Annotated in this window: 53 protein-coding genes and 3 pseudogenes (1 of these 56 only partly in view); 28 read left to right on the top strand and 28 right to left on the bottom strand. The window is 65.5% G+C overall.

Annotated features, from left to right (window positions below):
• Nucleotides 1-683: pseudogene (locus AC1D3B_RS11170) on the bottom strand (NAD-dependent succinate-semialdehyde dehydrogenase); it reaches 743 nt to the left of the window's first position.
• A gap of 136 nt (nt 684-819) precedes the next feature.
• On the opposite strand from AC1D3B_RS11170, the gene AC1D3B_RS11165 reads away from it, so the two are divergent.
• Genes AC1D3B_RS11165 through AC1D3B_RS11145 form a run of 5 tightly spaced genes read left to right on the top strand, consistent with a single transcriptional unit; the run spans nt 820 to nt 8,696 of the window.
• Nucleotides 820-2,481: a thiamine pyrophosphate-binding protein gene (locus tag AC1D3B_RS11165; protein ID WP_478190730.1), complete on the top strand. Its 1,662-nt coding sequence runs from the start codon at nt 820-822 to the stop codon at nt 2,479-2,481.
• 14 nt (nt 2,482-2,495) lie between these two features.
• A complete protein-coding gene (locus AC1D3B_RS11160; protein WP_478190729.1) occupies nt 2,496-3,467 on the top strand; it encodes a hydroxymethylglutaryl-CoA lyase in 972 nt (323 codons plus the stop codon).
• Nucleotides 3,468-3,477: 10 nt separating this feature from the next.
• Nucleotides 3,478-4,827 carry an MmgE/PrpD family protein gene (locus AC1D3B_RS11155; RefSeq protein WP_478190728.1) on the top strand — a complete coding sequence of 450 codons (1,350 nt, stop codon included), beginning with the start codon at nt 3,478-3,480 and terminating at the stop codon, nt 4,825-4,827.
• A gap of 27 nt (nt 4,828-4,854) precedes the next feature.
• On the top strand, nt 4,855-6,075 hold the full coding sequence (locus AC1D3B_RS11150; protein ID WP_478190727.1) for an acyl-CoA dehydrogenase family protein: 1,221 nt from the start codon (nt 4,855-4,857) through the stop codon (nt 6,073-6,075).
• Between the two features lie 14 nt (nt 6,076-6,089).
• Nucleotides 6,090-8,696, top strand: coding sequence for a CaiB/BaiF CoA transferase family protein (locus tag AC1D3B_RS11145; protein WP_478190726.1), 2,607 nt, complete (start codon nt 6,090-6,092; stop codon nt 8,694-8,696).
• On the opposite strand, the gene AC1D3B_RS11140 is transcribed toward AC1D3B_RS11145, so the two are convergent.
• A complete protein-coding gene (locus tag AC1D3B_RS11140; RefSeq protein ID WP_478190725.1) occupies nt 8,669-9,148 on the bottom strand; it encodes a hotdog family protein in 480 nt (159 codons plus the stop codon). The genes AC1D3B_RS11145 and AC1D3B_RS11140 overlap by 28 nt on opposite strands.
• A complete protein-coding gene (locus tag AC1D3B_RS11135) occupies nt 9,145-9,669 on the bottom strand; it encodes an FAS1-like dehydratase domain-containing protein (protein ID WP_478190724.1) in 525 nt (174 codons plus the stop codon). Before AC1D3B_RS11135 ends, AC1D3B_RS11140 begins: the two co-directional genes overlap by 4 nt.
• Nucleotides 9,670-9,755: 86 nt before the next feature.
• On the opposite strand from AC1D3B_RS11135, the gene AC1D3B_RS11130 reads away from it, so the two are divergent.
• Nucleotides 9,756-10,601: an SDR family NAD(P)-dependent oxidoreductase gene (locus AC1D3B_RS11130; RefSeq protein ID WP_478190723.1), complete on the top strand. Its 846-nt coding sequence runs from the start codon at nt 9,756-9,758 to the stop codon at nt 10,599-10,601.
• Between the two features lie 19 nt (nt 10,602-10,620).
• Here AC1D3B_RS11130 and AC1D3B_RS11125 read toward each other — a convergent pair whose 3' ends face one another.
• Both AC1D3B_RS11125 and AC1D3B_RS11120 read right to left on the bottom strand, forming a co-directional pair.
• A complete protein-coding gene (locus AC1D3B_RS11125; protein WP_478190722.1) occupies nt 10,621-11,391 on the bottom strand; it encodes a glutaredoxin domain-containing protein in 771 nt (256 codons plus the stop codon).
• Nucleotides 11,392-11,444: 53 nt separating this feature from the next.
• Nucleotides 11,445-12,416: a tripartite tricarboxylate transporter substrate binding protein gene (locus AC1D3B_RS11120; protein ID WP_478190721.1), complete on the bottom strand. Its 972-nt coding sequence runs from the start codon at nt 12,414-12,416 to the stop codon at nt 11,445-11,447.
• Nucleotides 12,417-12,675: 259 nt separating this feature from the next.
• Between AC1D3B_RS11120 and AC1D3B_RS11115 the strand changes: the two genes are divergently transcribed.
• The 4 genes from AC1D3B_RS11115 to AC1D3B_RS11100 all read left to right on the top strand — a co-directional run bounded on the left by AC1D3B_RS11115 (nt 12,676) and on the right by AC1D3B_RS11100 (nt 17,004).
• Nucleotides 12,676-14,268, top strand: coding sequence for a thiamine pyrophosphate-binding protein (locus AC1D3B_RS11115; RefSeq protein ID WP_478190720.1), 1,593 nt, complete (start codon nt 12,676-12,678; stop codon nt 14,266-14,268).
• A 31-nt stretch (nt 14,269-14,299) separates the two neighbouring features.
• Nucleotides 14,300-15,157, top strand: a complete 858-nt coding sequence (locus AC1D3B_RS11110) for a TauD/TfdA dioxygenase family protein (RefSeq protein WP_478190719.1) — start codon at nt 14,300-14,302, stop codon at nt 15,155-15,157.
• Nucleotides 15,157-15,930 (top strand): SDR family NAD(P)-dependent oxidoreductase, encoded by a 774-nt coding sequence (locus AC1D3B_RS11105; protein ID WP_478190718.1) that lies wholly within the window; start codon nt 15,157-15,159, stop codon nt 15,928-15,930. The genes AC1D3B_RS11110 and AC1D3B_RS11105 overlap by 1 nt, the downstream gene beginning before the upstream one ends.
• 72 nt (nt 15,931-16,002) lie before the next feature.
• Entirely contained in the window at nt 16,003-17,004 is a 1,002-nt protein-coding gene (locus tag AC1D3B_RS11100; protein ID WP_478190717.1) for a Bug family tripartite tricarboxylate transporter substrate binding protein, read from the top strand.
• A gap of 28 nt (nt 17,005-17,032) precedes the next feature.
• Here the strand turns inward: AC1D3B_RS11100 and AC1D3B_RS11095 are convergent, their stop codons facing one another.
• The 3 genes from AC1D3B_RS11095 to AC1D3B_RS11085 are packed head-to-tail and all read right to left on the bottom strand — an operon-like array spanning nt 17,033 to nt 20,501.
• The gene (locus tag AC1D3B_RS11095) at nt 17,033-18,331 is read right to left on the bottom strand and encodes an aromatic ring-hydroxylating oxygenase subunit alpha (protein WP_478190716.1); all 1,299 of its coding nucleotides are present in this window, start codon (nt 18,329-18,331) and stop codon (nt 17,033-17,035) included.
• A 10-nt stretch (nt 18,332-18,341) separates the two neighbouring features.
• Nucleotides 18,342-18,833 carry an aromatic-ring-hydroxylating dioxygenase subunit beta gene (locus AC1D3B_RS11090; protein WP_478190715.1) on the bottom strand — a complete coding sequence of 164 codons (492 nt, stop codon included), beginning with the start codon at nt 18,831-18,833 and terminating at the stop codon, nt 18,342-18,344.
• 21 nt (nt 18,834-18,854) lie between these two features.
• Nucleotides 18,855-20,501 (bottom strand): thiamine pyrophosphate-binding protein, encoded by a 1,647-nt coding sequence (locus tag AC1D3B_RS11085; RefSeq protein ID WP_478190714.1) that lies wholly within the window; start codon nt 20,499-20,501, stop codon nt 18,855-18,857.
• Nucleotides 20,502-20,638: 137 nt separating this feature from the next.
• Between AC1D3B_RS11085 and AC1D3B_RS11080 the strand changes: the two genes are divergently transcribed.
• Nucleotides 20,639-21,898 carry an NAD(P)/FAD-dependent oxidoreductase gene (locus tag AC1D3B_RS11080; RefSeq protein WP_478190713.1) on the top strand — a complete coding sequence of 420 codons (1,260 nt, stop codon included), beginning with the start codon at nt 20,639-20,641 and terminating at the stop codon, nt 21,896-21,898.
• On the opposite strand, the gene AC1D3B_RS11075 is transcribed toward AC1D3B_RS11080, so the two are convergent.
• Both AC1D3B_RS11075 and AC1D3B_RS11070 read right to left on the bottom strand, forming a co-directional pair.
• A complete protein-coding gene (locus AC1D3B_RS11075; protein WP_478190712.1) occupies nt 21,899-22,222 on the bottom strand; it encodes a hypothetical protein in 324 nt (107 codons plus the stop codon).
• A gap of 17 nt (nt 22,223-22,239) precedes the next feature.
• Complete coding sequence (locus AC1D3B_RS11070) at nt 22,240-23,043, bottom strand: N-acyl homoserine lactonase family protein (RefSeq protein WP_478190711.1); 804 nt, start codon at nt 23,041-23,043, stop codon at nt 22,240-22,242.
• Nucleotides 23,044-23,289: 246 nt separating this feature from the next.
• Here AC1D3B_RS11070 and AC1D3B_RS11065 point away from each other — a divergent pair, with 246 nt between their 5' ends.
• Both AC1D3B_RS11065 and AC1D3B_RS11060 read left to right on the top strand, forming a co-directional pair.
• Entirely contained in the window at nt 23,290-24,159 is an 870-nt protein-coding gene (locus tag AC1D3B_RS11065) for an isocitrate lyase/PEP mutase family protein (RefSeq protein ID WP_478190710.1), read from the top strand.
• 43 nt (nt 24,160-24,202) lie between these two features.
• Nucleotides 24,203-25,174: a Bug family tripartite tricarboxylate transporter substrate binding protein gene (locus AC1D3B_RS11060; protein ID WP_478190709.1), complete on the top strand. Its 972-nt coding sequence runs from the start codon at nt 24,203-24,205 to the stop codon at nt 25,172-25,174.
• A 30-nt stretch (nt 25,175-25,204) separates the two neighbouring features.
• On the opposite strand, the gene AC1D3B_RS11055 is transcribed toward AC1D3B_RS11060, so the two are convergent.
• From AC1D3B_RS11055 to AC1D3B_RS11045, 3 genes are read right to left on the bottom strand one after another with little or no spacing between them, the layout of a single operon-like run.
• Nucleotides 25,205-26,179, bottom strand: coding sequence for a Bug family tripartite tricarboxylate transporter substrate binding protein (locus tag AC1D3B_RS11055; RefSeq protein WP_478190708.1), 975 nt, complete (start codon nt 26,177-26,179; stop codon nt 25,205-25,207).
• A gap of 44 nt (nt 26,180-26,223) precedes the next feature.
• Nucleotides 26,224-26,739, bottom strand: coding sequence for a cupin domain-containing protein (locus AC1D3B_RS11050; RefSeq protein ID WP_478190707.1), 516 nt, complete (start codon nt 26,737-26,739; stop codon nt 26,224-26,226).
• A 16-nt stretch (nt 26,740-26,755) separates the two neighbouring features.
• On the bottom strand, nt 26,756-27,715 hold the full coding sequence (locus AC1D3B_RS11045; RefSeq protein WP_478190706.1) for an amidohydrolase family protein: 960 nt from the start codon (nt 27,713-27,715) through the stop codon (nt 26,756-26,758).
• 192 nt (nt 27,716-27,907) lie between these two features.
• Here AC1D3B_RS11045 and AC1D3B_RS11040 point away from each other — a divergent pair, with 192 nt between their 5' ends.
• Nucleotides 27,908-28,846: a LysR family transcriptional regulator gene (locus AC1D3B_RS11040; RefSeq protein WP_478190705.1), complete on the top strand. Its 939-nt coding sequence runs from the start codon at nt 27,908-27,910 to the stop codon at nt 28,844-28,846.
• 4 nt (nt 28,847-28,850) lie between these two features.
• Here AC1D3B_RS11040 and AC1D3B_RS11035 read toward each other — a convergent pair whose 3' ends face one another.
• From AC1D3B_RS11035 to AC1D3B_RS11000, 8 genes are all read right to left on the bottom strand, one after another.
• On the bottom strand, nt 28,851-29,501 hold the full coding sequence (locus tag AC1D3B_RS11035) for a flavin reductase family protein (protein WP_478190704.1): 651 nt from the start codon (nt 29,499-29,501) through the stop codon (nt 28,851-28,853).
• Nucleotides 29,502-29,558: 57 nt separating this feature from the next.
• The gene (locus AC1D3B_RS11030; protein ID WP_478190703.1) at nt 29,559-30,287 is read right to left on the bottom strand and encodes an ABC transporter ATP-binding protein; all 729 of its coding nucleotides are present in this window, start codon (nt 30,285-30,287) and stop codon (nt 29,559-29,561) included.
• The gene (locus AC1D3B_RS11025; protein ID WP_478190702.1) at nt 30,284-31,039 is read right to left on the bottom strand and encodes an ABC transporter ATP-binding protein; all 756 of its coding nucleotides are present in this window, start codon (nt 31,037-31,039) and stop codon (nt 30,284-30,286) included. The genes AC1D3B_RS11030 and AC1D3B_RS11025 overlap by 4 nt, the downstream gene beginning before the upstream one ends.
• 3 nt (nt 31,040-31,042) lie before the next feature.
• The gene (locus AC1D3B_RS11020) at nt 31,043-31,993 is read right to left on the bottom strand and encodes a branched-chain amino acid ABC transporter permease (protein ID WP_478190701.1); all 951 of its coding nucleotides are present in this window, start codon (nt 31,991-31,993) and stop codon (nt 31,043-31,045) included.
• Between the two features lie 4 nt (nt 31,994-31,997).
• Nucleotides 31,998-32,912, bottom strand: a complete 915-nt coding sequence (locus AC1D3B_RS11015) for a branched-chain amino acid ABC transporter permease (protein WP_478190700.1) — start codon at nt 32,910-32,912, stop codon at nt 31,998-32,000.
• Nucleotides 32,909-33,490, bottom strand: a complete 582-nt coding sequence (locus AC1D3B_RS11010) for an NADPH-dependent FMN reductase (RefSeq protein ID WP_478190699.1) — start codon at nt 33,488-33,490, stop codon at nt 32,909-32,911. The genes AC1D3B_RS11015 and AC1D3B_RS11010 overlap by 4 nt, the downstream gene beginning before the upstream one ends.
• 24 nt (nt 33,491-33,514) lie before the next feature.
• Nucleotides 33,515-34,687, bottom strand: a complete 1,173-nt coding sequence (locus AC1D3B_RS11005; RefSeq protein WP_478190698.1) for an ABC transporter substrate-binding protein — start codon at nt 34,685-34,687, stop codon at nt 33,515-33,517.
• 63 nt (nt 34,688-34,750) lie between these two features.
• Nucleotides 34,751-35,284 (bottom strand): 4-hydroxylaminobenzoate lyase, encoded by a 534-nt coding sequence (locus AC1D3B_RS11000; RefSeq protein WP_478190697.1) that lies wholly within the window; start codon nt 35,282-35,284, stop codon nt 34,751-34,753.
• A gap of 287 nt (nt 35,285-35,571) precedes the next feature.
• On the opposite strand from AC1D3B_RS11000, the gene AC1D3B_RS10995 reads away from it, so the two are divergent.
• The 9 genes from AC1D3B_RS10995 (at nt 35,572) to AC1D3B_RS10955 (ending at nt 43,936) form a co-directional block, all read left to right on the top strand.
• Entirely contained in the window at nt 35,572-37,056 is a 1,485-nt protein-coding gene (locus AC1D3B_RS10995) for a 2-hydroxymuconic semialdehyde dehydrogenase (protein WP_478190696.1), read from the top strand.
• A 9-nt stretch (nt 37,057-37,065) separates the two neighbouring features.
• On the top strand, nt 37,066-37,497 hold the full coding sequence (locus AC1D3B_RS10990) for a RidA family protein (protein WP_478190695.1): 432 nt from the start codon (nt 37,066-37,068) through the stop codon (nt 37,495-37,497).
• Nucleotides 37,498-37,527: 30 nt separating this feature from the next.
• Complete coding sequence (locus AC1D3B_RS10985) at nt 37,528-38,094, top strand: 3-hydroxyanthranilate 3,4-dioxygenase (RefSeq protein WP_478190694.1); 567 nt, start codon at nt 37,528-37,530, stop codon at nt 38,092-38,094.
• Between the two features lie 4 nt (nt 38,095-38,098).
• Nucleotides 38,099-39,196: an amidohydrolase family protein gene (locus AC1D3B_RS10980; RefSeq protein ID WP_478190693.1), complete on the top strand. Its 1,098-nt coding sequence runs from the start codon at nt 38,099-38,101 to the stop codon at nt 39,194-39,196.
• A gap of 43 nt (nt 39,197-39,239) precedes the next feature.
• Nucleotides 39,240-40,043, top strand: a complete 804-nt coding sequence (gene mhpD, locus AC1D3B_RS10975) for a 2-keto-4-pentenoate hydratase (protein ID WP_478190692.1) — start codon at nt 39,240-39,242, stop codon at nt 40,041-40,043.
• Nucleotides 40,040-40,807, top strand: a complete 768-nt coding sequence (locus AC1D3B_RS10970) for a 2-keto-4-pentenoate hydratase (protein WP_478190691.1) — start codon at nt 40,040-40,042, stop codon at nt 40,805-40,807. The genes mhpD and AC1D3B_RS10970 overlap by 4 nt, the downstream gene beginning before the upstream one ends.
• A 49-nt stretch (nt 40,808-40,856) precedes the next feature.
• The gene (locus AC1D3B_RS10965; RefSeq protein ID WP_478190690.1) at nt 40,857-41,816 is read left to right on the top strand and encodes an acetaldehyde dehydrogenase (acetylating); all 960 of its coding nucleotides are present in this window, start codon (nt 40,857-40,859) and stop codon (nt 41,814-41,816) included.
• A complete protein-coding gene (dmpG, locus tag AC1D3B_RS10960) occupies nt 41,813-42,874 on the top strand; it encodes a 4-hydroxy-2-oxovalerate aldolase (protein WP_478190689.1) in 1,062 nt (353 codons plus the stop codon). Before AC1D3B_RS10965 ends, dmpG begins: the two co-directional genes overlap by 4 nt.
• A gap of 339 nt (nt 42,875-43,213) precedes the next feature.
• Nucleotides 43,214-43,936: a hypothetical protein gene (locus AC1D3B_RS10955; protein WP_478190688.1), complete on the top strand. Its 723-nt coding sequence runs from the start codon at nt 43,214-43,216 to the stop codon at nt 43,934-43,936.
• A gap of 17 nt (nt 43,937-43,953) precedes the next feature.
• Here AC1D3B_RS10955 and AC1D3B_RS10950 read toward each other — a convergent pair whose 3' ends face one another.
• Nucleotides 43,954-44,223: a hypothetical protein gene (locus AC1D3B_RS10950; RefSeq protein ID WP_478190687.1), complete on the bottom strand. Its 270-nt coding sequence runs from the start codon at nt 44,221-44,223 to the stop codon at nt 43,954-43,956.
• A gap of 333 nt (nt 44,224-44,556) precedes the next feature.
• On the opposite strand from AC1D3B_RS10950, the gene AC1D3B_RS10945 reads away from it, so the two are divergent.
• From AC1D3B_RS10945 to AC1D3B_RS10935, 3 genes and pseudogenes are all read left to right on the top strand, one after another.
• On the top strand, nt 44,557-44,895 hold the full coding sequence (locus AC1D3B_RS10945) for a (2Fe-2S)-binding protein (protein ID WP_478190686.1): 339 nt from the start codon (nt 44,557-44,559) through the stop codon (nt 44,893-44,895).
• Nucleotides 44,896-44,926: 31 nt separating this feature from the next.
• Nucleotides 44,927-45,877: pseudogene (locus AC1D3B_RS10940) on the top strand (xanthine dehydrogenase family protein molybdopterin-binding subunit); the annotation flags it as partial.
• Nucleotides 45,878-46,007: 130 nt separating this feature from the next.
• Nucleotides 46,008-46,409 (top strand): hypothetical protein, encoded by a 402-nt coding sequence (locus AC1D3B_RS10935; RefSeq protein WP_478190685.1) that lies wholly within the window; start codon nt 46,008-46,010, stop codon nt 46,407-46,409.
• Between the two features lie 193 nt (nt 46,410-46,602).
• Here AC1D3B_RS10935 and AC1D3B_RS10930 read toward each other — a convergent pair whose 3' ends face one another.
• Nucleotides 46,603-47,706, bottom strand: coding sequence for a cupin-like domain-containing protein (locus tag AC1D3B_RS10930; protein WP_478190684.1), 1,104 nt, complete (start codon nt 47,704-47,706; stop codon nt 46,603-46,605).
• Between the two features lie 77 nt (nt 47,707-47,783).
• Entirely contained in the window at nt 47,784-48,896 is a 1,113-nt protein-coding gene (locus AC1D3B_RS10925) for a DNA-binding protein (RefSeq protein ID WP_478190683.1), read from the bottom strand.
• 124 nt (nt 48,897-49,020) lie between these two features.
• Between AC1D3B_RS10925 and AC1D3B_RS10920 the strand changes: the two genes are divergently transcribed.
• The gene (locus tag AC1D3B_RS10920; protein ID WP_478190682.1) at nt 49,021-50,163 is read left to right on the top strand and encodes a site-specific integrase; all 1,143 of its coding nucleotides are present in this window, start codon (nt 49,021-49,023) and stop codon (nt 50,161-50,163) included.
• Between the two features lie 247 nt (nt 50,164-50,410).
• Nucleotides 50,411-50,794 carry a helicase SNF2 gene (locus AC1D3B_RS10915; RefSeq protein WP_478190681.1) on the top strand — a complete coding sequence of 128 codons (384 nt, stop codon included), beginning with the start codon at nt 50,411-50,413 and terminating at the stop codon, nt 50,792-50,794.
• Between the two features lie 67 nt (nt 50,795-50,861).
• Here the strand turns inward: AC1D3B_RS10915 and AC1D3B_RS10910 are convergent, their stop codons facing one another.
• The 4 genes and pseudogenes from AC1D3B_RS10910 to AC1D3B_RS10895 form a co-directional block, all read right to left on the bottom strand.
• Nucleotides 50,862-53,318 (bottom strand): ATP-binding protein, encoded by a 2,457-nt coding sequence (locus tag AC1D3B_RS10910; protein ID WP_478190680.1) that lies wholly within the window; start codon nt 53,316-53,318, stop codon nt 50,862-50,864.
• A gap of 356 nt (nt 53,319-53,674) precedes the next feature.
• Complete coding sequence (locus tag AC1D3B_RS10905; RefSeq protein ID WP_478190679.1) at nt 53,675-54,607, bottom strand: LysR family transcriptional regulator; 933 nt, start codon at nt 54,605-54,607, stop codon at nt 53,675-53,677.
• 23 nt (nt 54,608-54,630) lie between these two features.
• A complete protein-coding gene (locus tag AC1D3B_RS10900) occupies nt 54,631-54,960 on the bottom strand; it encodes a hypothetical protein (RefSeq protein ID WP_478190678.1) in 330 nt (109 codons plus the stop codon).
• Nucleotides 54,957-55,224, bottom strand: a pseudogene (locus tag AC1D3B_RS10895) (oxalate/formate MFS antiporter); the annotation flags it as partial. The gene AC1D3B_RS10900 and the pseudogene AC1D3B_RS10895, both read right to left, overlap by 4 nt.

Here is a 55,224-nt window from a genome sequence, read left to right as displayed (position 1 = left end):
GAGCCCGTGAAGGACACCTTGCGAACGATCGGCGATTCCAGCAGGTACGTGGAGACCTCCACCGGGACCCCCCAGACCACGTTGAAGACGCCAGGCGGCAACCCGGCCTCGTGGAACAAGCGCGCCATCGCGACGATCGCGCTGGGCGTGTCTTCCGGGCCCTTGAGGATCACGCTGCAGCCGGCGCCGATCGCTGCCGCGACCTTGCGGGCCGCCTGGATGTAGGGAAAGTTCCAGGGCGTGAAAGCGGCGCACACACCGACCGGCTCGCGCAGCACCAGTTGCCGCACGTTGGGCTGGCGCGGCGGGATGACGCGTCCATAGATGCGCCGGCATTCCTCGGCATGCCACTCGAAGATCTCCGCGCAGCGCGTGACCTCACCCTGCGCCTCCTTGAGCGGCTTGCCCATGTCCAGCGTGATGTTGTGCGCGATGGCATCGGCGCGTTCGCGCGTGAGCTGTGCCACGCGGCGCAGCACCGCACCGCGTTCCAGCGCAGGAGTCACGCGCCACGCCCTGAAGGCGCGCTCAGCCGCGGCCAGCGTGCGATCGAGGTCGACCGTCGTTGCGTGGGGAAGGCGCGCGATGACCTGTCCCGTCGCAGGATCGAATACGTCCTGCTCGTTGCGGCCGTCGCCGGCCATGAACTCGCCATCGATGAACAGGCAGAGCTTCTCGTACATGTCGGGATCTCCTTGAATGGATGCAGCGCGGCGCGTCGAAGACATTGACAAGCACCCGTCGCGTCTCTATATTGCCATTGAGATAGCGCTAACACAATGGATGCGACGCGCTAGAAGACTGCAAGGAAATCCCCTCATGAGCTCCTACCTGGTCGGTGATCTCGTCGCCGAGTTTCTCGCGCAATGCCGCGTGAAGGCTGCATTCGGCATCGTCTCCGTGCACAACGTGCCGATCCTCGACGCGGTCGCGCGGCAACAGAAGGTCCGCTTCGTGATGACGCGCGGCGAGATGGGCGCGGCCCACATGGCGGACGGGTTTGCGCGCGCGTCCGGTGGCCTCGGCGCGCTCATCACCAGCACGGGTCCGGGTGCGGCCAATGCGGCTTCGGGCCTGCTCGAAGCCGGCTTCGCAGGTTCGCCTGTCCTGCACATCACGGGCCAGTCGCCTTCGCGCGGCATCGGGCGCGGGCAGGGGGCGGTGCACGACGTGGCCGATCAACTCGGCATGCTGCGCTCAGTGTCGAAGGCCGCCTACCGGGTGAATGCGCCGCAGGAGGCGCTGGGCGTGCTCACGCGCGCCGCTGTCGAGGCACTGAGCCCGCGCATGGGGCCGGTGAGTGTGGAGATTCCCTTCGACATCCAGCGCACCGCCATCGAGCGGCCGGCCGCTTTCGATCGCTTCACGCTCCCGCTGTCGCAGCGCCGCGTGCCCCAGGGCGGCGAACTCGATGCGCTCGTCGAGCACGTGGCCCGCGCGCGCCGCCCGATGCTGTGGCTGGGCGGCGGGGCGCGCGACGCGGGCGCGGCCGCATCGAAGCTGCTGGCGCTCGGCTTCGGCATGGTCAACAGCCAGGCGGCCCAGGGCATCGTCTCCGGCGATCACCCGATGAACCTGGGCGCGCTGAACGGCAGTCGCCACAGCAGTCCGGACCCCGTGGTGGAGTCGTTGTTCGAGCAATGCGACCTGCTGATCGTCGCTGGCTCGCGCCTGCGGCTCAATGAGACCCGCGACGGGCAAAGCAGATTGCCGAAGAACCTGGTCCAGATCGACCTCGATCCCGCAGCCAACGGCAGGACCTACGAGTCGCAGCTCTTCGTGTGCGGCGACAGCGCCGCCACGCTCGAAGCGCTGGCCCGGCGGCTCGCCGGACGCATCGTGGTCGACGGAGACTTCCGCGACGAGGTGGCTGCCGCCAAGGTCAAGGCCACTGCGGAATTTCGCGCCACGCTCGGACCGTACGCCGAGTTTCCCGAGCGCTTGCGTGCCGCGATGCCGCGCGACGCGGTCTGGGTGCGGGACGTCACGCTTCACAACGGCTCATGGGGCAACAAGATCTTCCCGGTATACGGACCGCACGACGGCATCTACCCGATCGGCCTTGGCATCGGCCAGGGTCTGCCACTCGGGATCGGCGCCAGCGTGGCCGTGCACCCGGCCGGTCGCAAGGTGGTCATGATGGCCGGGGACGGCGGCTTCGCGATGAACATGACCGAGCTCTGGACCGCGGTGCAGGAGAAGCTGGACATCGTGATCCTCGTGATGAACGACGGCGGCTACGGTGTGATCAAGCACATCCAGGACATCGTCTACAGCGGCCGCCGCCACTACGGCGATCTGCAGTCGCCGGATTTCGGGCAGCTTGCGCAACTGGCCGGCATGCCATTCTGGAAGGTCCGTGCGGCCGGCGAGCTTGGCGACATGGTCGGCCAGGCACTCGCCGTGCGTGGCCCGGCCATGGTGGAAGTGGAGATGGCCGCGATCGGCGAGTTTCCCTCCTATGTCGTCCCCATGAAGTGAACGAGGACCGGTGCATGTCAGACTTTCCGAACCGCATCTCGATCAAGGAGGAAGGACCGCGCGAGGGCTTCCAGTTCGAGAAGGGCCACATCCCCACCGCGCGCAAGATCGAGCTCATCGACAGCCTGTCGCAGACGGGCCTCACGCAGATCCAGGTGGTGAGCTTCGTGCCCGCGAACAACGTGCCGGGCATGGCCGATGCCGAGGACGTGGTCATGGGATTCCGTCGGTTTCCCGGCGTGACCTACACCGCGCTGTGGCTCAACGAGCGTGGCCTCGAGCGCGCGATCGCGACCGAGCGGCTCGACATCAAGGGCCTCCTGAACCTGACTGCCTCGGAGACCTTCCTGCGCCGTAACCAGAAGCGCAGCATGGCCGAGAACCTCGAGGCCATGCGCGCGATCGCGGCCATGTACCAGCGGCGCGAGGTGCCTGTGGAGCGCATGTCGATCGCCGCCGCGTTCGGCTGCAACTTCGAGGGCGACATCCCGGTCGCCACCGTGATCGCCCAGGCCGGGCAGATGCTGGGGGTGGCCGCGGAGCACGGGTTCGCGATCAAGGTCCTTTCGCTTGCCGACACGATGGCCTGGGCCACGCCGCTGTCGATCCGGCGCGTGGTGGGCGCGGTGCGCGAGGCCTACCCGGACTTGGCGCTGAGCCTGCACCTGCACGACACCCGGGGCATGGGCATCGCCAACGCCTACGCCGGGCTCGAGATGGGCGTGGCGTTGTTCGATGCGGCCGTCGGCGGTCTCGGCGGCTGCCCGTTCGCCGCGCACAGCGGCGCAGCAGGCAACGTATGCACAGAGGATCTCGTGTTCATGTGCGAGGAGATGGGCATCGAGTCCGGCGTCGATCTCGAAGCGTTGCTGGAAACGGCCCGGCTGGCCGAGGACATCGTGGGGCACCCGCTGCCGGGCGCGGTGAAGACCGGCGGCAGCCTGCGCGCACTGCGCCGCAGGATCGCCGGCCAGGCGGTCGCCTGAGGCGCTGCGGATGCCGCTGACCTCGGAACTCGCAGCCTTCTGTGCCGGCCTGCGCTACGCCGACGTACCGCCCGAGGCACTGGCCTTCGTGCGCATCGGCTTCACGGACTGTGTCGGAACATTGATCGCCGGCCGCAACGAGCCAGTCGCGCAGAAGCTGCGAGCCGCGCTCGCACCAGCGCCCGGCGAAAGCCGGCTGTTCTTCGACCGGGGCACTGCCCGCCCGGCCGAGGCTGCATGGCTCAACGCCACGGCGGCGCACGCGCTCGACTTCGACGACGCTGCGCAGCGCGGCCATCCGAGCGTGGTGCTCGTGCCTTCGATCCTTGCCGAGGCCGACGCGTTGGGCGTCAATGGAAGACAGATGGCCACCGCGTACGCCGCCGGCTACGAGACCTGGGCCGAACTCGTTCGACGCGAGCCGGATCACTATCACAACCACAGCTGGCACCCGACGGGTGTCCTCGGGCCCGTCGCGGCCGCGGCGGCCTGCGTCTCGCTGCGCGGGCTCGACGCGGGCCGTGCCGCCCACGCGCTCGCGATCGCTGCCTCCCGGAGCGCCGGGCTGGTCGTGAACTTCGGCAGCATGACCAAGCCGCTGCATGCGGGCAATGCCGCCCATGCCGGTGTGCTCGCGGCGCGGCTCGCGGAGGCCGGGGTCACCGCGTCGAACGAAGCGCTTGAGCATCCCAAGGGGCTCATGGCCGGCATATCGCCCGCAGGCCGCGTGGACCTGCAGGCGCCGGTCCAAGCCGGGCGCGACTGGAAGCTCCCGCGAGGAGGGCTCAACATCAAGAAGTACCCCGCCTGCTTCGCCACGCACCGCGCGCTCGACGCCATGCTCGGGCTGCTGGCCGAACATCCGCTCGAGCCGTCCGAGGTGGCGCGTGTCATCGTGAGCACCAGCCGGCGCAACAAATCGACACTGCGCTACGAGCAGCCGCAAACAGCGCTCGAGGCGCGGTTCAGCATGCACTTCGCGATGGCCGCGGCATTGGTCGCGCGGCGCGCCGGACTGCGTGAACTCGACGATGACTTCGTGCGGCGCGACGAGGTGCAGCAGCTGATGCGCCGCGTCGAGGTGCTGCCAGACGACCGCGAAGACGCAACCCGCCCCGGCGAGGCCCCGGAAGACAGCGTGTCGATCGATACCGTGCGCGGCAAGCGCTTCTGCCGTGCGGTCGACTACGTGCGCGGCGGCGCCGAGCGTCCGCTCCTGCCGGGCGAGTTCTTCGACAAGGTCGAGAGCTGCCTCGCCATCGGCGGCTTGAACGCGCCGGCGCGCCCCCTGTTCGACGCGCTGATGGCGATCGACTCCCTGGAGAGCACCGCCGAGCTCTATCGGCGAGGCGCGGCCTGACCCCGACAACCCACTCGCACAGACCCGATGCACACGACGTCCACCGATTCCCCCGCCTACACCCTGCCTCCCGACATCGTCGAATTCTGCGATGTCGCGCGGCGCATCGTGCGCGAAGAGCTGCTGCCGCTCGAACAGGAGTTCCTCGCAAGCCCCAAGCACGCCTATGGCATGCGCGAGCTTCCGATGGTGCGTGCCGTGTTCTCGCCCGAAGTGGCCGACCGGCTGCTCAAGATTTCGCGCGACACCGGCCTGTGGTACCTCATGGTGCCCGAGGCCTACGGCGGCATGGGCCTGTCGATGCTGGCGCAGGTCGCGATCCTCGAGCAGCTCATGTATTCGCCGATCCCGCTGCCGATGGCCAACGTGGCCAACGTGGCCAACATCCTCTACGAATGCAAGGGCGACCAGATCGAGCGCTTCCTGCGCCCCGTGATCGAAGGCACCAAGACCACGGCCTTTGGACAGACCGAGCCCAACGCGGGCTCCGACCCCGGCGGCATGATGCAGACGCGCGCCGTGCGCAAGGAGGGACGCTGGGTGCTCAACGGCACCAAGATGTGGATCTCCAACGCCGCCGGCTGCGACTTCCTCATGGTGCAGGCGGTGACCGACCCCGCCAAGCGCCAGCGCGGCGGCATCACCATGTTCCTCATCGATCGCAAGAACCCGGGCCTCCGTGTCGAAGAGCCCGGACTGCGGACATGGCTCGGGCCCAACCCGACGCAGTACGTCGTGCACTTCGACGACTGCGAAGTGCCCGACGAGGACGTGCTGGGCGAGGTCGGCCAGGGCTTCACGCTCGGCCAGCGCTGGCTGACCATCCACGACCGCCTGCTGCGCGGCCCCTACGCCCTCGGCAAGATGCAGCGCTCGCTCGACATGTCCATCGAATGGGCCAAGCAGCGCGTGACTTTCGGCAAGCCGCTGTCGGAGCGCCAGGCCATCCAGTGGAAGCTGGTGGACATGCACATCGACATCCAGGCCCTGCGCTCGATGACCTACGAGATGGCGGCGCGCGCCGACACCGGCGAGGACGTGCGGGCCGAGGCCGCGCTGGTCAAGTTCTGCGCTACCGAGTGGGGCGCGCGCTGCGTCGACCATGCCATCCAGGTGCACGGCGCGATGGGCGAGTCGCTCGATCTGCCGCTCACCATCTTCTACCGCTACCTGCGCCACGCGCAGATCGGCGGCGGCGCCAGCGAAATCCAGCGCATCCTGATCGCGCGCAAGCTGCTCAAGGGCTGAGGGAGGCGGTCCCGATGTCCGATACCGCAGCGCCACCCGGCGGACCGGTCGCAACGCCTCGCGCACTCGAGGGTGTGTGCGTGCTGGATCTGAGCGAAGGCATCGCAGGGTCTTTCGCGGCCCGACTGCTCGGAGACTACGGCGCCGAGGTCACCAAGATCGAGCCGCCGGGCGGTGACCCGGCGCGGCACCTGCCGCCGCTGGTCAGTGGCGCTCCGCCCGGCGAGGGCAGCCTGACGTTCCAGTACCTGAACTGGAACAAGCGCGGCATCGTGCTCGATCTTTCCGGCGACGACGACCGCGCCCGCTTCGAGGGCCTGGTGCGAGCCAGCGACATCGTCGTCGAGAGCTTCTCCCCGGGCCAACTCGCCGCCTGGGGCCTTGCGCCGGAAACGTTGCTCGCGTGGAATCCACGACTGGTGATCACCTCCGTGACGGACTTCGGGCAGGCCGGACCCTATGCCGGCTACCGGGGCAGCGATCTCGTGCACCAGGCGATGAGCGGGATCATGCAGATCAGCGGGCAGGCCGATCGCGAGCCGCTCAAGCACGGGCTCTCGCAGGCGTACTTCTGTGCTGGCCTCAACGCGGCCTACGCAACGCTGGCGGCCCATTTCGCCGCGATGCGCGACGGCATCGGGGACCACGTGGACCTGTCGATTCACGAATGCCTGGCGTCCGAACTCGTGATGTGCGAGAGCTACTACTCGTTCATGGGCGCCGTGCAAGGGAGGCGCCTCGCGGTTCAGGACCCTTTCGCGGGCGGGCCGATCCCGACGCGCCGCGGCTGGGTCGCGATCCAGTTCGGCGGACCGACGCCGCTGGAGGCCTATGCCGATCTGTTCCGCAACGAAGCGTTTCGCGACCCCCGGTACGCGAGCAATGCCCAGCGCGCACAGCACGTCGACGAGGTGCGCGCCGAGGTGGAACGCAGCGTGAGCAACCGCGAGGCCAAGGAGATCTTCCTGGACGGCTCGCGCCGCAGGCTGCTGCTGGGCGTGGTGCAGACGGCACAGGATCTCCTGGCCTGCGAACAGCTCGCGGCCCGCGACTTCTGGATCGAACTGACGCATCCGGCCACCGGCAGCTTTCGCTTTCCGCGTCAACTGGCGCGGCTGTCGGCCACGCCGACCTCCATTCGCCGCCGCTCACCGCTGCTGGGCGAGCACACGGCCGAAGTGCTGGCCGAGCCTGCTGCAACGCACGCCCCGCGCGCCGACGCCACGCCCGTGCGCGGTGTCCGGCCGAGGCTGCCGCTGGAGGGCATGCGCGTCCTCGATCTCTCCACGGTAGTCGCCGTCCCCTACATGGCCGGCCTCCTTGCCGACCTGGGCGCCGAGGTCATCAAGATCGAGGCGCCGCACAAGCTGGACCAGACACGCAAGGGCGTGTTCACCACCTACCTCGACGACGACACCGGCGAGGGCGCGATCGATCGCTCGGGCATCTTCCAGGTGCTCAATCGGGGCAAGCGCTCCATCGTGATCGACATGTCCCGGCCCGAGGGGCGCGAAGTCTTTCGCGCCCTCGTGGCGCAGAGCGACATCGTGCTGGAGAACTACACGCCGCGCGTCATGAAGTCCTGGAACCTTCACTATGACGAATTGCGAAGGATCCGGCCCTCGCTGATCATGCTGTCCAACACGGGCTACGGCGGCACCGGCCCCTGGAGCGGCTTCCCGAGCCAGGGCACGACGCTCGAAGCCACGATGGGCATCGCGGCCTACACCGGCTACCGCGGCGACAAACCTTGGAAAGCCGGCCAGTCGTATCCGGATTTCCTTGCCTGCTGGGCCGGCCTGGGCGCCATCTTCGCGGCGCTCCATCACCTGCATCGCAGCGGCGAAGGTCAGCATATCGATCTGGGCATGTACCAGGTGGGCGCGGCGCTGATCCCCGAGCCGCTGCTACAGGTGCAGATCGACGGACGCGATCTGGAGCGAATGGGCAACGAGCATCCGGAACACGTACCGAGCAACGTGTTCCGCGCGCAGGGTGACGACCGCTGGGTGGCGATCACGGTCGAGAGCGACGCGCAGTGGCACGCGCTGTGCGCCTTGATGGCGGCTGACCGCATCCCGCTGGATCCGCGTTTCGCCAGGGCCGCTGGGCGCCGCGAGCATCGCGACGCCGTGAACGCCTTGGTGGGCAGTTGGGCGCAGAGACACGACGCGCGCAAGCTCATGCGCTGGCTGCAGTCCTGCGGTATCGCCTGTGGGCCGGTCTTCGACAACCGCGACGTGCTACTCGACGAACACCTCGCAACGCGCGGCTTCCACGAGCGCGTGCGCCACCCGGACCCCGTGGGCCTGCGCCCGATCATGGGCCGGCCATGGAAGCTGCGGCAGCGCGATGTCCGGATCCGCAAGCCTGCACCCGCCTACGGCGAAGACAACCGGGCCATCCTTTGCGGGTTGCTGGGCATGGATGCGAGCGCGGCCGAGGCGTTGATCGAGGCAAGGGTCGTGTGCGACACGCCCAACACGTCGAAGCCGATCGATTCGATGCGGCTGGCCGCACTGCAACGCCTGGGCAGCGTGCGGGACGTGGATGCCGACTACCGTGAGAAGCTGGGCCTCGCGACCGGTGCCTCTCAGTCCTCGGGCGGTACGAAGGGGTAGGGCACGGGCGGCCCGCCGCGAAGCGGCAGGGCCACGATGCCCGTGCCGGGCGTCGATTCCTGGCCCTGTTCGTTCACGATGCCGATGTCCAGCTCGACGAGGCCGAAGCCCGAAACCTCGCGCTTGCCCTTCACGCGGCCCCAGATCTCGAGCGCCTCGCCGACCTTGTTCATCGCGCGAAACTGGAAGCCGATCTTCCAGACCCAGCCGGAGGGCCCGGCCCAGTCCTTGAGCATCTGAACCATGAACTGCTGCTTGAACGAGCCATTGATCAGCAGGTCGGGCAGCTTGTCGTGCTCCACCGCAAAACGGCGATCGTAGTGAATGCGGTGCCAGTTCTCCATCGCCGCGGACCAGCGCATGAGGTGGATCGTGGTCAGCGGTCCCTTGGAAAGCCGCGCGAGCTCCAGTCCGACCGGCACGTCGTCGAAGAACGGCGTGGTGCTGTTCATATGACCCTCCGCAACAGCGTGCGACGGGCACGCAGCAACAACTCGCCACTCCCGGTTCGGATCTCGGACTCGATCACGACCAGGATCATCGGCCCCTTGCTCGACGGTTTCTCCTGGATGTCGGCATAGCGCAGGCGCAGTGTGACTGTCTCGCCGAAGCGCGCATAGCGGAGGAACTCGAACTCCGACCCGCCGTTGAGCACCGGCAGGTGCGCCAGCGGCCGGATCGCCGGCAGGCCCGGGCCCGGCACCACACCGTCGAAGTCGGGATCGCGCGCATTCTCCTGGATCAGGTCGGGCGTTCCGAAGGCGCGGCGCAGCATGTGGTTGGGGAAAAGCGGCGGTGCGACGGGGCCGCCGTAGCGGTTGTCCGGGCCGGCCTCCGGGCCGTAGGCCGGGTCGTCGTCCATGATGGCCTGCGCGAAGCGGCGCACGGCCCCTTGCTCGACCGGATCGCAGGCGACCTCGGCTTCGCTCCAGACGCCGATGTAGGCTCTCATTTCGTCGGTGATCATTCCCATGCAATCGCTTCCAGCGTGAAATGCCATTGAACGTTGGTTACCGCTATCATACCCAGGACCATCCCTTCAGAGAGTGACTTGACGACATGACCGAGACGGCCAGCATTTCTCCTCTTGCGGACCGCGGCGTCGTGGTTGTCACCGGCGGTGCGCGCGGAATCGGGGAGGCGGCTGCGCGCCGCTTCGCGGCCGATGGCCATCGGGTGGCGATCCTGGATGTGAACCGCGTCCAAGGCGAGGCCCTGGCCCGTGCATTGAATGACACCCGCGGCCAGCCCGCGCGGTTCTACGACTGCGACGTGGCCGATGCGGATGTCGTCGCATCGGTGGCCGCGCGCGTGGAGAGCGAACTCGGGCGCGCGTCCGTCCTGGTCACCTCGGCGGCGCTGATCCCGAACACCGAATCGATCATGGACATGGACATGACGGCGCACGACCGCATGTGGCGCGTCAACTACCACGGCACGCTGCACGCCTGCCGCAGCTTCGGCCGCCAGATGGTGGCCGGGAAGGCCGGGGGCGCCATCGTGACGGTCGGCTCCATCAACAGCCTTCTGCCCCTGCCGCTGCCGGCCTACAACCCGGGCAAGGTCGCGCTCGCACGACTGACGCAGTTGCTCGCCGCCGAACTCGGGCGCCATGACATTCGGGTCAACAGCGTCGCACCCACCTACGTGATGACACCGGAGCTGCAGGCACGCATCGACGCGGGGCAGCGTGATCTCGCGAAGATCATGTCGGTGCATGCGCTCGGGCGCTTGCCGGTGCCCGCGGATGTCGCCGATGCGATCGCCTTTCTCTGCTCCGCGCAGGCGCGCGTCATCACGGGCGTTCTGCTGCCGGTCGACGCAGGATGGGCCGGCAGCGTGAGCTACATGACCTATTCGGGCGGCGTGCCCTGGGACCGCGCCGAGCCCGGACGGGCGACCTGAGCGCGGCTCCCCCGCGCGCTCACCCCCAGACCTCGTCGGGCACGGGCAGGCCGCGCAGGTCTTCGGCGGTGAGTGGGCGATCTGCTTGCGTGCCGCCGCTTTCCAGCATCAGGATCAGCTGGCGCGTGTGCTGCGCCGCGTGCCAGGTCGTGCGGTCGAGGACGTCGTGAAGCGCACGGCGGCCGTAGTAGGTCTGGATCGTGTACTTGAGCTCGCGATCGGCCTGCGCCTGCCACCAGGCCAGCGCGCGGTCGCGGACCTTGATGCCCCAGTCAGCGATGTCGCGGCCGGTCCAGTCGGCGGGCGGCACGTCCCTGAAGCCTTCGACGTGCAATCCCTTGCCCTCGGCGGCGTCGATCCCCATCTCGACCACCCGGAAGATGTGGAAGGCGGTCGCCCCCTTCGTGCGGTTGCGGTTGCGGAACGTCTCCCTGAGCTGTGCCTCTGGAAACTGGCGCGTGTAGCGGGCCGCGGCGGTCAGGATCAGGTCCAGCTTGTCGAACAGTTGCGCCGGTGGAAGCGGGTCGCTCAGACGCACCTTGAGGTCGAGGAACGCGAGCACGTCGCCGAAGGATTGGCACAGCGTGAAGCGGTCGCCGAGCGACACCACCGGCAGGCCGCGGGCACCCAGACGCCGCAGTTCCGCAAGTGCCTGCGGGTCGTCCAGCACATTGATCGACTCGTACTCGATGCCTTGCTTGGTGAGGAACTCCTTCGTGCGCAGGCACGAGGAGCACCCGGGTTGCCAGAACACCTTGACGTGCGCGGGCGGCGGTGAATCTTGCGACATGGGAATCTCCAGAAGATCGTTCGTGACGGGGGGAGGGGAGGGGCCAACCGTGGCTACTCGATGGTGATGTTGGCCGTGCGGATGATCTTTTCGAACTTGTCGCGATCCGCGCGCATGAGGGCCGAGAACTGGTCACTGTCCTGGATGAAGGGGATCTGCCCCTGGTCTTCCAGTTTGGCCCTCACATCAGGCATGGCCAGGATCTTCGCGATCTCGGCCGAGAGCTTGTCGACGATCGGTTTGGGCGTGCCAGCCGGCACAAGGATGCCGCACCACGACTTCATGTCGAAGCCCGGCAAGCCGGCCTGCGCAAAGGTCGGAACCTGAGGCAGCGTGGCGAGCGCGGATTCCCCGGTGTAGGCAAGCGCCTTGAGCTTGCCGGCCTTGACCTGCCCGATCACGGACACGGGCACGGAAAACATGGCCTGCACCTGGCCGCCGAGGAGGTCGTTGATCGCCGGGCCTCCGCCCTTGTAGGGCACGCTGGTCAGCTTGACGCCCGCCACGATGTTGAACAGCTCGCCGGCGAGCTGGTTGGCGTTGCCGCTGCCCGAGATCGCATAGTTGATCGCCCCCGGCCGCGCTTTCGCCAGCGTGACCAGTTCGCGCAGCGTGTCGGCCGGCACCGAGGGATGGACTACCAGGAGGAACTCACTCTTGTAAAGCGTCGCGACCGGGATGAAGTCCTTCTCGCTGTCATAGGGAAGCTTGGGCATCAGCAGCGAATTGATGACGTGCGTGCTGGCCGTGAGCAGGATCGTGTAGCCGTCCGGCGCCGCCTTGGCCAGTGCATCGGTGCCGATGATGGTGTTGGCACCCGGACGGTTGTCAACGACCACGGGCTGGCCCCACGCCTCGTTGAGCTTCTGTGCGAGCAGGCGCGCCACGGGGTCCGTGCTGCCACCCGCCGGGAAGGGCACGAGCATGCGGATCGGTCTCGTGGGGTATGCGGTGTCTGCGACGGCGCCAGAGGTAGCGGAAGCGAAGAGCAGCGCCAGCAGTGCAATGCGAAAGAGTCGTTGCATGGGATTCCGTTCAGCCGCCTGCGATAGAGAAATAGCGGAGATGGCGCATTGTGATAGCGCTAACCACGCAGTCTAGGCAGAGGCAATCGGGGTGTCAAGTGAGGGCCAGTCCGGTTTGACATTGCTGGATGTGGTGCCTATATTCCCGCACATCCCCCTCAACGACCGACCCTCCTTCGCTCATTTTTCACGTCTTACAATGTTAACGCTAACTCAAGATTCCAAGCCAACAGACGCCGGGACCGCCGAATCTGTTCTCGTGGTCGACGTGCTGGCGCGGCGTCTCGCTGCCCGGGGCGTCAAGCGCATCTTTGGCGTGCCGGGCGGCGATTGCAGCCTGGACCTGATCAGCGCCTGCGCGAAAGCGGGCATCGAATTCGTGCTCGCACGCACTGAGTCGGCTGCGGGCATCATGGCCAGCGTCACGGCCGAGCTCACCGGCGCGCCAGGCGTTCTGATGGTGACCCGCGGACCCGGCCTTGCGCACGGCATGAACGGCGTTGCCTATGCTGCGCTGGACCGCGCGCCGCTGCTCGTGCTGGCCGATGGCTACGATCCGCGACTGGACCATGTGGCGCACCAGCGCTACGACCAGCACGCGATGGCGAAGCCGCTGGTCAAGGGCAGTTCCGGCCTCGGCGGGCCGGACCCCGGCAAGGACATCGATGCGCTGCTCGACCTGGCGAGCGCGGAGCCGCCGGGCCCCGTCTACATCGAGATGCGCGGCGGTGAGATTCGCAGGCCAGCAGAGGTGACGAGCGAGACGTCGGCGTCTACGGCGCCGCAGTCGCCCGCCGCGGATCTCCCCGACGGCATGAAGAAGCTGCTTGCATCGGCCAGGCGACCGCTCATCATCGCCGGCCTGCAGTCAAGCGGTGACGACGCCTCGGCCGCGCTGCGCAGGCTGTCGAAGGCATGGCACTGCCCGGTGCTGGAGACCTACAAGTCCATGGGCACCATGTCCGCGGACGACCCGCTGGCCGTCGGCTGCTACACCGCCGGTGCAGCCGATGGGCCGTTGCTCGCGCAGGCGGACCTCGTGGTGCTCTATGGCCTCGATGCGATCGAGTTCCCCGCGCACAAGTGGCTCTATGAAGGGCCCATCGTCGAGTTCACCGCGCATGACTTTCCTCGCAACATCGTCAAGCCCGATTTCAGCCTGACCGGTCCGCTCGCAGCCGCCGCCGACGCCGCGGCCGCGGTGGTCTCAGGAACCGAATGGCCCACCGAGGCGCTGGCGCTGGCGCGTGCGGACATCAAGCGACGCGCCCGGGCCGACACCGGCGAGGGCCCGCTGACGCCGCAGGCCCTGGTGGACGCAGTGATCGAGGCCGCGCCGCCGCGCGCGCGCATCACGCTCGACGCCGGCGCGCACATGCTGCCCGTCCTGCACGCCTGGCACGCGACCGAGCCGCGCCAGTCGCTGATCTCGCGCGGGCTGGCGACCATGGCATTCGCGCTGCCCGCGGCCATCGGGTCGGCGCTCGCGCAGCCGCTGCGCCCGGTCATCGCGTTCACCGGCGACGGCGGCCTGATGATGTGCGCAGGCGAACTCGGCACCGCGGTGCAGTACGGATGCAAGCTGGTGGTGATCGTCTTCAACGACGCCAGCCTGACGCTGATCGAGGTCAAGCAGCGGCAGCGTCAGTTCGCGCGCGCGGGGCTCGACTTCTCGCCGGCGAACTTCGCCAAGGTGGCCGAAGGCTTCGGCTGCCTGGGCCTGCGCGTGGAGCGGCCCGAAGACCTCGCCGCGACGATGAAGCGCGCATTCGCGCACGACGGTCCCGTGCTCGTCGACGCGGTGATCAATCCGCATGCCTACACGGCGCAGCTCGCGGCGCTGCGCGGTTGAACCCTCAAAAAAATGACCAGGAGACAAGTCCATGAACATCCGCCCGCTGGCGCCTGCGATCGGCGCCGAGATCGTCGATTTCGACCTTACGAAGGATCTCGATGACGACAGCTTCGCCACGATCGAGTCCACCTTCAACGAGCGCGGCCTGCTGCTGTTTCGCAACCAGCATCTGGACGAGCAGCGGCATCTCGACCTGAGCCGGCGCTTCGGCCCGCTGCAGGACCATGTGCTCAAGCCTTTCCTGATTCCGGGCTATCCGCAGATCCTGCGGATCACCAACATCCTCGACAAGGAGGGCCAGCCGCTCGGCATCGGCGATGCGGGGCTGTTCTGGCATTCCGACACCTCCTACATCAAGGATCCCTGCCGGTGCTCGCTGCTGTATTCGATCGAAGTGCCGGCACGGGAGGGTGACCGCAGCTACGGCGACACGATGTTCTCCAGCCTGACCGCCGCCTACGAAGCGCTCGACGAATCGACCCGGCGGCAGATCGCCGGCTTGTCCTCGGAACATTCCTTCGGCAAGCACTACGCGCGCATGCAGGCCGCGGGTTCCAAGCGTCCCGATCTCACGGAAGAGCAGAAGCGCGAGGTGCCGAAGGTCGTGCATCCGGTGGTCCGCCCGCATCCGATCACCGGCCGCAAGGCGCTGTATGTCAACGACGGCTACACGACGCACGTCCTCGGGATGGCGCAGGCGGAGAGCGATGCGCTGGTCGAGAAGCTCACGCAGCACACGATCCGGCCCGAGTTCACCTACCGGCATCGCTGGAACGTGGGCGATCTGCTGATCTGGGACAACTCCTCGACGCAGCACCTGGCCATCGCGGATTACGCACTGCCGCAGCGCCGGCTCATGCACCGCACCACCGTGCTGGCGCGATGATGGCGAACGATCCCCTGCGCGACCTGCGCTTCGACGGCATGAACGCGGCGGTGACCGGCGCAGGCCGCGGCATGGGTCGCGAGATCGCATTGGCGCTGGGTGCGCGCGGCGCTCATGTCACCGTGACCGACATCGACGGAGCGAACGCCGGTGCGACCTGCGAAGCGATCGAGCGTGCGGGCGGCCGGGCGCGCGCACAGGCCCTCGACATTGCCGACATCCCGCGTCTTCGCAGCTTCTTCCGCAGTGTCGATGCGCCGCTGGACATCATCGTGTGCGCTGCCGCCATCCTCAAGGTCAAGCCCTTCTTCGACCACGAGGAGGAGGACTGGGACGCGCTCGCACGCGTCAACCTCAAGGGCACCTTCTTCTCGGTGCAAGAGGCGGCACGCCACATGGCGAAGCAGGGCAGGGGATCGATCGTGACCTTCTCTTCGACATCGGCCTTCGTCGCCTCGCGGATTCCGGAGATTGCCTACGACGTCACCAAGGGCGGCATCCGGCAGCTCACGGTGTCGGCCGCCGTCGAGCTGGCGCCGCTCGGCATTCGCGTCAACGGCGTGGCGCCAGGAACGATCCTGACTGACTTCAACCGCGCCTCGCTCGACACGCCCGACAAGTTGCGCGCAGTCGCGGACCGCTTGCCGCTCGGCCGGGTGGGCACGCCCGAGGACGTGGTCGGTGCCGTGCTCTACCTGTGCTCGCCGATGTCCTCGTACGTGACCGGCCAGATGCTGGTGGTGGACGGCGGTCGGCTCTGCCGGGCCGGGTGACAGGCACGTAGCCGGCGCTCTTGCCACGAACGGGACCTGGCGACCACGACAGGTCATTACAGAGGAGACACCATGGACGCCAACATATCGCGTCGCGACGCCCTGACGGCGATCGCGGCCTCGGTCGCCGTCGCAGGAGTGGCCGCACCCGGTCGGGCCTTCGCGCAGGCCTCGGGCCCATGGCCGACGCGGCCGATCCGCTGGATCATTCCCTATGCGGCGGGCGGCACGTCGGACATCCTTGCCCGCGACGTCGGGCAGAAGATCGGCGAGCGGCTCGGCCAGCCGGTGGTGATCGAGAACAAGTCCGGCGCGGGCGGCAACGTCGGCACCGACTTCGTCGCCAAGTCGCCGCCCGACGGCTACACCTGGGTGCTCGGAAACATCGGCCCCATGGCGGTGAATGCGAGCCTGTACCGCACCTTGCCCTTCGATCCGGAAAAGGACCTGGTGCCGATCACGCTGCTGGTCGCCTATCCCAACCTGGTGGTCGCCAACCTCGACAGCGGCCCCAGGACGGTGAAGGAACTGCTCGAGCGCGCGAGGGTGCAACCGGTGCCCTACGCGGGCAACGGGGTCGGCACTTCGCTGCACCTCACGGGCGAATTGCTCGCGCGCAGCGCGGGCGTCCAACTCCAGCACGTGGCCTACCGCGGCGAGGCGCCGGGACTCACGGACGTGATGGCCGGTGTGGTGCCGATCGGCATCACGCCGATGGCGTCGGGCCTTCCGCTTGCCAAGGCGGGCCGGGTGCGCGCCCTCGCCGTGACGAGCGCAGAACGCTCATTGCTCTTGCCGGACGTGCCGACACTTGCGGAATCCGGCCTGCCGGGCTTCGAAGTGACGGGCTGGGTCGGCATCCTGGTTCCGCGCGGGACGCCGAAGCCCATCGTCAACCGGCTGGTCGCCGAGTTCACCGCGATCATGCAGATGCAGGAAGTCCGCAATCTCGTGACGGACACCATGGCCTCCTTCGTGCCGCCGCTGGGCCCGGAGCACTTCGCGAAGTTCATCCACAGCGAGACGGAGAAGTGGCGCGCGGTGATCCTGGGCGCCAACCTCAAGGCCGACTAGCCGCCAGAGAAGCCGGGCCCTGCACGCCTCAGAAACCCATGTGCTCCCGGTAGTAGCTGTAGAAGCCCCGGATCAGCGTCTCGGTGATCATGGTGTCCATGGGAAGGTGCTCGGTGCCGCCCATCGAGACGAACTGCACTGATTCGGGCGCAGCCTCGACCACCGGCTGCATCTTGGCCAGCACCTCGCTGTCGTCGATCGCGACATAGCCGGCCGGCCCCATCAGGTTGGCCTGCTTGAGCCGGCGGCGCGTCATGTCCTCGTCGTCGTCGTCGAACCCGTAGTGCGTCCACGACAGCTCCGTCTGCGAGGCCGACTTCGGGATCAGGTGTCGGAGCGCCAGGGAGTTTCCATGCTGCTGGAAGAAGATCGACGGCATCACCGAGAAGTTGATCATCGAGCTGTCGCCCATCTCGTCGACCGGCTTCACGAGCTCCATGTCTTCGAGGACGAAGTCGGTCTTCAGATTCGCCAGCTGCTTGGTCACCTCGTTCTGTTGGCCCGCCGTTGCCGCCGAATACGTGGAGGCCATGATCCCGTGGCGCCCCTTGAGTGTCGGCACCGCCTTGAAGGCGGTGTCGGTGCGCAGAAGCCCGAAGGTGAGGAAGAAGCTGTGCAGCAGCGTCGCGTGATAGGGATCGCGGCTGTTCTCGAGGTAGAGCTTCCAGTTGCTGGGCAGGAGCTGGCGGTTGTAGCCCAGCAGGCGCAGCTTCTTCTTTCCACGCCCTGTGGCGCGGTCCACCAGTCCGAGGATCTCTTCGCCGAGATACTCTTCGAGCGATGGGGCTTCGTCCGAGAAGGTCGCCCAGACCACGCCGTTGAAGCTGGCCACCCTCAGTTTGCGAAGGCCGTGCTCCGACTTCTTGAAGTCGCGCGGCATGCCGCCCTTGCCCATCGCACCGCGCAGGAAGGGCAGTCCGAGCAGGTTGCCTTCGAGGTCGTAGCTCCAATGGTGGTAGGGACAGGTGAAGTCCTTCACCACGCCCTTGCTCTCCCAGCACAGTTGCGAGCCGCGGTGCGCGCAGCGGTTTTCGAGAACGTTGATCGCACCGTCCTCGCCGCGCACCATGACGACCGACCGCGTGCCGATCCAGCTGCGCTTGTAGGCCCCGGGCGCGTCCACCTCGCATTCGAGGCCGACGAAGTTCCAGTGCGCGCCGTTGAAGAACACGTCGATCTCGCGCTGGAAGAGCGCAGGGTCGGAGTAGATCCAGGCCGGGATGTGGGTCTCTGCATCTTCGGGCCAGCGGCGCAGCCCGAGCGTAGAGACAGGCGCGGCGACCGTGGCGCGGGAGACACCCGGAGGGAGCGTGGTAGTTGTGTCCATGCTTGTTTGCTCAGATGGGATAGACAAGGGAAGTGCGCACGCGGTAGTTGTCGTACACGCAGAGACGCTCGCGCAGCTTGAGCCGGCCGTCCTCGCGGACCAGCCGGTCGAGATAGCGGCCGGTCATGAAAAGATTGGGCTCGCGGTCCGACAGCGACTCGAACACCACGAAGCTCGCCTGTGCCGCGATCTCGTCGCCGTCGGTGGCGTTGATACGCACACCGCTGACCATCCGTCGCAACGTGCGCGGCTCGAACACCGCCGTCTCGCGGATGGCGGCGGCACGGTCGCGCAGCGCACCCGCACCGTGGCAGGCGATGGTCGACAGCGGCAGCTTCTCCTTGAAGTTCTCGAGGGAAACGACCCGGTAGACACAGTTCGTCGTGAAGAAGCTGATCCAGCGTTCGAAATCAAGATCGTCGAGCGCCGCGGCGTAGTCGTCGCAGAGGTCGCGCAGTTCGGCGCGCAGGTCGGGGGCCACGGAGGAAGGGAGGTTGCTCATGTCCATGTCGCTCTCGCATGCTCAGCCGCGGAGGGAGCGGATCTGGGCGTGGTAGGTATCGGGATTCACGGTCACGTCGACCACGCAAGGGCCGTTGCAGGCGAAGGCCTTCTCCAGCGTCGCCGCCAATTGGGCCGGTTCGTCGACCCTGAAGCCTTCGCAGCCGAAACCCTTCGCGACCTGCGCGAAGTCGCTGCGCGAATAGTCCATTCCCTGGCGTTCGAAGCCACGCTGCTTCTGCTTGACGCCGATCATCGCGATCGCGGAATCGTTGAAGACGACGACGACCAGCTTGCAGCCCACCTGCGCGGCCGTCGCCAGTTCGCCGGCGCACATCATCAGGCCGCCGTCGCCGGTGAAGGCGATGACCGGACGGGCGGGTTCCGACAGGGCCGCGCCGATGGCCGACGGCAACGCATAGGCCATCGTCGCGAGGCCGCGGGAGATCAGGACGTCGTACGGATGGTGCGCTTCGAAGAACGCGAGCACCGGCAGCATGTGCGCGCCCGCGTCGACGGTAATGCGCGCGTTCGGCGGCAGCATGCCGCAGGCCGTCCGGGCCAGCAGCGTGGGCGTCAGAACGCCCTCCTGCAACGCGCTGGCACGTTCGCGCATGTGGGCCTTGATGGCCTTCAACTGCGGGCCCGTCCATGGACTGCGCGGCAAGGCGGCCGAGAGCTGCCGTGCGGCATCCGCGAGGTCGCCGATGAGCGAGACCTTCGGCACATAGTGATTGCGCGCGAAGGCGTGCGTGCCGACGTCGATGACGGCGCCTTCATAGCGCCAGGCCTTGGGCAGCAGTTCGATCGGGTCCGCGCCATAGGCCAGGATGAGGTCGGCGGACTTCATCGTCTCTTCCTCCGCGCCGCCCGCCATGAAATGGCCCATCATCAACGGGTCGGCATCGGGGATCGAACCCTTGCCCATGTACGTCGTGAAGACGGGGCATTGCCAGCGGGCCGCGAGATCCCGCAGCGCTTCGGCCGCCCCCGGCTCGCGGGTCTGCAAGCCGGCGATGATCACGGGCCGCTGCGCGGCGGCCATCAGCTCGCGCGCGACTTCGATGCCCGCCGCCGGCGCGCCGGGCAAGGGCGGCGCGACGGCCGGCGCGATCGGGAATGACAGCGCCGGAATGCTGTTGCGCATGCCCTGGCCGGTTACTTCGAGGTACACCGGGCCGGCGGGCCGCGTTGTCGCCACGTCGAGCAGCGCGCCGATGGCGGGCAGGGCCGTCGGGGCGTCGACCCGCAGCGAGGCCTTCACCACCGGCTCCAGCACGCGCTGCTGATCGAAGCGCTGGTGGCTGACGAAGGCCTGCTCGTTCTCGTAGCCGTCGCTGATGATCACGATGCCGCAACGGTCCAGCATGGCGCAGGCGACGCCGTTCACGCCGTTGGCCAGTCCCGGCCCGCGCGTGGTCAGCACGACGCCGAGCCGGCCGGTCACCTGGTAAGCGGCCGCGGCCATCATGGCGGCCGCGTTCTCGCCGCGCGCAAGCACGAAGCGGATGCCGATCGCCTCGGCCGCCGCAATGATGTCGAGGCTGCAGTCGCCGCCCGGCACGCCGTAGATGTGCGTCACGCCACGGGCCTTGAACTGCGCCGCCAGCGCCTCTGCGCCTGAAAGTTTGCCGCCGGTGCCTGTGCCGGTCGGGGAAGGGCTTGTCATCGCAATGGATCCTTGGGTTGGATTGGTCTGTGATATCGCTATCATTCTTGAGTGGTCTTCCTGATCCCGGGTTGACGTCGACCTCTCGCTTCCATAGAGTCGGCACCTTATGTGAACGTTAACATAGAGAGTCGAAGTTGACAATCCGCCATCCCCCGAGTCAGGTCAAGGAGACCTTCGTCATTGTCGGCGCAGGTCATGCGGCAGGCAGGGCCACCGAAGCGCTGCGCCAGCACGGATTCGACGGCCGACTCGTGGTGATCGGCGAGGAAGACTGGCCGCCCTATGAGCGCCCGCCGCTCTCGAAGGACCTGCTGGCGGGCGCGGCGGAACTCGACAGCCTGTTCGTGCGGCCGCGGGCTTGGTACGAGGACCAGGCGGTCGAACTCATGCTGGGGTGCCGTGTCGAGTCCATAGACCGGGAAGCCAGGCGGCTCGCACTGCCCGGGGGGCAGTCGATGGCCTACGACCGGCTGCTGCTGACCACGGGAGCGCGGCCGCGCGCATTGCCGGTGGAGGGCGTCGACCTGCCAGGTGTCCACACGATCAGGAACATCGGAGATACCTTCGCGCTCAAGGACCGGCTGTGCGCCGGCGCACGGCTGCTGGTGATCGGCGCAGGCTTCATCGGCCTGGAGGTCGCCGCGATCGCGCACGGACTCGGCTGCGAGGTGACGGTCATCGAGGCCGCGGCCCAGCCGCTCGGACGGGTTGCGCCGCCTTCGGTCGGCGAATTCTTCGCCGATCTTCATCGGTCCTTCGGCACCCGCCTGCGGATGGGTGCGGCGGTCACGCGCATCGCACGCGCCGAGGGCGGCAGCGATCTCGTCGCCACGACCACGGACGGGATCGGCTGGCAGGGTGACGCGATCGTGATCGGCATCGGCTCCGTGCCCAATGTGGAGCTTGCCGTCGCCGCGGGCCTTGCGGTCGACAACGGCATCGTCACGGACGCGTGGGGTCGCACCAGCGATCCGCTGATCCATGCCGCAGGCGACGCGACTTCGCATTTCAACCCCCTGCTGGACCGCCACCTGCGCCTCGAAACCTGGCAGAACGCCCAGAACCAGGCCATCGCGGTCGCCAAGGTGATGGCGGGCGGCGATGCACCCTACAGCGAGGTTCCGTGGTTCTGGACCGACCAGCACGGCGTCAACTTCCAGTCGGCCGGCGCACCGATCGGCTGGGACGAGGTCGTCTGGCGCGGCGATCCGGGGAGCCGCAGTTGCATGGTGTTCTACCTGCAGGATTCGGTAGTGGTCGGTGGCGCCACCATCAACCAGGGCCGGCAGATGCGCTTTCTTCGCCAGATGATCGCGCGCGGCGCGCCGGTCGATGCCGATGGCCTGCGCGATCCTTCCGCTCCGCTCGACGCGATGCTGCGCTCGACCGCCTGATCAGGCGACCGAGAGCACGACCCGCTGGCGCGGCAGCATCTCGAACTCGTCCTGGTCGGCCGTGCTGGCGCGCGGCACGTAGGCCTTGAAATGCTCGACCGAGGCCCAGCGCTCGATCATCACGAAGGTCGCGCTGCCCGAGTTGCCGGCGATGTGGAAGCTGTTGAGCCCCGGCGGAAGTTCCGGTGACGCGTCGACCCGCGTGAGGGTCTTGCCGAGGAAGCCGGCCGCGGTCACGGCCGGCTGGCCTGCCGCCCAGGCAGCGAAATCGGCAGCGCGATCGGGCTTGATGAAGCGACGGATGAGGACTACGCATTCGGTCACCTGGCTCTCCTTGCGTCTCAGTCCTGCCCGCCCGCGAGCCGCGCGACCCAACCGTCGAGTTCGCGGCTCGCGGCCGGGAATCGCTTGAGCACGTCGGGGTCGTGCCCCGGTACCACCAGCGACGGATCGTCCGCGAGGCTGTAGAGGCGCCGGTAGCCTTCGAGCATGTCGCCGACGCTGTAGACCACCGGAAAGGGTCTGCGCTGCTCCATGTTGGCATAGAGGTGCGAGGCATCGGATGCGAGCACCATCCAGCCCTTGGCCGTGCGCACGCGCACCACCTGCAGTCCGTTCGTGTGCCCGCCGACGAGGTGCACGCTGAGACCCGACGTGATCGCCGAGTCGCCGTCGTGGAACTGCACGCGGCCGTCGAAGACGCGTCCGACCATGCTCGACACGTCCTTGACGTCGAAGGGGTGGTTGAGGGCGGGATGGCACATGCAGCGGCCCGTGCAGTAAGCCATCTCGCGGTCCTGCAGGTGATAGCGTGCCTTGGGGAACAGGCCGCGGTTGCCGGCGTGGTCGTAGTGCATGTGCGTGACGATCACGTCTTCCACCGAGGCCGCGTCGATCCCGATCGCCGCAAGCCCTTCCTCGACCGGCCGGGTGATCTTGCGGCCGCGTTCGACGCCGGCTGCGGCGTCGAAGCCGGTGTCGACGATGAAGGTGCGCGAGGGGCCGACGACAGCCCAGACGAAGTAGCTCAGCGGCATCGGCGTGTCGTGGCTGTCGCCGCCCAGGAAGTTCGCCGACGAGAGTCGGTCGTGATGGCCGTACTTGATGGCGTAGACGGAGTAGGTTTCATCGCGTGAGGCGGTCATGTCGGTGTGTCTCTTGCGTTGTCGATTGAAGAATTATGATATCGCTATCACGACCATTTGTCTGCCGATAGCCCCGGATCAACGGGGTTCGACCGCGGAATGGCCCCGACTACCCGCGCTACGACATTGACATTCGTGCCGACCGAGCATTCGCTTGACACGCCAGACCTGCAAACCTAGACTTTATGTGAGCGATAACATTTCGCCGTTGGCAACGCGCCTTCCCGCCATGGAACGGAGACAGTCTTGACCGCCAGATCAGCCAGATTCCGCCAGTTGTTCAAGGAAGGCCCCTTCGTCTGCATGGGCGCGCACGATGCAGTGACCGCCAAGCTGGCTGAGGAGACGGGCGCCAAGGCCATCTTCGTGAGTGGTTTCGCGGCCGCGGCGGTCATCGCGGGCCAGCCCGATGTCGGATTGCTGAGCCAGACCGAGATGTTCGAACACATCCGCCGCATCGCGCGGGTCACCAGCCTTCCGGTGTTCGCGGACGCGGATGCGGGCTACGGCAGCGTGCTCGACTGTCAGCGCACGATCCAGCTATGGGAAGAGGCAGGCGCTTCGGCCCTGCACCTCGAAGACCAGGCAGTTCCCAAGAAGTGCGGTCACTTCGCCGGCAAGCAGCTCATTCCCAAGGAAGAAATGGTGCAGAAGCTGCGCGCCATGCTGCAGGCGCGGCGCGATCCCGACTTCTTCGTCGTCGCGCGCACGGACGCGGTGGCCGTCACCGGGCTCGACGATGCGCTGGACCGTCTCGAAGCCTATGCGGCGGTCGGCGCCGATGGTCTCTACGTCGATGCGCCGACGAGCGTCGAGCAACTCCAGGCCATCAGCCGGCGACTGCGACCGCTGGGCAAGCCGCTGCTCTTCAACATGGCCAGCTCGGGCAAGAGTCCCACTCTCTCCCTGCAGCAGCTCGATGCGCTGGGGTTCGACTACGCGTTGTGTCCCATCGAGTCCGTGTTCGCCATGCACAAGGCGGTAAAGGAAATGATGGAGACTTTCATGCGCGAGAACTCGATCAAAGCCATTGCCCACCTGTTGACGCCCTTCGACGAGTTCAATCGCTTCGTCGGCCTGGAAGAAGCCATGACGCGAGAGAAGAGCTTCGCCTGACTCGCCTAGCTGCGCAAGACAAAAGACATTGGAGACACGCCAGATGATTCGATACCTTTGCGGACTGCTCGCCGCGGTCACGCTTTCGATCCAGCCCCTGTCGGCGGCCGCCCAGGACTATCCGACGAAGCCCATCCGGATCATCGTCGCCAGCGCCGCGGGTGGCGCGTCGGACATCCTGTCGCGGCTCGTCGCCGAGCGGATGCAACAGGCCTTGGGCCAACCCGTCATTGTCGAAGCCAAACCGGGCGCCAACGGCAATATCGCCGCCGAGTTCGTGGCGGGCTCCCCGCCGGACGGGTACACGCTGATGATGGGCACCATCGGTGCGCTCGCGATCAATGCCTCGATGTACAAGAACGTGCGCTTCAACCCGCTGAAGGACTTCGTGCCGGTGGCCCGGCTGGTGTCGTTCTCCAACCTGCTGGTGGTCAAGGCCGCATTGCCGGTGAACGACGTGGAGGCACTCATCGCCTATGCGAAGGCGCATCCCAACGAGCTTCACTACGGCTCGCCGGGTGCCGGTGGCTCGCCGCACATGGCGATGGTCCAGTTCGCCCAGATGGCCAACATCGAGATGGTCCACGTGCCGTACAAGGGCGCGGCGCCGACGCTGACGGACCTGATGGGTGGCCAGATCGATCTCGCATTCAGCGATCCGCTGCTGACGCAGCCGCACCTGCAGAGCGGACGCATCCGCGCACTGGCGGTCAGCGGCAGCAAGCGCCTGCCCACGCTGCCGAACATTCCCACCGTGGCCGAGGCGGGCGTGCCCGGCTATGCGGTGAGCGGCTGGCTCGGCATCGCGGCACCTGCGCGCACGCCGCCGGCGATTGTCGCCAAGCTCAATAAGACGCTCAACGACATCATGGAACAACCCGACATGAAGGCCAAGATGAGGGAGCAGGGCGCGGAGATCATCACGACCACGCCGGAGGAGTTCGGGACCTTCATGGCCTCCGAGTTCCATCGCTGGAAGAAGGTGATCGCGGACGGGAAGCTGGTCGCCGACTGAGCGCGGCCGCGGCGCGGCGCGCCTGCCGCTTCATTCCCGCTGGACCTTCCCGTCCTGGATCATCTTCTGGATGAACTCGCTCTCGCGCCGGACGCGGCTCTCGAACTCGCCCGGCTGTCCGGCGTAGATCGAGCCGCCCGACTTGGCGAAGCCTGCGTTGAGCCGCGGGTCTTCGAGCGCCTTCCTGAGGCCGGCCTCGAGGATCGCGACCGTCGCCTCGGGCGTCGCGCTCGGTGCGAGCAGCCCGATGTAGGTGGTCGAATCGAAGGGCTGGGCGCCGATGCGCGCGATGGTCGGCACCGACGGCATCGACGCTTCCTGCGAGGTTCCGAGCACGGCCAGCGCGACCACGTCACCCGATTCGAGAAAAGGCTTGGAGGTGGTGAGCTGATCGACGCCGACGTCGAGCTGGTTCGCGAGGATGTCCTGCAGCATCGGCGCTGCGCCCTTGTAGGCCACGCTGTTGAAACTGGTGCGGGTGGCCAGTTCGAGTTGCATCAGGGCGACGTGGTTGTCCGAGCCCATCGCGCCCATCCCGACGGCCAGCCGTCCCGGCTCCTTCCGGGCTGCTTCGATGAAGTCTTCCAGCGACTTGAACTTGCTGCCCTTCTTGACCACCAGCACCATGGGCGTGCGGCTGATGAACCCGATCGGCTTGAAGTTGTCGATTGAGTAGGACACTTTCACGAGGTTGGGCGTGATGGCGAACACGCCCTTGGCGGCGACGAACAGCGTGTAGCCGTCGGACTTGGCCCCTGCCACATAGGCGGCGCCGATGGCACCGCCGCCGCCCGCCCGGTTCTCGACCACCACCGACTGCCCCAGCACCTTCGAGAACGACTCCGCGAAGAGGCGCGCCGTCAGGTCGCCGTTGCCGCCGGCCGCGTAGGGGACGACGAGCGTGATGGGCCGGGACGGGAAGGCCTGTGCGAAGGTGGGGCCCGCGAGCCCCTGGAGTCCCGCCGCCGCGATGGCGGTGACGAAGGTTCTGCGTTGGATGGTCATGTTGTCTCCTTGTCTCGTTGATCTTCCCGCCGGTGCGGCTGTGCTCACTCGTACCAGCGGCCCTCGTCGAGCACGAGCGGCACCTCCTTGTTGGCTTCGGAGAAGCCGTCGAGCGGTGCGTTGTCCGCGCCCACGCGCGCCAGCACATCGGGCTCGGATTCGCTCGCCGCACCGATGCGCAGCATCACCAGCGCCTCGTCGCCCGTGGCGCGGAACCAGTACAGCGAGCCGCGTGGAAGCAGGACGCAGTCGTTCTTCGCGACTTCGCGCGTCTCGCCGCGCGGGCCATGGAAAGTCGCCGTGCCCTGCATGATGAGGAAGAAATGGTCTTCGTTGACGTGCGCGTGCAGCTCGTTCTCGCCGCCTTCCGCGTAGGTCTTCAGGACGACGCTCATCATCTTCGTCGCGCCGAGGACCTGGTTCGTGCGGCCAGCCTTGGGCAATTGACAGCGCACATGGAAAAAGCTCGGCACGGTGCGCTGCGCGAGGCGCTCCATCTCGGAGAGCCACTCAGCGGTGTTCTTGACGATGGGCGCGGTGTCTTCGGTGGTGGGGTTCATGCGAATTCCTTGGGTATCAAGTCGCCTCGAAACCGTACAGGCGTGCGGGATTCGAGACCAGGATCTGTTCGAGTGTCCCCGCGTCGGGGGCGCAGGCACGCAGCAGGGCGAGCGAGCCGCGGTCGTCGACCTGCTGCAGCGGCGTGATGCTCTCGACGCTGGCGCCGGCCAACGGAGCGGGAACGGGATGCGGCCAATCGCTGCCCCAGACCAGCCGGTCCGCGCGCTCGGCGATGAGGGCGTGGGTCAGCGGCGCCAGGCGCGCGAAGTCGCTATCCGTGATGCCGCACAGGTGGCCCGCCGAGAGCTTCACGTAAACCGCGCCCGAACGCATCGCGGCCAGCAGTTGCCGGAAGTCCGGATGCTCGGGCGAGGTCGACGCGTGCGTCCCGGCGTAGTGATCGAGAACGAGCGGTACCTCCAGTGACGCGAACGCCGGGCTCAACTCGGCGAACAAGGCCAGCCGCGCGTGAACCTGCAGGTGCCAGCCCCGACCCTGCACGCGTCGCGCCGCCGATTCGAGCAGGCGGCGCGCCTCGGCCACGGACGTCGTGCCGTCGGTCTCGAGATTGAGCCGCACGCCCCGCATGCCGCCGGCGGTAAGCCGGTCCAGCTCCGCATCGGAGATGCGATCGATCTCGATGGCCGCAACGCCGCGCGCCACTGCAGGCCCCAGGGCCGCGATGGCGTGCAAGGTGGCGCCGTTGTCGAATCCGTAGACGCTGGGCTGCACGACGACGACCCGTCCCAGCCCCAACGCGTGCAGATGCCGAGCCAGCTGCCGGTCGTCCGCTGTCGAAGGCGTGTACCTTCGCCCGGGCGCAAAGGGGAATTCGCGGGGGTCGGCGAAGATGTGCGTATGGCAATCGCAGGCCTGTGCGAAGGCCGGAATCGCATCGTCGAGCCGGGGGCTCTCGCGTTCCGCGATGCCCTCTGGAGGCGACGTGCACTCCCGATCGGAGGAGAGCTGTCTCATGCCAAATTTCTGAACCATGTTAACGCTAACGCAAACCTGAGCGTACAGGCGAGGACTTGCGATGTCAATCAGGGAAGGGGATTCCCATCTGCTGTCTGAGTCGTGGCCGCCCCGTGAATGAGCGGGTCATAATCGCTCGCAGCAGCAACCTGTGAGCGCACCATAGTCACCCGAACGCCGTCAACCATCACCGTGAGTCGAAAGCTGAAGCTCAGTCAGCTGATGGTGTTCGCGCGGGTTCTCGAGTCAGGCTCATTCCTCCGCGCTGCCAACGACCTGGGGCTGACGCAGCCGGCCATATCGAAGGCCATCTTCGATCTGGAGTCGTTTTTCGAGGAAGAGATCTTCACCCGATCCAATCGAGGCGTTGTGCCGACGGATTTCGGTGTCATGCTGGGACGCCGCGTCCAGTCGCTGATTGCCGAACTGAGACACATGACGGACGAGGTGCACGCGTACCGGACGGGTGAGGCGGGTCATGTCATCGTCGGCACCCTGATCTCTGCCTCCGCGCAGTTGTTGCCCCGAGCCATTGGCAAGTTGCAGGGCGAGGCGAGCGGCGTGCTCGTCACCATCAAGGAAGGCACGGCGCCCCATCTGTTTCCGGCCCTCGCCACGGGCGAACTCGACATCGTCGTCGGTCGATTGCCGGAAACGGACTCCTTGCTCTCCACGTCCTTCCCGATCAGCCATGAGGTGCTCTTCGAGGAGGCCTTCTGCGTGGTTGCCGGCAACGAACACCCCTTGGCAGGAAAGAGCGGTCTCCAGCTTTCGGAATTGACTTCCTACCCCTGGATCTTCCCGCTCGCGGAATCGCCGGCGCGAATTGCCGCCGAAAGGATGTTCCGGGACGCCGGGGTGCCCGTTCCGGTGCCGCGCGTCGAGTCATTGTCGATCCTCGCCAACATCGCGTTCCTGCTTCAGAGCAGCATGCTGGCCTTCATGCCGAAGGCCGCCGCTCTGCACCTGAGCAAGGTCGGCAGCGTCGTGATCCTGGACACGCCGGCGACCCACAACACTGCGAAGGTCGGGTTCTCGGTGCGAGCGGACAAGGACGTCGCACCTTCCTGCAAGCGATTCATCGAATGTCTGCGCGCCACGGCGCTCGAGATTTCGGACCAGCTGAAATGACCGGCTATTCCCGGGGCTTGCCCATCGACGCCAGGAACGTCGGGACCGGCAGCCGAAGCCGATCGGTGCTGCGGACGTAGTTGGGGCCACCCAGGCGGCCGACCGGCGCGAATTTCTCGACGCGCACGCGCAGGCGTTCTTCGTCGATGAGATCTTCGCGAAAGTACATGGCCACGATTTCGCCGAAGACGATGGAACGCTGCGTCGAAAAGTCCAGGACCTTGTAGAGCCTGCATTCCCACGCGATCGGCGCCTCGGCGATGCGCGGGACCTGGACCTGCCGGGAAGGGGCCAATGCAAAGCCGACCGCCTCCGCTTCGGAGATGTGCGAGGGGAAATCGGTGCCGCACAACACCATGCGCTCCACGATCTGCTCGTCCACCATGTTGACCACGAATTCTCCGCGCTCAATGATGTTCTTGAGCGTGTCCTTCATTTCACCGGGTCGGTGGCTCTCCTCGCCGTAGTGGTCAACGGCGATCGCGAACAGCGGCGGATCCTCGCCCATGTAGTTGAAGGCGCTGTACGGCGCCGCATTGCAACGACCCTGGCTGTCCAGGCTTGTCACCAGCGCGATGGGCCGGGGGCCCACGCTGCCAGTGATCAGCCAGTACTTCTGCATGGTGCTCAGATGCTCCATCGAGACGTGCGTCATCATGCGCTCCAGTAGTGATGGCTCGATGCGCCGGGTTTCGAACGCTGCGGACTCACGTCAAACACCCACATAGCGTTGCCAGATCGCCGGATCCGCATCGAGTTGGCTGGAGGCGCCCTGCCAGGCGACCCTGCCTCGTTCGAGGATCGTGTGGTCGTCGGCGATCTGGATGAGCCGCTCGACATACTTGTCGATCACCAGCACCGTCTGACCTGCCTGGCGCAGGACCTGCAGGCATCGCCAGATTTCCTCGCGAATGAGCGGCGCGAGCCCCTCGGTCGCTTCGTCCAGGATCAGAAGATGCGGATTGGTCATGAGTGCGCGGCCGATGGCGAGCATCTGCTGCTCGCCGCCCGAGAGCTGATTGCCCATGTTCTTCTCCCGCTCTTGAAGGCGCGGAAAGAAGGCATAGATGCGCTCCAGCGTCCAGGGGTCGTGGCCTGAAGACGCACAGATCCGGGTTCCCTTGCGAGCGAATGCAACCAGGTTCTCCTTTACGGTCAGATTGGGAAAGATCTGTCGCCCTTCGGGGACGATCGCGAGCCCGAGCTGCCCGATCTTGTTGGGCGGCATCCTGTCGATCCGGTGACCGAGGAATCGCACCGCTCCCGTGCGACACGGCGTCATTCCGAAGATGCTCCTGACCGTCGTGGTCTTTCCCATGCCATTGCGGCCCAGCAAGGTGCGCATCCTTCCGTGTTCGATGGTCAGTGAGACATCGAACAGGACCTGGCTCGGTCCGTAGGAGGTCTGGAGGTCATCGACCTCGAGGATGGCGGAACTCATGCGGTCACCTCTTCGCCCAGATAGGCCTTGCGTACTTCCGGATCGCGCCGGATCTCCTCGGGCGTACCCGAGGCCACGACGCGGCCATACACCAGCACGGAGATGCGATCGGCGAGCCGGAACACGGCGTCCATGTCATGCTCGACGAGCAGCAGCGTCACGTCGGCGCGCAGCTTTTCCATGAGTACGACCATGGATTCCGACTCTTCAGGGCCCATGCCCGCCATCGGCTCGTCCAGAAGGAGCAACTTGGGCCGCGTCGCCAGTGCAAGGCCCAATTCGAGTTGGCGTTGCTCCCCGTGGGCAAGGTTCAGCGCCAGTTCGTCCGCGCGACGCGACAGGCCAACGCGATCGACAACTTCGCGCGCCTGAGCGAATGCTTCACGCTCCCGGCGGAAGGGCCGTAGAAACGACATGCTGGTGCCTGTGCGCGCCTGGACGGCGAAGGCCACGTTGTCCAGAACGCTGAACTTCTTGTAGACGTTCGTGATCTGGTAGGACCGCGCGAGACCCCGCCGCACGCGCGAATGCATCGGCACCTTCGTGATGTCTTCGCCGTCGAAGATCAAGCTGCCGGAACTGGGTTGCAGAGTTCCGGAGATCTGGTGGATCAGCGTGGTCTTCCCTGCGCCGTTGGGGCCGATGAGCGCATGGATCTCGCCGGTACGCACCGTCAGGTTGGCATGATCGGTGGCCACGAGGCCGCCGAAACGCTTCACCAGGTCCTTGATTGTGAGAAGAGATTCGCTCATGGCTTATCCGTGACGGTTGCGAGCGAGCAGGCCGGCAACGCCACTGCGGGTGTAGAGGACGATGGCCAGCAGAATGACCCCGAGCGGCAATTGCCAATAGATGGTGTAGCTGGAAAGAACCTCTTCCAACGCAAGCAGGATGAAGGCCCCCATCAAGCCGCCGTAGACGTAGCCGACACCCCCCAGGATGACCATGACCATCAACGACCCCGATTGCGTCCAGAACAGAAGGCTCGGGCTCACCATGCCGTTCTGGTTTGCAATGAGGGCGCCGCCGAGCCCGGCGACGGCACCGGCAATGATGAAAGCGACCAACTTGTAGCGAAAGACGGGGAACCCGATCGCTTCCGTGCGGACCTCGTTCTCGCGAATGCCTTGCAGGACACGCCCAAACCGCGCATTGACCAGGAAGCGCATCGAGACCAGGACAGCAACCAGAAGGCACAGGACCACGAAATAGAACGTCGTGTCATGGGTCAGATCGAGTCCGAACGGCATTCCGGAACGCTGCGCCAAGGGAAGACCATCCTCGCCACCGTAGTCGGCAAGCGAGATGAACATGTAGTACAGCATCTGCGCGAAGGCCAATGTGATCATGATGAAGTACAGGCCGCGCGTTCGAAGACTGATGGCACCGATGACGGCCGCGACCAGGGCGGCGATCAGCATGGCGGCTGGCCATGACACCCATGCCGAGTCGACACCGGATTGGGCAAGTATTCCGACCGTGTAGGCCCCAAGGCCGAAGAATGCGGCGTGGCCAAAACAGACCAGCCCACCAAAGCCGATCAGCAGGTTGAGGCTCGTTGCGACGATCGCGAAGATCATGATCCGCGTCAACACGCCAACGTAGAAATCCTGGCCGGTGGCAGTGGCAACGAACGGAAGTGCGATGGCCACGGCCAACGCTGTCGCGGCGATGGGCCTGGAGGCTGCTTGATGCATTGCGGTCATTGCCCTATCCCCTGGCAGGGAAGAGCCCCTGCGGTTTCCAGAAAAGAATGGCGGCCATCAGCACATAGATCAGCATGGAGGCAACGGTCGGCCCCATGCCGGAGGCGACTGCCGGCGAGAAGAAGACGCGAAAGGCCGCCGGAAGCGCAGTCCGACCCACGGTATCGACGACGCCCACCAGAAGCGCCCCGACCAGCGCGCCGCGGATCGAACCGATGCCTCCGATGACGACGACCACGAAGGCGAGGATCAGGATGCTCTCCCCCATGCCGACCTGCACCGAGAGAAGCGGGCCCAGCAGCGCGCCGGCAACCGCGCACAGCAGGGCGCCGAACCCGAAGACGATCGTGAAGAGCCATGTGATGTTGACGCCCATGGCCGTTGCCATCTCACGATTGGATGCGCCAGTACGCACCCACATGCCTGCGCGAGTGCGCGAGACCAGCAGGTACAGGATGAGCGCAACCGCGAGCCCGACGCCGATGATCAGCAGCCGATAGGAAGGGTAGGAGATCCCTGCACCCAGATCGACCGGTCCCGAGAACACGTCGGGCACGTTGAGCTTGATCGGCTGGGTCCCCCAGATCAGACGGACGACCTCGTTGCTGATCAGGATGAGTGCGAAGGTGGCGAGCACTTGCGACAAATGGTCGCGCCGATACAAGGCGCGCAGCACCGACATTTCCAGCAACATGCCGACCACGGCAGTTGCGAGCAGTGCCAGCGGAACGGCCACAAGGAATGAACCGGTGGCATGCGTGAGCGATGCGGTCAGGTACGCGCCGAACATGTAGAGGGAGCCGTGCGCGAGGTTCACCATGTCCATGATCCCGAGGACGAGCGTCAGCCCGGCCGCGAGCAGAAAGAGCATCAGGCCGAACTGCAGCCCGTTCAGTCCGGATTCGATCAGCGCGGTCATGATGCAAAACCTCGATGGGCTCGTGCGACCAGATCCTTTGCGAGTTGCGCTGTCAGCTTGGCACTCATTTCATTGAGCAGCGCGCCGTCGGCGCCGAACGCCGTGCCGGCTGCGGGCACCAGAACTTCATCGGCCATGACGTGTGCGCCCATCTTGCTGAAGATGCCGCGCAAGTGGGCGACTGATCGAATGCCACCGAAGGGGCCCGGGGAGGCCGCCATCAGCGCGACGGACTTGCCGCGAAAGGGTGCGAGGCCGTCCTGGCCCTGCGTCGGGCGCGAGCACCAGTCGAGTGCGTTCTTCAGCAGCGCCGGGACGGAGCCGTTGTACTCGGGCGTCGCCACCATCACGGCGTCATGGCTCGCGAACAGCGAACGAAGCTCGAGTGCTGTCGTCGGCACGCCAGCGAGCGCTTCATCGTCCCCGTCGTAGATGGCCATCGGGAAATCTCGCAAGTCGATCAGTGACACCTGCGCTCCGGCCGAACGGGCTTCGTGCGCTGCGATCGAGATCAGTCGCTTGTTGAGAGAGCCGGACCGGGCGCTGCCTGCGAAGGCAAGGATCTTTGGCTTGGTCATGGTCTTCCTTTCCATGCCGCCGCGTCAAATGGCCTTCATCTTGCAGGCGCCGACGTAGGTGTCGCCTTGCGCATCCGTGATCTTGGAGAGCGTCTTGTTGGTGACGACCCCGGATGCGTTCTTCTGCACCTGGCGCAGGTAGAAGCTGTGGATCGGGAACTGGTTGGTGTTGAACTTGAAGTCGCCGCGAACGGACTGGAAGCGGGCCGCGGCGATGGCGTCATGCAGCGCGGCCTTGTCTTCGAGGTTTCCCTTGACGTCTGCGACGGCGCGGTCCAGCAGCCTCACGACGTCGTAGCCTTGAAACGCGTACATCGACGGCAGGCGGTTGTACGTGGCCTTGAAATCCGCGACGAACTTCTTGTTGGCCGGATTGTCGAGATCCCATGCCCAATGCGAGGAGTTGAAAAGGCCGACCATCGGGTCGCCAAGCGCCTTGATCGTGTCCTCGTCCGCCGAGTAGCCGGGCACGAAATAGGGAATCTGCTTCTCGAGGCCCGAGGCAATCAGTTGCTTGATGAAGTTGACCCCCATCGCACCCGGCAGGAAGAAGAACAATGCGTCGGGCTTGTTCGCGCGGATCTGGGAGATCTCCGAGGCGAAGTCGAGTTCGCCCATCTTCACGTAGGTCTCCTGGGAGACTTCGCCCTTGAACGTGCGCTTGAAACCGGTCAGGTTTTCACGCCCGCCCGCATAGTTCGGGGCCAGGATGTAGACCTTCTTGTATCCCTTGTCGGACATGTACTTGCCCATGGCCTCGGCCTGGCCGTCGTTCTGCCAGGACAGTCCGAAGAAGTAGGGATTGCACTGTGCGCCGGCCAGGCTGGCCGGGCCGGCCGCGGTGCTGATGTAGAAGGTCTTGGCGGCGAAGGTGGGCGCGCCGACGGCAAGAAGCACGTTCGAATAGACCACGCCCGTCATGAAGTCGACCTTGTCGCGCTTCAAGAACTTGTCTGCGAGTTGCTTGCCGACGTCGGCGCTGGCCTGGTCATCCCCCTCCACCACTTCCACCGGCAGACCGCCGATCTTGTTGCCGGTTTCCTTCAGGGCCAGATTGAAGCCATCGCGGATTTCGATGCCCAGACTGGACAACGGGCCGGAGAGGGTGCTGATATAGCCAATCTTGACCTTGTCGGCGGCGTGACTGCAGAGCGCAATCGAAAACGCAATCGGCAAAAACAGCCATTTGATATTCATGGTGGAAATCTCCGTAAAAGGAAAGAATAGATATCAGGTTGAAATGGAAGGTGGGCAGCAATATCAGGCGGGCCCGGCCTGATATTCAATCGAGCCGCCCGGCAAAAAGAACAGGAATGTCACGGTCCCGCCAGCGACGGTGGGGTAGTGACTGGAATTGGCTTCAAAAACGCGCCAGCCTGCGCCGGATCCGCAAAACGTGCCCGTCGGGTCGACAGGCCCGATCATGTTGATTTCGCCCCGGGGATGGCGGTGATAGTTGCCTTTCACGTTGCGCAATTTCGCGCTTTCAACCGTAAAGCCGTGTGTGGCTTCCGAGGCTTCCGCGATGCGGCCCCGGCGATAGTCGGGACCGTCGACTTCCGCGTAGCAAGCCCAACCTTCGTCGATGCCCGCCCGAAGGAGCGCCAACAAGGTACCGAACCGCTGCGTCGAAGGGCCGTAGCGATCGTTCAATTGCGCCTGAAGCGCTGCGTCAAGAGGCTTCGAACCGATGAAAGCGAGCAGCTCCTGGACTGCCTCGAGTAAAGCAGCCTTGCTCGGGCCGCCAGGGAGGGCGTCTGATGCGGCTGCGGCGGAGACGTCGGTATTGGTCATTGCGTGGCTTCCTGAGTGGACGAAGTTTCGGGCTGGGGCAATCATAGGAGGCCGATCTGGATCGCCACAATCAATGTTCCACTCTCTGCTATTCCAGAAAGTGATAGCGGTTCCGACGCACCGGATTGAGGCAATTCTGCCTTTCAAAGGTGCACGCTCGACGGCGCGCCCCGCCTGCCTTTTCTTTCCCACCGGTATCAGCGAAAGTTATAGACGTCGCTCATATTTTGATTGTTCAGCGCGCAACGGCATGGATAGAGTTCGACCCAATTCATTGCGGAGAACACATGCAACCGTCACTCTCTCTTCCCGCCTCGCTGCGCTCCACGCGCAATTTCGTCAATGGCGAATTTGTCGAAGGCATCCGGCTGTTCCCCAACATTTCGCCCATCAACGGCGTGAAGATCGCCGACGTCCACGAAGCCGGTGCGCAACTGGTCGACGAGGCCGTCCGTGCGGCGCGCGGCGCGCTCGGCGGCCCATGGGGTGCGATGTCACCGGCGGAGCGCGCCGTCGTGCTGCACCGCGTCGCGGACGGAATCGAACGGCGCTTCGACGACTTCATCGCCGCGGAGGTTGCGGACACCGGCCGCCTCGTGGACCAGGCGCGCACGCTCGATGTCTATCGGGGCGTCGCGAACTTCCGTACGTTCGCCGACCTCGTCAAGGTCGCTGGCAGTGAGGCGTTCGAGACACGGGCAGCCGATGGCAGTGACCTTCTCAACTACACGGTTCGCAAGCCGCACGGGGTCATCGGCATCGTCTCGCCCTGGAACCTGCCGCTGCTGCTTCTGACCTGGAAAGTGGCTCCTGCCCTCGCGTGCGGCAACACGGTCGTCGTCAAGCCTTCCGAGGAAACGCCTTCCTCGGCGACGCTGCTGGCCGAGGTCATGCGCGATGCCGGCGTTCCGGCGGGCGTGTTCAATCTGCTGCACGGATTCGGGCCGGACTCGGCGGGCGAATTCCTGACCCGTCATCCGGGCATCGATGCCATCACCTTCACGGGCGAATCGCGCACAGGCGAGGCCATCATGAAGGTCGCCGCGCACGGTGTTCGCGAAGTCTCCTTCGAACTCGGGGGAAAGAATGCAGCGGTGGTCTTCGCCGATGCCGACTTCGACGCAGCGGTCGACGGCGTGTTGCGCTCCAGCTTCACCAACTCGGGGCAGGTCTGCCTGTGTTCCGAGCGGGTCTACGTCGAACGGTCGATCTTCGAGCGTTTCGTCGCTGCGCTGAAGCTCAAGACCGAAGCGCTTCGGATCGGCTTTCCGGACGAGCCCGGCGTGAACATGGGCTCGCTCATCTCCCATGCCCATCGCGAGAAGGTCCTGTCTTACTTCAAGCTGGCATTGGCGGAGGGCGCGACCGTCGTGACGGGCGGCGGCGTGCCAACGTTTGGCGATGAGCGCGACCACGGTGCGTTCGTTCAACCCACGATCTGGACCGGGCTTCCCGACACGGCCCGTTGCGTCGTCGAGGAAGTGTTCGGACCCGTCTGCCACATCGCGCCGTTCGATACCGAAGACGAGGTCGTGCGCCGGGTCAACGACAGTCGCTACGGCCTGGCCGCCAGCATCTGGACAACCAACCTGAAGAGGGCCCACAACGTGTCGCGACGCTTTCACGTCGGCATCACCTGGGTGAATACCTGGTTCACCCGGGACCTGCGCACGCCATTCGGCGGAACGAAGTTGTCGGGCCTCGGACGCGAAGGGGGTCGCCATTCGCTCGACTTCTATTCCGAGATCAGCAACATCTGCATCCAGCTCTGAAGGATCGCCATGACTTCACCCATCAGCCAGGTCGTCCCAGGCAAGGCAACGCCCAGGGGACGCTTCCCCCACTACAGGCGCGCAGGAGATTTCATCTTCGTGTCTGGCACGAGTTCGCGCCGTCCAGACAACAGCTTCGAAGGTGTCCAGTCGGACGACATGGGTACCACGACCCTGGACATCCGGGCGCAGACGCGTGCCGTCATCTCGAACATCGGAGACATCCTCGCGAATGCCGGCGCTTCCTTGTCGGACGTTGTCGAGGTCAGCGCCTATCTGGTGAACATGAACGACTTCGGTGGCTACAACGAGGTGTACGGCCAGTTCTTCGATGAGAGCGGCCCCACCCGCACGACCGTCGCCGTCCACCAGTTGCCGCACCCCCATCTGCTGATCGAAATCAAGGCGATCGCGTGGAAGCCGCTCGGTTCCAACAGCTGATCCAGACGTTCAATTCCCTGAAAGCACACCATGTACAAATACGGACGCCCATTGAACTTCCAGCGCTGGCTGGACGAGAACTCGCATCTGCTCAAGCCACCGGTCGGAAACCAGCAGATCTGGAAAGACGGCGACATGATGGTCACCGTCGTCGGTGGACCGAACAAGCGCAGCGACTTCCACGACGACCCGATCGAAGAGTTCTTCTATCAGTTCAAGGGAAACGCGTTTCTCCTGATGTGGGACCGCGGGCAGTACGACCGCGTCGAACTCAAGGAGGGCGACATGTTCCTGATGGCGCCGCATACCTTGCACTCGCCCCAGCGGCCAGAAGCGGGCAGCCTCTGCCTGGTCATCGAGCGACAGCGTCCGAAGGGGGACACCGACGCCTTCCAATGGTCCTGCGCGCGCTGCGGCACCGTGCTTCAGAGGTACGAGAAGCAACTCGAAAGCATCGTTGCCGACCTGCCTCCGCTCTACGAGCGCTTCTACGCGACCACCGAGCAGGAACGCACGTGCCCCCAATGCGGAGAGGTGCATCCCGGTCGGGATGCAGTCTCCTGGCACAACGCCCTTCGATCCGCTCATGGTCTGTGACATCATGAACACACCCAAGAAAATCGATATCCATTCGCACCACTTTCCGCTCGTGACCCGGGCCGAGGCGGTCGCGTTCAGTCCGGAATCGGGGCCCTGGCTGCGCATCGACCCCGATGGCGAGCACGGTCAGATCATGCAGAACGACCAGCCCTTTCGCCCCATCGATCGCGTGCTATGGGATGCGCAGACCCGGCTGGACGATATGGATGCGCAAGGAGTGGACATTCAGATCAGTTGCGCTACGCCGATCATGTTCGGCTACAGCGCACCGGCACGCAAGGCGGCGGACTGGGCACGACGCATGAATGATCACGCGCTCGAGTTTGCAAGCGCCGATCCGAGTCGACTGAAGGTACTCGCCCAGGTGCCCATGCAGGATCTTGATCTGGCGTGCGAAGAGGCGACCCGGTCCATGGCCGACGGCCATGTCGGTGTGCAGATCGGCAATCACCTCGGCGATCGCGACATGGATGACGATCATCTGGTCGATTTTCTCGTCCATTGCGCGAACGGCAGCATCCCGGTGCTGGTCCATCCGTGGGACATGATGGGCGGTGCGAACCGCATGAAGAAGTGGATGATGCCGTGGCTGGTTGCCATGCCGGCGGAGACGCAGCTGAGCATCCTCTCGCTGATTCTTTCCGGTGCGTTCGAACGCATCCCGAAGTCGCTCAGGATCTGCTTCGCCCATGGCGGCGGCGCTTTCGCTTTCCTGCTGGGAAGGGTGGACAACGCCTGGGCGCATCGGGACATCGTGCGGCAGGACTGTCCCCATCCGCCGTCGAGCTATGTCGATCGGTTCCACGTCGACAGCGCGGTGTTTGAGCCCCGCGCGCTCAAGTTGTTGAGCGATGTCATGTCGACCGACCGGGTGATGCTGGGATCGGACTATCCGTTCCCGTTGGGCGAGCCCAGGATCGGCGCGCTGATCGAAGGCTCGGACTTCCTGTCACCGACGGCGAAGTCCCGAATGCTCGCCGGCAATGCCAGCGACTTCTTCTCGTTGGACGCGATGCCGCCTTCGAGGACCTTCGACGGATCCGGCGAAGCGCCAATGAGCACCTGGAACAACTCCGAACTTATGAAACACATCGAATGAGCGCGTGCTTCATCAATGGCTACACCTTCATGAAAAGAACCCCATGACCCCTGATCAACTGTCAAAGGCGGCGCAGTCGTTGCGCGATGCAGCGCTAAGCGGCGACTATGTGGCACCGCTGCGAGAGACGTATGCGGACATCGATGCAGACGCGGCGTATTCGATCCAGCGCATCAACACCGAGCACCGGATCGGCTCGGGCCGCCGTGTGGTCGGCTGCAAGATCGGGCTGACGGCACGGGCCGTGCAGGCCCAGCTTGGCGTGGACCGGCCGGACTTCGGCATGCTCTTCGATGACATGGGATACGGAGACGGCGAGCCGATCCCGCTGTCGGTGTTGCAGCAGCCCAAGATCGAAGCCGAGGTGGCCTTCGTCTTCGGGCGTGATCTGAATGTGGAGAACCCGACGCAGGTCGACGTGATGAACGCGATCGAGTTTGCGCTGCCGGCACTCGAGATTGTCGGCAGCCGCGTGGCGAACTGGAACATCAAGTTCGTGGACACCGTGGCCGACAACGCGTCTTCCGGGGCGTTTGTCCTGGGCAGCACGCCGCGCAAGCTGTCGGAGTTCGATCTGCACTTGTGCGGCATGGTGATCAATCGCCGGGGAGAACCCGTCTCGGTAGGCGCAGGTGCAGCCTGCCTGGGAAACCCGATCAACGCCGTCGTCTGGCTGGCACGCACGATGGCGCAACTGGGCCGGCCGCTTCGCGCTGGCGATCTCGTTCTGTCCGGCGCACTGGGACCGATGGTGCCTGTCGCGCCTGGGGATGTCTTCGACACCCGCATCAACGGACTCGGCCATGTCAAGGCCGTGTTCGAAGCCTCAGCCAAGGAACATCCATGAGCCAGATCCTCGAATACGCACGAATCCTGGACGAGGCCGCGCGCTCCAGCCAGGCCGTCGGCCAGATCGACCCCCAGGGCAGGATGTCGCTGAGTGACGCCTATGCGATCCAGGCCGCCTCGATCCAACGCCGCATCGAGCGCGGCGAGCGCCGCGTGGGTGTGAAGATGGGCTTCACGAGCCGCGCCAAGATGATTCAGATGGGCATCGACGACGTGATCTGGGGGCGCCTGTCCAGCCGGATGCAAGTGGAGGAGGGAACGCCGGTCGCGTTCTCGCGCTTCGTGCATCCGAGGGTCGAGCCGGAACTGGCCTTCGTGCTGCGCAAGCCGCTCGCCGGCGATGTGACTGCGGTGGAGGCACTCGCCGCGGTCGAAGCGGTCGCCCCGGCGCTGGAGATCATCGACTCTCGCTACGAGGACTTCAAGTTCAGCCTGCCCGACGTGATTGCCGACAACGCGTCCTCGAGCGGCTTCGTGATCGGCGCATGGAGTGACCCGCATCAGGACTTCAGCAACCTCGGCCTGACCTTGAGCATCGATGGCGTCGTGAAGCAGGTCGGGTCGACCGCCGCGATCCTGGGCCATCCGCTGCGTTCGCTGGTCGCGGCAGCGCGGCTCTCGGCGGCTGCCGGAGAACCGCTGCAGGCGGGATGGATCGTGATGGCGGGTGGCGCGACGCCGGCCGAGTGGATCCATCCCGGCCAGTACGTCGCCATCGAAATGGAGCGACTCGGTGTGGCGGGCTTCTACGTCGAGGACTGAGCCAGTCCGAGCGAGCTCTCCTTCCCTTTTTCAATATGAAGAAAGCAAGATGACAAACAAACTGAAGGTCGCGATCATCGGCCCGGGCAATATTGGCACCGACCTGATGATCAAGGTCATGCGCAACAGCCGGTACCTCGAGATGGGCGCAATGGTGGGCGTCGATCCGAAGTCGGACGGGCTCGCACGCGCTGAACGGCTGGGCATCGCGACGACGGCCGAGGGCATCGAGGGCCTGGTGCGGCTCGGCGTCTTCGAGGACATCGACATCGTGTTCGATGCAACCTCCGCGGGCGCACACAAGCGCCACAACGAGGTCTTGCAGGCGCACGGTGTGCAAGTGATCGACCTGACACCCGCGGCCATCGGACCGTATGTGATCCCGGCGATCAACCTCGAAGCCGAGAATGCAAGCAACATGAACATGGTCACCTGCGGTGGCCAGGCGACCATCCCGATGGTGGCCGCCGTCTCGCGGGTGGCGAAGGTGCACTACGCTGAAATCGTGGCTTCGATCTCCAGCAAGAGCGCGGGACCCGGGACGCGGGCCAACATCGACGAGTTCACCGAAACCACGAAAGCGGCGATCGAGATACTCGGCGGCGCGGAGCGCGGCAAGGCGATCATCGTGCTGAATCCGGCAGAGCCGCCGTTGATCATGCGCGACACCGTGTTCGTGCTCTCCGAACTGGCCGACCAGGCAGAAGTCGAGGACAGCATCGAGGCGATGGTGGCGCGCGTCAATGCGTACGTTCCGGGCTACAGGCTGAAGCAGCGCGTGCAATTCGACGAGATTGCGCCCGACAAGCCGCTGAATGTCCCCAAGCTCGGGCCTCGCCATGGCCTGAAGACTTCGGTGTATCTGGAGGTCGAGGGAGCGGCGCACTACCTGCCGTCCTATGCCGGCAACCTCGACATCATGACTTCGGCCGCGCTCGCCTGCGGCGACATGATGGCCCAACGACGCATTGCCGGCGGCATCGCCCGTGGCCTGAAGGAGACGACATGAATCCGGGCAAGAAGCTCTACATCAGCGACGTGACCTTGCGCGACGGCAGCCATGCCATTCGCCACCAATACAGCATCGCCCACGTGAAGGCGATCTCCGCGGCGCTCGACGCGGCAGGCGTGGACAGCATCGAGGTCGCGCATGGCGACGGCCTGGAAGGTTCCAGCTTCAACTATGGCTTCGGTGCGCATACGGACGTCGAGTGGATCGCCGCAGTGGCCGAGACGGTGAAGACAGCGAAGGTGGCGACCCTGCTGCTGCCGGGCATCGGAACGACCCACGACCTTCGCAATGCCTACGACGCCGGCGCGCGGATCGTGCGCGTGGCCACGCATTGCACAGAGGCAGACGTTTCTCGCCAACACCTGGAATACGCGCGGGAGCTCGGCATGGAGCCGGTGGGCTTTCTGATGATGAGCCACATGACCACGCCCCGGAAGCTTGCCGAGCAGGCGCTTCTGATGGAAAGCTACGGGGCCACTTGTGTGTACGTGGTCGATTCGGGCGGCGCGCTGGGCATGGGCGACGTACGCGACCGCTTCCGCGCTTTCAAGGAAGTGCTGAAAGCCGAAACGCAGACCGGGATTCACGCGCACCACAACCTCAGCCTCGGCGTGGCGAACTCCATCGTTGCCGTCGAAGAGGGGTGCGACCGCATCGATGCCAGCCTGGCCGGCATGGGCGCGGGAGCCGGCAATGCGCCGCTGGAGGTTTTCATCGCGGCCGCCGAGCGCCAGGGCTGGCACCATGGCACCGATCTGTATCGGCTCATGGACGCAGCGGACGACCTCGTGCGTCCACTGCAGGATCGTCCGGTGCGCGTGGACCGTGAAACGCTCGCACTCGGCTACGCAGGCGTGTACTCCAGCTTCCTGCGGCATGCGGAGGCGGCTGCGCGGAAGTATGAGCTGAAGACCGTGGACATCCTGGTGGAACTCGGCGCGCGGAAGATGGTGGGTGGCCAGGAGGACATGATCGTGGATGTCGCGCTCGATCTGCTCAAGCGCAGGGAGCGTGCGCAATTGCACGCAGAGCCCGTCATGAGCGAGGCGGGCTGATGGTGGCATCGCGGCATCGCGGCATCGCGCGCGAGGACGAAGCGCATGCCTAATGGCATAGGCCATGAGATAGCCATTGCCGTCCACCCATTTTGCATTCTTTAGTACTACATTTCGATGACAGCGGGATTGTGGCCCGCATGTTTGGGGGAGGTGCCATGAGAGCCTGTTCGGGCCAAGCGTCACAAGCAGTGAAGCGGCGGCAGTGCCATGTGGATCCCCGGTAATCACCGAGCCGCCGAGAGCCTGCCCGAGTTTTCGGACACGACCTGCTTTGTGCCCTGCAAGCGTTGTTCCGAGTTGCTGCAGGAGGACGATCGGTTCTGCCGATTCTGTGGCGTGGACCAGTTCGACACTGACCGTTTCAACGCGGAACCCGTCGTCGGACCGCCCCCCGATACGTCGACTGTGTTTGCGTTCGGGTCACCGCCGGTCGACGTCGATTTTGCGGACACGTTGCAGCCGGAGGAGCCCACGGCGATCGTTCTCCACCGGGCCACGATGCTCGCCGCCAACGAAGCGGCGAAGCCGGATTGCGTCATGGAGCTACGCACGAACACGTCCGGTCAGAGAAAGGTGCTGGAGGGCAGCGCGCCAGTTCAAGGGACAGGCAGTTCCATGATCGCGTTTCGTCTCGCGATCGGCGTGTTGTCGCTGGGGGTGCTGCTCGCGCTCGCCCTGGGCCGCAACCTCGATCTCGAAAAGCTCTGGGCGACGGCCGATCAGCAGACGCAGGCCGCCTTGCCCCGCAGCGATCCGAGTGCCACGAATCCCGCACTCGGCGTCTCGAGTTCCGTGGAGGCCTTGAATCGACAAGTGCCGCTGCGCAAGCAGGAAGCACAGCCAGTCCAGGCCGACACGCGCGATCAGCTTCGAGAGGTCGCTTCGGAAGTGTTCAGGGCGCTCGGACTGGGTGATCCCGCCGCGCCCACTGCACAGCCCGACGTGTCTCTGCGGGCAACGATGGTTGCGGACCCCAGCCGCGCGAGCGGCGCGGCGGTTGCGAAGCAAGACGGGTGTAGCGAGGCGCTCGTCGCGCTCGCGATGTGTCCGACGCAGTGACTGTCAGAGCGGGCCTTTCATTCCCGCCCTGGACCGTCCTCGTGTTCATGGACCCATCTGGCCGCCTGCTGCTCCGCGTGTCGGAGGGCCTCGGCAGCCGTCGCGTAGGCATCCGTGTCTCGCGGCAACTCGGTCTGCCGACCTGCATCGCCGACGCAGATCACAACGGGCAGGAAGGTTCCATTCGCATGAGGCTGCGCCCCGCAAAGGAACGCTCTGCCTCGGTAGGCAAATGCCTGAAATTGCTTCGGCACAGACCCAAGCGACGACAGCACGGCATCAGTCATTCTTGTCTCCTGAAAAGTTGAAGGCCCACCATCATCGCCAACTTGCGCGCGGACGGCTGGTAACGTTGTCGGAAGAGGGCGCTTGACCCTGAGCGACCAAATTGCACGCAGGCCCCCTTCAGCACCAGCGAGCCGCCGGTTTCTCTCACGCGCGCGGGAGCGGCGGGAGCGAAGCGCATGCCCCCGCCTGACTCCAAGTGCATGCGTTGACGAAAAAGGATGACGGGGCGCCACACGACCTCGTGCTAAGAAACGGAACTCCGACATGGGCAGTCGCGTCGTCCCACAGCGTTGCGACAACCGTTTTCCCACCCCACCCTCACGAGGAAAGTCATGACGATCCAGATCAATGGTTCGACGGTAGAGATCCCCGACGATCCGCGGATTTCCTTGCTCGACTTCGTACGCGAGCACCTTCATCTCTTCGGCGCCAAGAAGGGCTGCAACCAGGGGGCTTGCGGCGCTTGCACCGTGCTTGTCGATGGCGAGCGCGTGCTCTCCTGCCTGGCGTTGACGGTGCAATTCGAGGGCCGCTCGGTCACTACCGTCGAAGGGCTCGCGCCGAAGGGCGAGCTGCACCCACTGCAGAAGGCCTTCATCGAGCACGACGGCTTCCAGTGCGGCTACTGCACGCCGGGCCAGATCTGCTCGGCCGTGGGGATGGCCGACTAGCTTCGGCCGGCGATGCGCGACGCCAGGCACGCGTCGCGAAGGCGAGTGGCTCGTCGGCATGGGCTGCGCGACCGCAACGTATCCGTACTACCGCATGCCGGGCGGGGCGGCGCGCATCACGCTAAAGAAGGATGGCCAGGTCACGGTCGAGGTTGCTGCCCATGAAATGGGGATGGGCACCGCAACGGTGCAGACGCAGGTCACTGCCGCCCGGCTTGGCCTGCCGATCGAGCAGGTGCGCTTCTGCCACGGCGACTCCCGCTTCCCGGGGCTCGTGCTTGCCGGCGGCTCGCAGCAGATGGCCTCAATCGGCAGCGCGGTCATGGCAGCGCAGCAGGCACTCTTTACCGAACTGCTGAAGCTCGCGGGCAAGGATTCGCCTCTGCATGGCCTCAAGCCCGATGACGTGGCCGGCCGCGACGGCGGTCTGGTCAAGCTGGACGAATCCGGTCGGTTCGACAGCTACAGCGCCATCCTGACGCGGGCGGGGCGCGATGAACTGGTGGCAGAGGCGAGCGCGCCGCCGCCGCTGGAGACGCAGCATTGGTCGATGCACTCGCACGGTGCGATGTTCTGCGAGGTTCGGGTGAACGCGGTGACCGGGGAAACCCGCGTCAGCCGCTTCCTCGGCTCGTTCGACTGCGGCCGGATCCTCAATGCCAAGACCGCGGCCAGCCAGTTCCGCGGCGGCATCGTCATGGGGCTGGGCCTCGCGCTGATGGAAGAGACGCAGTTCGACGAGCGCAACGGCCGCGTCATGAATCCGAGCCTCGCCGAATACCACGTTCCCGTGCACATGGACGTTCCCGACATCGACGTGATGTGGACCGACATCCCCGATCCGCATTCCCCGATGGGTGCCCATGGCGTCGGGGAGATCGGCATCACCGGCGTCGGTGCGGCCGTGGCCAATGCGGTCTTCAACGCGTGCGGAAAGCGTGTCCGTGCCTTGCCCATCACACTGGACAAGTTGATGCCCTGACCGAATGTGTTGCTCTATACCAACGAGCGACCACTGACTTCAAACCCTGTCAACCGCGGGCCGGAGGCGTCGTTGTGACTTGACCATCTCTGATGGCACCATGTCGATCCCAACTCCCAAGGAATATCCAATGAGTAAACTTCTCGCCGTCCTGATTGCGGGCCTGTTCACGGCCGGCGCCTATGCCCAGAATCCGGCAGGCACCTCGTCGGAACAGCAACCGATTACGAACAGCAAGGCGCAAAACCGCGCACAGGCCAAGGCGGATTCGCGCCCCCAAGGCAAGGTGAAGAAGCCGGCGGGCGATACGCTCAACAGCACCGAGCTCAACCCCGAAGCCAGCGGTGGCAAGGCGGCCGTGGCTGGGCAGAACAGGGCCAATTCCAAGGCGCAGGGCCAAGTCAAGAAGCCGAAGGGTGACGAAGCGAACAGTGCCGAACTCAACCCAGAGGCAAGTGGTGGCAAGGCCGCCGCAGCGGGCCAGGCCAAGGTCGAGGCCCGCGACGCCAAGGCGGCAGCGAAGCAGAAGTAAGCCGACCGTCCCACAGCATCCCAGGGGCGCGATTGCACGGCGCGGGCGACGGAAGCCCGTTCTTGCTGTCGGCCCCATGGGCGTTCATCTGCACTCCTGGATGCATCCGCGGTGACGATCAATGACCACACCGGCCTTTTGATCGTTTTCAGTACGGAGCAGGCCGGGCGCCGTAGACGCGCGCGAACGGCATCTACGTACCAGCGGGCAGTTGCGGATCGATGTAGGTGAACTGATTCGGAACCGGCAGGGCGAGGTTCGAGTACGAAAACGACAAGCTGACGTCCAGCGACCGCACCTGGTGCCACCAGCCCAGCGGCAGGAATATCGTCTCACCCGGCTCGACCACGACATCGAGCACCCGCACACCCTCGAACAGGGGAAACTGCTTCAGGTCGACCGCATCCAGGTCGATCGGGCTGAACACACCATTCGTGTTGTACAGGCGCGGCCCTTGGAGCGGCGAGATCAGGCGCCAGCGCTTGCGCCCGACAACCTGCGTATGGAACAGCATCAACGTGTCGTGATGCAGGGGCGTCACCGTGCCGCCAGGTCCGAACCAGAACGACGAGCGCTCTGCCAGTTCCGCGCGATTGCAGCAGGGCGGCAGGCTGCCGATGTCATTCAGCAAGGGGGCGAAGTCGGGCCGTCGCAAGGCCTCGTTGTTGGCAGTGAGGTAGTAGTCGTTGCTTTCGCCGCCGCGCACCACCTGGTCGACAAAGTCGGCCAGGCGCACGGAGCGCCTGTGCGACAGCTTGTCTTCCTCGTAGCGCGGATTGAACTGGCGTTCGGCCTGGATCTCGACATCGAGATGACCGAATCGCGACTTGAGATCGGCGGGCGACCAGCGCTCCATCGCGGGCCAGTCCCGCGCGTGACCGGTGAGGACCACCGGGCGACACCCGTGGACATAACGCTGGATGAATTCCTCGTCGGAGACCACCGCACGCTTGTCCACCGTGCCGTAGGTTGGATCGAACTCCCACAGCATCTGCAGGTTGGCGACCGTCGATTCGAGCTTGCGCAGCAACTGCGCCTGGCGCCTGGCCGCGGTGAAGATAGGGTTGCCTGGCACCAGTTCGATCACCGATGCGCTGGTTTCGCGATCGAGGCCGGCAGCAGTCATGACGGCGAGCATCGATTCCGGCGTACAGCCGCGCAGATGCTGATCGGCTACCCAGCCTAGCCACTCGAGCGACTTGAGCGTTTCCGGATCCTGTGCTTCCGTTGGCGGCGTGAGGTCCCCCGCTTGTTTCGGGCGTGGCGGCGGTGGGAGCGTGGGCAGATTCGTTGTCACGCGGACTCCTTCGAGATCGCGGGATTTTTGATTGAGTCGGGCATTCATGATTTCCATTGTTCCATTCCCGGGCGCGCTCATTTGCGCCTGGAAGACTTCGCCCTGCGCTCGGCTTGCGGTATCGCGACCTCTTCCCGGTGCGCCTCGCGCTGAACCAGCGCGGCCACTGTGGCCGCATGGCTTTCACGCAATTGGGTGATCTCGCGGTCGGATTGTTCCTGGTGGCGCTGCAATTGTGAGGCGAGGTCGCTGGCCCGCTGTTCGGCGCCGGCCGCGCGCTCGCGCTGCGTCGCAAGTTCAAGCTGCGTTTCCAGATGTTGGCGCGCCCAGGTGGCTGCTGCATCGCGCCGCGATGCCTCTTCATCCCGGAGCGCCTGGGCGGCCGCCTCGCGCGCACCGCGGGCAGCTTCCAGATCGGCCGCGCGGGCGATCTGTTCCTTCGCGAGATCCGCCTTGGCCTGGCGCGTCGCCATGCGCTCGCGATCGATCTCCGACAACAGGCGACGCTCCTGGGCGAGATGGCGCTCCTCGGCTTCGTCGGCGGCGCGCTGCCGGGCCTGCAGCTCCATCGCGGACTTTTCGCGCAGCGCTTCCTTGCCGGCCAGGGCCTCTTCGAGGGCCTTGCGCAGGCGCCGGAGTTCCGCTTCCGCTTCGCTGAGCACGCGGCCGGATTCCTGCTGCTGCGCTTGCATCTGGGCCTGCATGGCCTCGACCGCCTGCCGCGAAGCCATCAGCGCCTCATCCAGCTTTCCGCGCGTCTGCTCGAACGAGCTCTCGCGCTGATGCAACTCGGCACCCTGTCGCGTCAGCGCTTCGCGCTCCAGCTCGAGTTCGCGCCGCGTTGCCTCGCTGCGCTGGACCTGCATCCGGGCCGCCTCGCTACGCGCCACGTCCCAGAACTGCTGGGCGGCCTGGACGATGGAGAGCGGAAGGTCGTCCTCGCGCGGCTGGCCCTGCGGAACGGCGCCGACCAGCCGGGCGGGCAGCCGGGCGAACCATTCGTCAAGCATGGCACTGACCGTGTTGGGCGAGCCGCCTCCGAGGCGCTGGCGCACACGCTCGATCGTTGGCTTGAGGCCTTCGGCGACGAGCGCATCGGCAACACCGAGGACGTCCTCGAGCTGAACGCCGGGCCGGCCCGGTCGACGGCCCGTGAGGTAGGGCGTGGCGCTCGGATTTGCTGGTTGCATGACTTCCTCCGGGGTGCTATTTTTAGGTCTCATAAGTAAATTTATGAGACCTAAATTAGGTTATTCCTTAATACATCATACATATTAAGATAAATATTACTCACAAACTATGAATCCAGCGTCCGTGTCTGTTCCCGCCTTGCTTTCGGTGCACCCGGTGCTGGACCCAGCCCGGCTGTCACAACTGACCGAGGCCTCGGCGCGCGAGTTGATCCGCCAGGGCCAGTCGGCCAATACGCAGGCGTCGTATCAGGCGGCCATGCGCTACTGGTCCGCCTGGTTCGCAGCGCGCTATGGGCAGGAGCTCAGGCTGCCGGTGCCGGTGCCCGTGGTCGTTCAGTTCATCGTGGATCACGCCGCCCGCGAACAGGCTGAAGCGGAGGCTTCCGACGAGAGGATCGACGGCAAGAAGGCGACCAGGAAAAAGGCGCCTCTCGTGTTCGATCTCCCTCGGGAAATCGACCTCGCACTGGTCGCCCACGGCTACAAGAAGAAGCTGGGCGCCTATGCGCAAAACACGCTTGTGCATCGGCTGGCTGTCCTGTCGAAGGCCCACCAGAACGTGAATGTCGACAACCCTTGCCACCACACACAAGTGCGGGAGTTGATCAAGAACGTCAGAAGTGGCAATGCCAAGCGTGGCGTGAAACCCCGCAAGCAGGACGCACTGACCAGAGAGCCCTTCCAGGCGATCCTCGCGACCTGCGACGACTCCGTGCGCGGCAAGCGGGATCGCGCGCTCCTCCTCTTTGGCTGGGCCAGCGGCGGCCGCCGGCGCTCCGAGATTGCCGACGCGACGATGGAAAACCTGCGCAAGGTCGGTTCGCGCGGCTTCCTCTACACGCTCGGGCGCTCCAAGACGAACCAGGACGGCCAGGACACCCCCGACAACGACAAGCCGGTCGCGGGCCAGGCTGCGGCGGCGATGGAAGCGTGGCTTTCAGCCAGCGGCATCACCGAAGGTCCGATATTCCGACGCATCCTCAAGGGAGGAAAGGTGCTCGAAGAGGCGCTGGATCCGACTGCCGTGCGCAAGATCGTCAAGCAACGGTGCATCCAGGCCGGCCTTCCGGGGACCTTCTCCGCGCACTCGCTTCGATCGGGCTTCGTGACAGAGGCCGGCCGGCGCAAGATGGACGCGGCCGATGCCATGGCGATGACCGGGCACCGCAACTACCAGACGTTCATGGGCTACTACCGCGCCGAAGATCCGCTCGACCGTGAGGCCAGTCGCATGCTGGACGACGAACCGGGGCAGGACGCTTGAGGCTTGCCCACCGGCCGGCGTGCTCACGCACTCATCAGAATGACTGCCGACAATTGTTTCCACGAACGAAAAACCGCGGTTCGAATAACTAAGGGTTTTCACTAGGGTTTCGGCGCAAACTTCGTCCCACAGACCAGCCGACAAGCTGATCTGGGTGAACAGGGCACCGAGCGAGGTGGCCGCCAAGATGGCGGCCACCCACCCAAGACCGGTTCGACTTCATCCAAATCATTTGAAGGAAATCACCATGAACTCCGTATCCAAGCTTCTCTCCGGTTTCGCCCTCGCGATCATTGCGGCGGCCGGCGTTCACGCCGAAACCTATGACGGCGTCCATGCGCCGGTGTCGGCCAACAGCCGTAGCGACGTCAAGTCGGAAGCGGTTGTCGCAGCGCGCAGCGAGAACCCGTATGCAGAAGGCGCTTCGGCCGGCGTGCCGCAGGTGATCGCTGGCGGGGTTGATCGCTCCAGTGTTCGTTCGCAAGCCGTTGTGGCCGCCCACAGTGCGAACCCGTACGCGGAAGGTGCCTCGGCGACGGTCGCTCCGATCCTGGCCGCCAGCGCTGTCGATCGGGCGCGCGTTCGCGCCGAAGCTCGCGCAGCTGCCCGCAGCAACGAGCTCGCACTCTAAGGCCAAGCAACTGAAAAGGCCGGGCCCTGCGAGAGCAGGGCCCGGCCTCTGCCAGCTTCAGGCCATATCAGCGCTCGATCCGCCGGAGCAGTGCCAGCACGACATCGAGCGCCACGGGCTTGACGACATGATGGTCGAAGCCCGCATCGCGCGTGCGCTCGCGGTCGTGTTGCTGGCCCCAGCCGGTCAAGGCGATGACCAGGACGCGAGAGCCCCAGTCCGTCGCGCGCAGGCGCCGGCAGACCTCGAATCCGTCCATGTTGGGCATGCCGAGGTCCAGCAGCACGACCTCCGGTCGCATGGATTCGCACAGGCGCAGCGCCTGCTCCCCGTCGTAGGCGACGTCGACCGCGTGGCCCTCGGCGCGCAAGGCCTCGGCCAGGCTGTCCGCCGCATCCTGCAGGTCGTCGACGACCAGCACGTGGCGAGCGTCCTGGCGCGCCGCCGGTGCGGCTTCCGATGGATCTGAAGGTGGCGTCGGCCGGCGCGTGGTCAGCAACGGCAGCCGCACCTCGAAGCTGCTGCCGCGCCCCAGGCCTTCGCTTCGCCCCAGGATGCTGCCGCCGTGCATCTCGACCAGGCCTTTGGCCAGCGCCAGGCCGATGCCCTGCCCGCCCTGCGAACGGTTTGACGTCGATTCCACCTGGCCGAACATCTCGAAGATCTGCGGTATGTGCTGCGCCTCGATGCCGACACCGTTGTCCGTGACCGTTACCACCGCATGCGCGCCCTCACGCACGCACGCCAGTGAGAGGGCGCCATGCGGCGGTGTGTATTTGGCGGCGTTGATCAGGATATTCGAGAAGACCTGTGCCAGCCGCGTCAGGTCGCCTTCCAGTTCGAGTTCCTCCTCCGGCATCGAAACGCGCAGGGTGTGGCCGGCGGCCTCCACGTGCGGCGCGGCGATCTCCGTGGCATGCTCGATGACGGTCGCGAGGCCAAGGACCTTGGGGCGCAAGCGAAGTTGGCCTCGGCTCAGCCTGGACGCGTCGAGCAGGTCATCGAGCAGATGGGTCATCTGCTTGACCTGGCGCGCGATGATGTCCTGGCACCAGGCGGCTTTCGGCGCCCCCGGCCCGGCGCGGCGCAGCACCTCGAGGGCGTTGGCGATCGCCGCCAGCGGGTTGCGCAACTCGTGGGCCAGCACGGCGATGAAACGGTCCTTCTTGCGGTCCGCCTCGCGCAGCAGCACTTCCGATTGCTTGCGGTCGCTGATGTCCATCGTGATGCCGAAGTTGCGCAGCGCCCGGCCTTCGCCGTCGTACTCCGCCTGGCCCCGATGGGCCACCCAGGCTTCGGTCCCGTCCGGCCGCACGATGCGGAACTCGTGCACGAAGGGCCGGCCCTCGGCGATTGCCTCGCCGCGAAGCCGGACAAAGTCCTCCCGTTCGTCGGGATGGAGCAGGTCCAGCACGCTCTGCGGCGTCGGCACGAAGCTGTCCGGACTGACGCCGAAGACCTCATAGGTCTGCGCCGACCACCAGAGCTCGCCGTCGCGGAGATTCATGTCGTAGGCGCCCATGCGGCCGACGTTCAGCGCCAGTTCCAGGCGCTCGTGCTCGATGCGCAACTGTTCCTCGGCCTGCTTGCGCTCGGTCTCGGCCAGGGCCCGCTCGGTGATGTCCATGCCATTGACGAAGATGCCGCTCACCTGGCCCTCGGCGTCCTTGAGGGGTTGATACACGAAGTCGACGAAGCGATCGACCGCGGGATGGTTCGATGTTTCGCGCGTCTCGAACCTGGCACCGTTGGCCACGAAGGCCGCGCCGGTGGCGAACACCCTGTCCAGCAACTGGACGTAGCCTTGCTCGACCGCTTCCGGCAAGGCTTCGGCCACCGTCTTGCCGAGCACGGGCCGTCCGCCCACGAGGGTCAGGTAGGCCGGATTGGCCAGCTCGAACCGGTGCTCGGGTCCGCGCAGCAGCGCCATGAAGGTGGGCGACTGGTCGAACAGCTGGGCCAGTTGGTTTCGCTCGTCGGCGAGCTGACGCGCCGTCAGCACCTGCTGCGTGGTTTCGGTGCACACCACGAGCACCCCGCCGATTCCGCCGGGCGCGGTTTCATCGTCGATCGGGCTGTAGCTGTACGTCCAGTACACCTCCTCCACGTGCCCGTACCGGGTGATGGGAACCAACTGGTCGCGATGCCAGGTCGCGCCACCCCCGGACATGACCTGTTCGATCTGCGGATTGATGATGTCCCAGATCTCCTCCCACACCTCGCGCGCCGGGCGTCCGAGCGAACCCGGGTGGCGTTCCGGGCCGATCGAACTGCGGTAGGCATCGTTGTAGAGACAGGCCCGCTCGGGACCCCACCAGATGTACATAGGGTGCCCGGTGTTGAGCATCAGCCGCACGACGGTGCGCAATGACTGCGGCCACAGGTGCGGAGGGCCGAGGGCCGTGCCGGACCAGTCGTGCGCACGCATCAGCGCGCCCATTTCACCGCCGCCACGAAGGAAGTCCGGGACGCCGGCCTCGTCGTCGAGGTTCTCATCCTGCGGCTGCGCAGTTGTTTTGCTCATGGAGGGGCTTGGACGGCGCTGGCTTGGTGTGAGGACCTCAGAATACGATTCTTGTCACTTTGCCATGGCGTGGGCATCCCCGCTTGAAATATTGGGGGGCGAGGCCGCGAAGCGCCAGGGACACGGCCGACAGCGCTGGCGCACAAAAAGAGAGCCATTGGTGGGGTGGTCCACGCAAATGGCTCTGGAGACGCGCCGATCCGGGAACCGGCGCACTTGCAACCGAAATCCCTTTTGTTGTTTGGACCGGCGCGCGTCGGACTTGTTCCCTGCTTTCTCATCTGGATGAGCAACAAGGCGGTACAGGCCTTGTGCCCTCTGGCGCCGCCGCACGGCGTCACCGTTCCGATCGCACATCAACGCATGTTGAATTTCAAGCACCCAGCCGCGCAGCCTTCGCAGTTGGTCTCGATCGTCCGTCGCACCAGTGCCCATATGCGCTCGGCGACAGGCGAAAGCATCCGATTTCTTCGGCGGATCATCATGATGCTGCGCTGCACCGTTGGCGTGAGAGGCAGCGCGACCAGCGATTTCAAGCCGCCCGGCGGCAAAGCCAAGGCTGGCATCACGCTGATCCCGATTCCGGCATTCACCAAGCCCAGGACGGTGGTCGGATGCCCGACCTCTTGCTTTACTTCACATGAAACGCCGTGCCGCGCAAGCGCTCCATCGATCAGACGACGGCTTCCGGAAGCGTGGTCCAGCAATACCAGTTCGGCCCCTTCAAGGGCGGTCCAATCCAGGTCCTTCACCTTTGCAAGTGGATGATCGATCGGAGCGACCATCACAAAAATGTCGTTGACGACCACTTCAAAATGGAAGTCGGTCATTGAGGGCGGCTCGACCACTACGCCGAAATCCACCTGGCCGATACGCACGCTCTCCAGGACGTCTTCGTTGGTGCGGTCGACCAATATGAACCGAATCCCGGGCGCCTGAATCGCACAGGTCGCAATGCACGTCGGCATCAGATTGGCCGAGAGCATCGAACTGCTTGCCACGCTGACGGTGCCGCCGTCGGCGTCTGCGAGGCCGGCGACTTCGTCAAGTGCCTGATCCAGTTCCTCGAGCACGCGATCGAGTCGAGCGGCCAATGCGCGGCCGGCACCGGTAAGGCTTACTTCGCGCGTTGTTCGGTCGATCAATCGAACGCCCACCAGGGATTCCAACTCGACAACTGCACGACTCACTGCCGATTGGGTCAGTCCCATCTCGTCACCAGCACGCGTGAAATTCTGTCTCTTGACGATGGACGTGAACACGCGCAGCTGGTGCAGAGTGATGTTCATGAAAGAGAAATCATGCTTTCACTCTAGTCCGATGAACACCCCACTTCAGACATGATCTTGTGCGACATGGTGACTGCCATCGCCAGCGCTGCGGTCGTGAACTCCGCTTCGCTCATGCCCAGAATTTCGCAGATGTTCTTGATCTGGCCGGCGCTTTGCGGGCCGAGATCGAACTGAGTTGACTGGCAGTCGACCGGTTCGGGTCGCACTGCGACTTCGAGCGGCAAGTTGAGTGTTTGCCTGTACCGGCGATGGAGTGCCTTGTAGCGGATCAATGCTTCAAGATCGAGCGGCATCGGTGCCTCGCAAAGGAGATTGTGTGGATCGAGGGTGGCCGCAGTGAACTGGCTCACGGTCCCGTAGCAGCAGCCGCCGCGGCATTGGCCTGCGTGATGCAACGCCTGCGCATGGGCGCCAGGATCAGCTTGGCCGACAGCCCGGCTGCGATCGTGATCACCGCCGTCAGGATGAACACGCGGTCCCAGTTCCCGTCCGCCGACAGCACCGACGCCAGCGGCACCAGCAGCGCCGCCGTCCCCTTCGCCGTGTACAGCGTGCCCGCGTTCGCCGCCGCGTTCTTCACCCCGTAGGTATCCGCGCACAGCGCCGGGACGGGA

This window comes from Variovorax sp. P5_A3, from assembly GCF_056400665.1.
This window is presented reverse-complemented; position numbering and strand designations above follow the sequence as displayed.

Excerpts from the sequence above, each read along its gene's own strand:
- AC1D3B_RS10990 (WP_478190695.1), top strand. The coding sequence starts at position 37,066 with ATGACTTCACCCATCAGCCAGGTCGTCCCAGGCAAGGCAACGCCCAGG.
- AC1D3B_RS10965 (WP_478190690.1), top strand. The coding sequence starts at position 40,857 with ATGACAAACAAACTGAAGGTCGCGATCATCGGCCCGGGCAATATTGGC.
- AC1D3B_RS10985 (WP_478190694.1), top strand. The coding sequence starts at position 37,528 with ATGTACAAATACGGACGCCCATTGAACTTCCAGCGCTGGCTGGACGAG.
- AC1D3B_RS11145 (WP_478190726.1), top strand. The coding sequence starts at position 6,090 with ATGTCCGATACCGCAGCGCCACCCGGCGGACCGGTCGCAACGCCTCGC.
- AC1D3B_RS10905 (WP_478190679.1), bottom strand. The coding sequence starts at position 54,607 with ATGAACATCACTCTGCACCAGCTGCGCGTGTTCACGTCCATCGTCAAG.
- AC1D3B_RS10915 (WP_478190681.1), top strand. The coding sequence starts at position 50,411 with ATGAACTCCGTATCCAAGCTTCTCTCCGGTTTCGCCCTCGCGATCATT.
- AC1D3B_RS11095 (WP_478190716.1), bottom strand. The coding sequence starts at position 18,331 with ATGGACACAACTACCACGCTCCCTCCGGGTGTCTCCCGCGCCACGGTC.
- AC1D3B_RS10995 (WP_478190696.1), top strand. The coding sequence starts at position 35,572 with ATGCAACCGTCACTCTCTCTTCCCGCCTCGCTGCGCTCCACGCGCAAT.
- AC1D3B_RS11135 (WP_478190724.1), bottom strand. The coding sequence starts at position 9,669 with ATGGGAATGATCACCGACGAAATGAGAGCCTACATCGGCGTCTGGAGC.
- AC1D3B_RS11130 (WP_478190723.1), top strand. The coding sequence starts at position 9,756 with ATGACCGAGACGGCCAGCATTTCTCCTCTTGCGGACCGCGGCGTCGTG.
- AC1D3B_RS10935 (WP_478190685.1), top strand. The coding sequence starts at position 46,008 with ATGAGTAAACTTCTCGCCGTCCTGATTGCGGGCCTGTTCACGGCCGGC.
- AC1D3B_RS11165 (WP_478190730.1), top strand. The coding sequence starts at position 820 with ATGAGCTCCTACCTGGTCGGTGATCTCGTCGCCGAGTTTCTCGCGCAA.
- dmpG (WP_478190689.1), top strand. The coding sequence starts at position 41,813 with ATGAATCCGGGCAAGAAGCTCTACATCAGCGACGTGACCTTGCGCGAC.
- AC1D3B_RS11090 (WP_478190715.1), bottom strand. The coding sequence starts at position 18,833 with ATGAGCAACCTCCCTTCCTCCGTGGCCCCCGACCTGCGCGCCGAACTG.
- AC1D3B_RS11155 (WP_478190728.1), top strand. The coding sequence starts at position 3,478 with ATGCCGCTGACCTCGGAACTCGCAGCCTTCTGTGCCGGCCTGCGCTAC.
- mhpD (WP_478190692.1), top strand. The coding sequence starts at position 39,240 with ATGACCCCTGATCAACTGTCAAAGGCGGCGCAGTCGTTGCGCGATGCA.
- AC1D3B_RS11110 (WP_478190719.1), top strand. The coding sequence starts at position 14,300 with ATGAACATCCGCCCGCTGGCGCCTGCGATCGGCGCCGAGATCGTCGAT.
- AC1D3B_RS11045 (WP_478190706.1), bottom strand. The coding sequence starts at position 27,715 with ATGAGACAGCTCTCCTCCGATCGGGAGTGCACGTCGCCTCCAGAGGGC.
- AC1D3B_RS11015 (WP_478190700.1), bottom strand. The coding sequence starts at position 32,912 with ATGACCGCGCTGATCGAATCCGGACTGAACGGGCTGCAGTTCGGCCTG.
- AC1D3B_RS11160 (WP_478190729.1), top strand. The coding sequence starts at position 2,496 with ATGTCAGACTTTCCGAACCGCATCTCGATCAAGGAGGAAGGACCGCGC.
- AC1D3B_RS11140 (WP_478190725.1), bottom strand. The coding sequence starts at position 9,148 with ATGAACAGCACCACGCCGTTCTTCGACGACGTGCCGGTCGGACTGGAG.
- AC1D3B_RS10945 (WP_478190686.1), top strand. The coding sequence starts at position 44,557 with ATGACGATCCAGATCAATGGTTCGACGGTAGAGATCCCCGACGATCCG.
- AC1D3B_RS11055 (WP_478190708.1), bottom strand. The coding sequence starts at position 26,179 with ATGACCATCCAACGCAGAACCTTCGTCACCGCCATCGCGGCGGCGGGA.
- AC1D3B_RS10925 (WP_478190683.1), bottom strand. The coding sequence starts at position 48,896 with ATGCAACCAGCAAATCCGAGCGCCACGCCCTACCTCACGGGCCGTCGA.
- AC1D3B_RS11030 (WP_478190703.1), bottom strand. The coding sequence starts at position 30,287 with ATGAGTTCCGCCATCCTCGAGGTCGATGACCTCCAGACCTCCTACGGA.
- AC1D3B_RS11125 (WP_478190722.1), bottom strand. The coding sequence starts at position 11,391 with ATGTCGCAAGATTCACCGCCGCCCGCGCACGTCAAGGTGTTCTGGCAA.
- AC1D3B_RS11020 (WP_478190701.1), bottom strand. The coding sequence starts at position 31,993 with ATGACCGCAATGCATCAAGCAGCCTCCAGGCCCATCGCCGCGACAGCG.
- AC1D3B_RS11150 (WP_478190727.1), top strand. The coding sequence starts at position 4,855 with ATGCACACGACGTCCACCGATTCCCCCGCCTACACCCTGCCTCCCGAC.
- AC1D3B_RS11035 (WP_478190704.1), bottom strand. The coding sequence starts at position 29,501 with ATGACGCACGTCTCGATGGAGCATCTGAGCACCATGCAGAAGTACTGG.
- AC1D3B_RS11050 (WP_478190707.1), bottom strand. The coding sequence starts at position 26,739 with ATGAACCCCACCACCGAAGACACCGCGCCCATCGTCAAGAACACCGCT.
- AC1D3B_RS10910 (WP_478190680.1), bottom strand. The coding sequence starts at position 53,318 with ATGAGCAAAACAACTGCGCAGCCGCAGGATGAGAACCTCGACGACGAG.
- AC1D3B_RS10950 (WP_478190687.1), bottom strand. The coding sequence starts at position 44,223 with ATGACTGATGCCGTGCTGTCGTCGCTTGGGTCTGTGCCGAAGCAATTT.
- AC1D3B_RS11070 (WP_478190711.1), bottom strand. The coding sequence starts at position 23,043 with ATGACCGCCTCACGCGATGAAACCTACTCCGTCTACGCCATCAAGTAC.
- AC1D3B_RS11025 (WP_478190702.1), bottom strand. The coding sequence starts at position 31,039 with ATGAGCGAATCTCTTCTCACAATCAAGGACCTGGTGAAGCGTTTCGGC.
- AC1D3B_RS11120 (WP_478190721.1), bottom strand. The coding sequence starts at position 12,416 with ATGCAACGACTCTTTCGCATTGCACTGCTGGCGCTGCTCTTCGCTTCC.
- AC1D3B_RS11000 (WP_478190697.1), bottom strand. The coding sequence starts at position 35,284 with ATGACCAATACCGACGTCTCCGCCGCAGCCGCATCAGACGCCCTCCCT.
- AC1D3B_RS11105 (WP_478190718.1), top strand. The coding sequence starts at position 15,157 with ATGGCGAACGATCCCCTGCGCGACCTGCGCTTCGACGGCATGAACGCG.
- AC1D3B_RS11010 (WP_478190699.1), bottom strand. The coding sequence starts at position 33,490 with ATGACCAAGCCAAAGATCCTTGCCTTCGCAGGCAGCGCCCGGTCCGGC.
- AC1D3B_RS10970 (WP_478190691.1), top strand. The coding sequence starts at position 40,040 with ATGAGCCAGATCCTCGAATACGCACGAATCCTGGACGAGGCCGCGCGC.
- AC1D3B_RS11085 (WP_478190714.1), bottom strand. The coding sequence starts at position 20,501 with ATGACAAGCCCTTCCCCGACCGGCACAGGCACCGGCGGCAAACTTTCA.
- AC1D3B_RS11100 (WP_478190717.1), top strand. The coding sequence starts at position 16,003 with ATGGACGCCAACATATCGCGTCGCGACGCCCTGACGGCGATCGCGGCC.
- AC1D3B_RS11005 (WP_478190698.1), bottom strand. The coding sequence starts at position 34,687 with ATGAATATCAAATGGCTGTTTTTGCCGATTGCGTTTTCGATTGCGCTC.
- AC1D3B_RS10980 (WP_478190693.1), top strand. The coding sequence starts at position 38,099 with ATGAACACACCCAAGAAAATCGATATCCATTCGCACCACTTTCCGCTC.
- AC1D3B_RS11060 (WP_478190709.1), top strand. The coding sequence starts at position 24,203 with ATGATTCGATACCTTTGCGGACTGCTCGCCGCGGTCACGCTTTCGATC.